Here is a 56,757-nt window from a genome sequence, read left to right on the forward strand (position 1 = left end):
TATTCCATCTAACTTTGCGCATTTACAGATTGTGGCCTATCTGCGTGGTTCAGACTCCCAGCTGAACAGCGATGTATACCTGAGGTTTAATAATGATAGCGGTGCTAACTATGACTATGTACTGCAAATAACCCGTCATAATGCGTCCCTCGGAACGAATGAGGGGGTCAGTGCATCTCAGATTGTATTAGGTCCGACGCCTGCCGGTAACTCGCCAGGCAATACTTTTGGCAGCCAAAAAATAGAGATTCCATATTATGCAAACACCAGCAACCATAAAACCATCCAATCGACAAATGGTTTTAAGCAAGGCACCACGACAGCGAACTTTTATACAGGGTCTGCCGCCGGCTGGTGGAAGAGTACAGCTGCGATTAATCGTGTAACCTTGTTGCCGATAGGGGGAAACTTTCTAGCCGGATCCAGAGTAACGGTTTATGGGCTCGAATAAACTTCTTTTGGTGTGACGTGAGGTCAGCCTCTGGTCATGCGCTTGAACGAGCGGATGAGGACTTCTAATAATAAACCGCTGATGCCGCCGATAATTAAGAGTATGAGCAGTTCGGAGCCCTGCAGGCTAAAGCCGTAATACCAGGCGAACCCATACATGGCTCCGCCAACTATAAGGGCAGTTAACCCTGCACCGGCCGTAACAGACGGCCTAAACACTGTGCGCTCTGCGACCTCACTGGCTGCCTCTACCACTGGGTGATGTATAAGCCGGCTGAACCGACGGCTGGCAGGCTTAAGCCGGCGCTGCAGGCTCACCATGGTTTCGCGGTAGTGCAGTTTGCGTGATATACCAGTGGAGGACCCAGATTCCATAAGGCCTTTTTTGGCTTCGTGCTTGGGGGCTGTTTCGGTTTTTTCAATAGTTTCCCGCGCCCGCTCCAGCAGCTTTTCTTGATTAGCCGCGGCCTCCGGGCCAACTTTTCTCTCTGTTTTTCCGGCTAGTCTTTCTAGCGCTTCGGCTGAGCCGGCAGTAAATACTTCATTGGATTTTGGCTGGCGCTCCATTATCTTCCACCTCCTTGGTAATCGTGTCTTAATATTGCTACTTCATGCACAAGCTGGCGATTGCGGAAGTAAAAATAGACCGCAAGTGCGATAAAAGCGAAGGCTATGGTATTACCAATAGGGCCGGTCTGCGGCAGCTGGGCGCTGGCCGTCTCAACCTGCTTTGCAGTGGTTGGCGGTTCTAGCTTTACACTTACAGCGTTACCATAAATATTATCCATTATCAGATCGAACGATTGCGGATCGGAGCTGGAGGCCGGAGTGGTAGGCAGAGGAGATTTAACCCTGATGGTAAAGGTTTTTATAACAGTACTGCCGGCCGGAATGTCTACTTTCGGCCATTTGAGCGTACCTCCGGCCTGTACCGCCCCGCCCGCGTCAGCAACATCGGCATATTCTAGAATGTCATTAATTTCCTCGGTAATTTCGTAGTCGCTTTGCGCGCCCAGGCCGGTATTACTGGTACTTAGAGTGTATTTCACGCTGTCACCGGCGCGGGCAAGGGCGGCAGACGGAGTAACCTGCTGACCGGCCACTGTAATGATAACGGCTGATTTCTGAAGGGATATATCGGGTGATAGTGTGGGCTCGGCTTGGGGCAGGGGAGTAGGTGCAGTTGGTGCGGTCGTTGGAGCAGGTGTAGGAGCAGGAGTTGCAGGCGGAGTAGTGGGCGCTGCAGGTGTCGCAGGGGCAATAACGCTGGATGAGTAGCAGATTTGGTTCGAGTATTTCACTTTCTCACCGTTAGCGTCTATAAAGCCGCGATTACAGACCCTAAGACCATCTTTAACAGTGCTTTTGAGCCGCACTTTAATATCTCCGTAGCCGCTGCCCTTTGGGTTTAGTTTATCTATCTTCCAGTAGGCAAAGAATCCGGCCGGCTCACCACCAAGCCCTGCAAGGTTAGTGTGGTTGCGCCCAATCTTACCCTGAGCACCGGTAACGTTCAGATCACCTTGGCTAATAAACTCAAATTCATTCGGTATGCGGTCGCCAATCACTACATCATTTGCCGCGCCTTTGCCGCTATTGTTAAATCGCAGGCGGAAGGTTACCTCTTGGCCTGGTTTTATTTTGGCGCCGCTCGCTGGCCCACTGGCAACCGCCTTGGAAACGTTTAACTGAGGAGGAGATGGTGCTTTAACCTCGGGTGTAGTATCCGTTAGCACCAAATTCCCACAATTGATCATGATTGCAAAGTAGCGGTTATCGCCATGTCGGCGGCCTTCTAGTACTTTGTACGTAACACCGGTACCCCAGCTATGCAGCGGCCGCAGGTAGTATGTCTTCCCACCTATACTTACACGCCGATCGAGCTCAGAGTGGGGGTTGCGGCCGAGGGACTTGAAGTTTTTATTACTAGAACTCAGGGTGCCGTGTTTAGTTTTTTTTATATCATTACGGTTTACACCATAGTGGTTAAAGAGGGCTCTAATCTCACGATCGTTGTCATATATATTAAGCAGCGTTTTCTGCGGGTGCTTGGTGCCGATACCGCCGCGGATTATATCGTTGCTGGAGGCAGCATTCACACTGGTAGGGGGTACTATGGTTGCGGCTACCTGCATAAACATCAGCCCCACGGCTGAGATTACTGAAAGCGTGCGGGTAATCTGCTCGCGCTGCAGCCGGCGGAAATAGAACGTCAGCTGCTGGCCGGCAGCTGGGCTTAAGCTTAAGTTTGATATAATTTGGCGGAACATGAGGCCACTCACCTTTATACTATGGTTATTTAACCATTTTGCTTATGGTTGTAGCAAGCAGTAATATAAGTAAATTAGTTATGCTTATTGGTTGCTTGTCTGATACGGAAGCGGTATAATTAAGGGAGCAAGTAGGTGAGCACGCCTTTTATTTTTGTTTAAATAATGGTGGATTATTATTCTTAATGGCTGAAAAACAGAAATACACAGCTGAACAAATTCAAGTCCTTGAAGGTCTAGAGCCGGTCAGAAAGCGGCCCGGTATGTACATTGGCGGCACTGGTATTGAGGGTCTGCATCACTTAGTGTGGGAGATCGTTAATAACTCTATAGACGAGGCTCTGGCTGGACACGCTACCGAGGTAGAGGTGGTATTGCAAGCCGATGGAGGGGTGACTGTGACCGATGATGGGCGTGGTATCCCCGTAGATAAGCACAAGACCACCGGTAAAAGCGCCCTAGAGACAGTACTAACGGTGCTGCATGCTGGCGGTAAGTTCGGCGGCGGTGGATATAAAGTCTCTGGCGGTTTGCATGGCGTCGGCATTAGTGTGGTAAACGCTCTATCGACCGCACTCACGGCTGAGGTATATCAAAACGGCAAGGTTTATCGCCAGGAATACAAAAAAGGCGTCCCGCTGAGTGATGTGAAGCCGGTCGGCAGTAGCGATAAGAATGGTACTAGGATTACCTTTTACCCCGACGCCGATATTTTTGAATCAATAGAGTTCAACTACCAGACTATTTTAGATTATCTGCGACATCAGGCTTATTTGACCAAGGGCATACTGGTGAAGGCTGTAAATGAAGCAAGCGGCCAGAGGTACAGTTACTATTTTGAAGGCGGTATTCGCTCATATGTAGAGCATTTAAATAAGGACAAGACGGTAGTTAATCAGCCGCCGTTCTATGTAGAGAAGACGGTGGGCGATACGGTGGTGGAGATTGCGGTACAGTACTCGGAATCTTTTAGTGAAAACGTCAAAGCCTTTGCCAATAACATATTCAATGCCGAAGGCGGCACGCACATTACCGGCTTCCGCTCATCTTTAACCAGGGTTATAAATGACTACGGCCGTAAGTGCGGCCTGCTGAAAGAAAACGATGATAATTTGACTGGCGATGACGTACGGGAGGGCCTTACAGCTGTTATTTCGGTAAAGCTGCCAGACCCGCAGTTTGAAGGTCAGACCAAAGCTAAGCTTGGAAGCCCAGAGGTAAGGGGGATAGTTGAACAGGTTACTAATGAGTGGTTCAGCTACTATCTGGAAGAAAATCCGAACGAAGGCAAGAAAATTATCGGTAAATCACTGCTTTCGGCTCGTGCCCGTATGGCAGCCAGGGCAGCTAGGGATACTGTAATCCGCAAGGGCGCCCTGGAAGGCATGACCCTGCCGGGTAAACTGGCTGACTGCTCGAGTAAAGACCCTTCCAAGTCGGAATTATATTTAGTAGAAGGCGATAGTGCCGGCGGCTCAGCAAAGAGCGGCCGGGACCGTGAGTTCCAGGCTATTTTGGCGCTGAGAGGCAAAATTTTAAATGTTGAACGAGCCCGCCTAGACCGGATGCTTGGTAATAATGAAATTGTAAATATCGTAAAGGCCCTGGGCACTGGTATAGCTGAGCAGTTTGACGTTTCTAAGCTGCGCTATCACCGTGTGATTATCATGACAGATGCCGATGTGGATGGTGCGCACATTAGCACGCTGCTATTAACCTTCTTTTACCGCCATATGCCAGAGGTGGTTAATGGCGGGCATTTGTATATCGCCCAGCCGCCGTTATATCTACTAAGCGCTGGTAAGAAGAAAAAGCTCTATATATATAATGATGATGAGTTAGAGAAAACGCTGGATGAGCTGATAAAAGAGCGTAAGGGTAAGGCGTCTGAGGAGGAGAAGGCGAAGGCCGTGGATATTAAGTCTGAAGATAGTGAAGAGGAGGAGTCGGCCGAGGCAGAAGCGGAAACCGGGCAGACGGTAGAGGAAACCGAGATAGTAGACAACCAAATGAAGGAGCGCTTAAAGGCGGCTGGCTTTTCTGACATCCAGCGCTACAAGGGTTTGGGTGAAATGAATGCCGACCAGCTTTGGGAAACTACTATGGACCCAGCGGGGCGCATTCTGCTTAGGGTATCGGTTGAAGATGCCGAAAAGGCTGATGCAATATTTAATAAACTGATGGGTGAGGAAGTTCTTTTACGGAAGAACTTTATACAGACTCATGCCAAAAGCGTAGTAAACCTGGACATTTAACATGGCTAAGCAAGAACCACTACTACAGCCTGAAGAGAAACCGGAATCCAACGAGGAGGTTATTGTAGACCCGAATCTCGGCACGGTTAAACCTGCCACTATTGAGAGTGTAATGGAAAACCGCTACCTCGATTACGCCATGAGTGTGATAGTTTCTCGCGCCTTGCCAGACGTGCGCGATGGGCTTAAGCCCGTGCACCGGCGCATCCTGCATGCCATGAACACTATTGGCCTGCGGCATACCGCCAAGTACCGCAAGAGTGCCAATGTAGTCGGTGAGGTAATGGCCAAGTACCACCCTCATGGAGATGCTGCTATATATGACTCTATGGTGCGTATGGCCCAGGATTTCAGCTATCGCTACCCGCTGGTAGACGGCCAGGGTAACTTTGGCTCAATGGATGGCGATTCGGCCGCTGCTATGCGTTATACCGAGGCCAGACTAACCCGAATTGCCGAAGAACTGCTATTTGATATAGAGAAAGAAACGGTTGATTTCAGGCCTAACTACGATGGCTCCCAGAAAGAGCCAGTGGTACTGCCGGCTAAACTGCCCAACCTGCTCTTAAACGGGCAAATGGGTATTGCCGTCGGTATGGCCACGAACATTCCACCGCACAACCTTGGCGAGCTGGTAGACGGCATCACTTATTTAATAGATAACCCCGACTGCACAGTAGAAGACCTCATGAAATTCGTACAAGGGCCAGATTTCCCAACCGGCGGCACTATTTACGGTCAGGAATCGATCCGCCAGGCATACGGTACCGGCAAGGGCTCGATTGTCATCCGCGCGGTAGCCGAGATTGAAGAAGACAAAAAGGGCAACTTCCGCATCATTATCACCGAAATTCCATACGCCCAGAATAAGGCGGTACTAGTAGAGAAGATTGCCGACTTGGTGAAGGAAAAGAAGATTACAGGCATTAGCGACCTGCGCGATGAAAGTTCGCGTAATGGGGTAAGGATCGTGATTGAACTGAAGAAAGACTCATATCCCAAGAAAATTCTGAACCAGCTATATAAGATGACGCCGATGCAGACAGCCTTCCATGTAAATATGCTGGCATTGGTAGACGGCATTCAGCCCAGGGTTTTGAGCCTGGAGATGATTCTGCGCGAGTTCGTGGCTCACCGTCAGATAGTAGTGCGCCGGCGAACCGAGTTCGAACTGCGTAAAGCCAAGGACAGAGCCCATATCTTAGAAGGCTTAAAGATTGCGCTCGATCATATAGATGAGGTTATTAAAACCATTCGGGCCTCCCGAACCACCGATGATGCACAGAATAACCTGATTAAACAGTTCAAATTGACTGTTTTACAAGCCAAGGCAATACTTGCCATGCAGCTTCGTACGCTGGCAGGCCTTGAGCGCCAGAAAATAGAAGATGAGCTGGCTGAGCTCATGAAGCTCATCAGCGGTTTGGAAAAAATCTTAGCCGACGAAAAAGAAATATTCCGAATTATCAAAGAGGAGCTTGCCGAACTGAAAGAGAAATATGCTGATGATCGCAAAACTAAAATAATTCCGAATGAATTAGGTAAGTTTTCAGAAGAGGAGCTGGTACCGAACGAGCAGGTGATAGTAACCCTGACCCAAGGCAATTATGTAAAACGTATACCAGCCAACACCTATAAATCACAAGGCCGCGGCGGCAAGGGCATTATGGGTATGACGACTAAAGAAGAGGATGTGGTAGAGCACATGGTGCTGACCAATAACCATGACTATATGCTGTTCTTTACAAACAAGGGTCGTGTTTTCAGGGTTAAAGTTTATGAAATTCCGGCCGCTTCGCGAACAGCCAAAGGCCAGCCGATCGTTAATGTGATCCAATTGCAGCCAGATGAAAAGGTGACTTCGCTAAACACCTTCACATCAGCTACGGATGCTGAGCACTATCTGTTTATGGCTACCCGTAAGGGCACAGTGAAGAAGACTCCGCTTAAAGATTATGCTAACGTTCGGACCTCTGGTATCGTAGCCATTAAGCTCGACGATGGCGATGAACTGAAGTGGGTCAAACTTACCAGTGGTCAGGACCAGATTATTATGTCTACCGCTCTCGGCCAGGCCATCCGCTTTAAAGAAACAGATGCGCGGCCGATGGGCCGGGCTACCAGGGGAGTGCGCGGTATACGCTTGCGCGCAGGTGATATGGTGGTGGGGATGGATGTCGTTCAGCCTAACTCCCAGCTGCTTGTAATTATGGAGAACGGTTACGGCAAGCGCACGAGTATTGAGCAGTTTGCAACTCACGCAAGAGGCGGCGTGGGTATTAAGGCCGGTGTGGTAACTGAGAAGACGGGTAAAACCGTGGATGTAAGAGCTATTACAGATACTACAGATGATGCTGTAATTGTTTCTACAAATGGTCAGATTATCCGCTTACCACTAAAGGGCGTTTCGCTAATCGGCCGGGCAACCCAGGGTGTTCGCATGATGAAAATGAATGACAAGGATAAGGTAGCCTCGCTGGCACTAGTGGGGGAGTCTAAGATTGAAGAAGAAGTAGCACAGCCAGATACGGTAAAAGCCGATGATTAATCCGTATATAGTAGTTCCGGTTGCTGTCTGGGCTATTGCCCAGTTTTTAAAATTTGTGATTGCGGCCAGTCATGGCAGGCTAGACTTTAAATATCTATATGCATCGGGCGGAATGCCTAGTGTGCATGCGGCGGTGGTAACCTCACTCTCCACCACGGCCTTTTTAATAGATGGCCCAACTTCTGCTATATTTGGCATTACTGTGATTTTGGCCGGTATTGTAATGTATGATTCCTTCGGCGTCCGGCGCTCTAGCGGAGAGCAGGCGGTGGCGATTAACCATATACTGGCAAGCCTGGATAAGGACAGAGCACCAATGTTTCACCAGCAAGAACATATTCGTGAAGTGCTTGGCCATAAACCATCGGAGGTAATTGTAGGAGCATCATTAGGAACTCTGCTGGCAGTATTATTTAACATCGACCGAGCCGGCTTACTGCTTGCTACGCTGAGTACACCGGTACCCTTTGCAGTCACCTTGCTCACAGCTGCTTTATCGGCGATCCTTCTGGTTGGGGTGCTAGCCGGCAGGATCTGGCTGCTTAAAAAATATGCTAAAGTTACAGCTGTTAAAACGGTTGTTAAAAGAGTCTTTATTGTAGATGCGGTATTTGCATCGGTCGGTCTAGCATTGGCATTCCTGCAATACGAGAAAATAGAAGGGGCATTGTGGGTGGTTTGGCCGCTAGTTTTACTCTTAACACTGGCAGTTATTAAGATATTAATACTCCGTGCATATAAGCAGCCGATCCGCGAGGCTCTAGCCGCACACAAAGCACGGCTAGACAAGCAAAAGTGGATAGAGGGCCCTAACAAAGACCGTCGCAAGAAGAAAAAACGGAAATAGTTAAAACTATTGTTGTCTTAAGCACAACAAGTATGCCAGGGTATTTTTTACGTTGACAGCCGCCCAGCAGTCCTATAGAATCTTTATTAACGTCTTGAAAGAGTAGAACGATCGAAGTAAAGCGACAGAGATGTCGGCTTTATTTTTCTGCTATTTTTCAGGCGCAGAAACTTGAAAGTTGAAGTAGTGCAGTGAATCCAAACACTCTGTAGCGTCAAAAACTATGGAGTATAAATACAATTCTTTTGAAACGACAGCGTTTCAAACTTTCTTACGAGGTAAGACTCGTATATTTGGAGAGTTTGATCCTGGCTCAGGATGAGCGCTGGCGGCGTGCCTAACACATGCAAGTCGAACGGACCACTATATCGAATTCGATAGTGGTCAGTGGCGGACGGGTGAGTAACACGTTGGAACCTGCCCCGAAGTGGGGGATAATCCGCCGAAAGGCGGACTAATACCGCATGTGATCGCTTGCGATCAAAGCAGTAATGCGCTTCGGGAGGGGCCTGCGTCTGATTAGCTTGTTGGTGGGGTAATGGCCTACCAAGGCGATGATCAGTAGCTGGATCGAGAGGTTGACCAGCCACACTGGGACTGAGATACGGCCCAGACTCCTACGGGAGGCAGCAGTAAGGAATCTTTCACAATGGGCGAAAGCCTGATGGAGCAACGCCGCGTGCAGGATGAAGGCCTTCGGGTCGTAAACTGCTTTTATTTGGGAAGATTATGACGGTACCAAATGAATAAGGGCCGGCTAACTACGTGCCAGCAGCCGCGGTAATACGTAGGGCCCAAGCGCTATCCGGAATCACTGGGCGTAAAGCGTGCGTAGGCGGATGCTTAAGTGAGATGCGAAATTCTGTGGCTCAACCATATGAACTGTATCTCATACTGGGTGTCTTGAGGACGGCAGAGGCAAGTGGAATTACCGGTGTAGGAGTGAAATCCGTAGAGATCGGTAGGAACACCAATGGCGAAGGCAGCTTGCTGGGCCGTTTCTGACGCTAAGGCACGAAAGCGTGGGGAGCGAACAGGATTAGATACCCTGGTAGTCCACGCCGTAAACGATGCACACTACCAGTATGGAGTATCGACCCTCTGTGCTGGGAAGCTAACGCGTTAAGTGTGCCGCCTGGGGAGTACGATCGCAAGATTAAAACTCAAAGGAATTGACGGGGCTCCGCACAAGCAGTGGAGCATGTGGTTTAATCCGATGATAAGCGTAGAACCTTACCGAGGCTTGACATCCTTGTCGCACCTCTAAGAAACTAGAGGGTCAGTTAGGCTGGACAAGTGACAGATGCTGCATGGCCGTCGTCAGCTCGTGTCGTGAGATGTTGGGTTAAGTCCCGCAACGAGCGCAACCCTTGTCGTCTGTTGTATTTTTCAGGCGAGACTGCCCGGGCCAACCGGGAGGAAGGTGGGGATGACGTCAGGTCGGCATGGCTCTTACGCCTCGGGCCACACACGTGCTACAATGGCCGGTACAACGGGTCGCTAAACCGCGAGGTGGAGCTAATCCCATCAAAACCGGTCTCAGTTCGGATTGCAGGCTGCAACTCGCCTGCATGAAGCTGGAATTGCTAGTAACCGTGGGTCAGCATACCACGGTGAATACGTTCCCGGCTCTTGTACACACCGCCCGTCACACCACGAAAGTCGGGGGTGCCCGAAGTGCCTACTTGCTAGGCCCTAAGGCAAAACCGGTGATTGGGGTGAAGTCGTAACAAGGTATCCGTACCGGAAGGTGCGGATGGATCACCTCCTTTCTAGGGAGAAACGATGCAGCAATGCATTCCTCGGTATTTTGGCCGAGGCCAGAGAAACTAATTGAGCTTCGAAAGAGTGCTCTTAGCGGATCTGCGGAACTTCTAGGTCGTTCACCGCAAGGTGAATGGTGTTCACTGCACTACTATGACTTTCAAACTAAAAACAGCCTGCTAGGGCTGTTTTTCTTATCCAAGCTTTTAAATTTTTGGGAACATTTGAATTAGGGGAGCGAGCAGAAAATCCAGGACCGGTTTATGCAGGCCTGTCATATATATAATGCCGGCCAGAATTAATAGTACGGATAGTAATTTTACAAAACCATATGTACTGCCGCCACCTAAATACCGCTCTACCCAGCCGATATGGCCGGTAAATCCTACTAACTGATAATTATACTTGAGACCCACTATACCTAGGGCGATAGCCAAGGAGCCTAATAGAATCTGGGTTAAAATCATAATTTAGCCAATCCTTTAACTTTAGTTTGAACCTTCTTAGAAGCTTGAAGGATAATTTGATAAATTTCGGTTATAAACTCTGGTTCGAGCTGAAGCTTGTCGGCCAGAGCCCGCTGCTGCTTAAGCATTTCTTTCTCTCGTTGCGGATCATACACTGACTGCCCGGTGCTACTTTTAATCTCTCCAATTTTTTGGCTTATAATATGCCTTTTGGCTAAGAGTGTAATAATCTGCTGGTCGATCTCATCTATTTGTTCACGCCAGCCGGATAGATCAGAGTTTTTCATAAGCGTATTATAGCAAAAGAAAAAGGCGGCCATATAATGACCGCCTAATACTAAGCCGCAAGAGACTCCTGCCGCTCGTGAAGTTTGCACCGGTAGTGGCCATTGATATTTTCTTTTGGTACCGCATGACCTCTGCCTCCATAACACCAAGCCCAGGTGTCGGCATGGTCTGGGAATGGTCTTCTGCTGTAAAACTCATCCCTGTCTTTCAGCGTCTCTAATGGTTCTTTTGTGAGGATCTTATAGCCGGCACCCCAACCCTGCTCCTCAATGCCACAATCCAAACACATTCGTCGAGGGGCTAGAGAGGGGAGATGGGTTTGTGGCTTGTAATCGACCTCGATAATCCGTTTATGCCGGCAGTCTTGCCGCAGGTGCTGTATCTCCGAACACAGCAAATGTCTGGCAGAACTAACTACTAGCTGAAGCTCGGCTGCTTTGCTCATATCTCCTCCGGTATTTCAAGGTATAGATTACAGTTTACCGAACAAAGACCGAACTGTCAATAAACAATGGCTGCTCGTTGATAAAACCTCGGCTATCTGGTTAAATATATTGGTTGTTGGTTTTGAATAAGGGCGATTAGCTCAGCTGGTTAGAGCGCGTCACTGATAATGACGAGGTCCCAGGTTCAAGTCCTGGATCGCCCACCATTGAACTCTCCATAGGTTACAATTTAATAATGAAGAAATTGCTACTAGCGACTGCCATACTTATAACCTGCGCAGTCCTTTTACTTATATATATGAATAGTTCGCGCATACACACACTGCCGCTGACTAGCGTGGAGATAGCAGATACCGAGAAGGAGCGTAACCGTGGGCTTATGGGTAGGAACGAACTGTGCCGCAGCTGCGGTATGCTATTTGTATATAATAATGAAGCCGTGCGCACTTTCTGGATGAAGGATACGCCTATATCTCTGGATATAATCTTTATAGATGGCAGCGGCAAGGTAGTTCGGGTAGCAAAAAACGTGCAGCCAAACAGTGAAGTATCAATATCCTCCGGCAAACCAGTGCAGTACGTTCTAGAGGTGAATACCGGTATGAGCGACGAGTACGGCTTGAGGGTAGGGCAGAAGATTGATATTAATAGCCTGTTGATAGACTCACCTTAACTTGTAGCTAGTATAATATTTGTTTACAATTGCTTAGTTCACCGGCTTTAATATTGAAATCATATTAGTATAGTTGATGGGGCATTAGCTCAGCTGGCTAGAGCACCTGCTTTGCAAGCAGGGGGTCGTCGGTTCGAATCCGACATGCTCCACCAACTGTACTTATTTGAACCACAATTCGACATGCTTCATTAAGCAATAATTTAAGCCCGCACCGTAATGGTGCGGGCTTGTGTTGTGCGCTCAGGTCAGAGCGAACTCGGGTGTCTGCGCCGAAAGAAGACTGATCTGCGGCTGCTTGGCATCCAATGCCATGCAAAGGATAGACCGCTGCCGCTCTGTGAGCGAACCGACGGATTTGTGCTCGCTGATTCCGACGCCAAACAGCAGCCTACGTGCACGGGTCTGCCCCCAGCGATTCTGAGCTCTCAGCAGTTCCATGATAGTCATGGAACCCATCTCGGGAGGGAGGTTAGTAAGTACCTCCCTGACGCTCAGCTCGCCCCGGGCAATCGCTTGCTTGCACACGGCTTGGCTGATCCGGATGGAATTGGCTCTTTCAAGGGCCTCCATGTGCTGCGACTGCGGGTGATGCCTGGCCTGGCGCTGGCTTTTACTGGCCAGCACCTTTGCTGGATCAGGCAGCTCGGCTATGATTGCCTGGCGCTGTCTGGCTGAAAGGCCGCCCAGTGTCTTGCTAGGCGAAATTTTCTTTTGCAGCAGAATCTGGCGGGTCTTGACCCTGCCGATCTTTGGGACGGCCCTCACGGCATCTACGACCTTCATAGTCGCAAGCCAGGCTGGCACATCCAGAAGAGTTTCTCGGAGATCGGCCTCACAGGCACTTAGCTGGCGCTTGAATTCAGCTCGCCGTATCCTTATCTCGTTGGCCTTTTCAAGCGCGCTCATGCGCTGGTCCAGGCTCCGCGCCGGAGGCCTGTCGCCGCTTGTTTTGGCTCCTATTCCGCTCATGTATTTTCACCTCACATGCCTCGGCCGCACGGGCCTTTTACAGTGACATTAGCAAAGGTAACATAACGGTTTTGTGAATGCATGCATAAGCGCTTTTGGGCTAGTATGGGGTTGATACCGTTGCAAAAAAGTCAATATTGCAATCCATACCCACTTTAAGCGATAATGGTTATGTAGAACAAAATAACAAAAAAGAAAGGAGGCAGCCATGGCAGATGACCAGGTAAACCCAAATCCTCAGGAAGAAACTACTGAGGAAGAAGTACAACAACCAGCAGAAGGTTCTGAAGCTACTGCCCCTGCAGCACCAGAGATTGGTGAAGCACCAGCTGAGGCAGGAGCACCAGAAGCTGTAACTCCCGAGGGTCAGCCTCAGGAGCCATCTTCTGAAGAAGGTACTGAAGAGAACCCCCCAACGGTTTAGTAGTACTTAGTTTGTTCAAGCTAAAAACCTCGCAAATGCGAGGTTTTTAGTATTTAAGGTATTTAGCCTCGGCTAAAATAGCTGTTAAACTTATATTTATGAAAGCGCAATGGCAGAAGGTGAGGTACGGATACGGGCCGGTTCTAGGCCTGATTATTTGTTTAATACCGCTTGTATTGTGGCTGCCAAGGCAACCCATAGACTCCTACTTCTCTGAGCCAAGCATTATTTTTGCCACGCTTGCTAAGATCTGCTCATTAACCGGCATTGCAATGTTCGCCTGGGCTTTGATATTAAGTGCCAGATTGAGATTTCTGGAGCGGGCGCATAACGGGCTAGATAAGGTATACCGCTACCACCACATATTCGGCGGTCTGGCATTCATATTAATAATGCTGCATCCGGTATTTCTAACCCTCAAATTCGAGGCTATAGCAAGTGGCTTATCGGCTGAACTATGGTGGAGTGGTAATTTCAGCTTAGTATTGGGGCGTTTGGCTCTGGCCGTAATGGTCTTTGCTCTAATATTTGCGTACTTTATTAAATTGAAGCACCTGGCCTGGGTAAGGGTGCATCGAATACTCGGCTTGGTTTTTATTATCGGTTCTTGGCATGCCTTGGCGGTTCGGGGTCAGCTAGACGTCAATCCGCCCCTGTTTTCTTATATGCTTACACTTATGAGCCTGGGGAGTCTGGCCTATTTTTACCATTCTATTTTTGGGACACTCTTAATTAAACGCTTTCGGTATACCGTAGAGAGGGTGGAGCGTCCAGCCCGCGATATTACAGAAATCATCTTAAAGCCAAAACGCTGGCCAATTATCTTTACCCCGGGCCAGTTTGCCTTTGTTAGTGTGCGTGATCCTCATGTAGATACTGAGGCGCACCCATACTCTTTTGCCGGGAGTAGCCATGAGCGCAGCGTTAGGTTCGTAGTTAAGGCCCTGGGCGATCACACCCGAAAGCTAGAGGATGTCTTGCCGGGTTCGGAGGTGATATTAGAAGGTCCTTACGGCCGGTTCAGTCATTTAAATATGTCAAAGAGGCGGCAGATTTGGGTGGCTGGGGGTATCGGTATAACACCCTTTTTAAGCATGGCTCATAGCTTATCGGCACGGTACAAGGTAGACCTATATGATTGCAATAAAACTGCGGGGGAGGCTGTATATGCCAAAGAATTGCAGGCGCTGGCAGATAAGAATCCGAACTTTCGGCTGATTCAGGTTTGTGAGGATGAAGACGGTTTTGTGAGCGCCCAGATGATCAAGGAAGCATCGGGTGATTTAACAAATGCCGATATATTAATCTGCGGGCCGCCGCAAATGGCTGACGCGCTAATGGGTCAGTTCGAGGATTTGGGTATTGATCCCGACCGCCTGCACTTCGAAGATTTCCGGTATTAGTTCTGGCTTGCCGAAAGTAAAACAGAGGGGCATAATTACATTAGATAAGTGAGGGTGGTATGAAAAAGCTGTTTTTATTTTTAATCTTTGGCCTGTTAGTTACTGCTGTGCCAGTATCGGCTGCTGTAACAAAAGGCGGGGAAGTGCCTCGGGTTGAAGCTGGGGAGATCGTTAACGATGACCTATTTATAGGTGGAGAGAGCGTAGAGATTCATGGAACAGTTAACGGCGATGTTTATGCCGCCAGCAGCAAGCGCCTGAGTATTTCCGGAACTGTTAACGGCGATGTGATTGCTGTAGCCGGAGAAACTCTGGAGATCACCGGAACAGTCAAAGGCAGCGTTAGAACAATCAGTTCGGTTCTAAACCTTACAGGAGCCAGTGTCGGCAATAGCTTGAGTGCGTTTGCCGAAAGCATGACGCTCGATAAAGATTCATCGGTTGCCGGCGGGTTGATTTTCGCCGGTAGTGATGCGGCTATTCGCGCTAAAGTCGGTCGGGGTATTACTGGAGCAGCAGGTGCCGTTAGTCTGGATAATGAAGTCGGTCGGGATGTTAGATTATCAGCCAGTGAGCTGACTCTTAATTCCGGTACCAAGATTAATGGCAATTTAACGTATGATTCTGAGAAAGATTTAATCAGGAATCAGGGTGCGGTTGTAACGGCCGGTGTGAAACGAGTAGAGAGAGAAAAGAAAGAGCAGCAGCCAGTCGGCGGACCGAATTGGACAATGATAGTTTGGGGATTTGTAAGTATGGCCCTAGTCGGCCTGGCCTTAATCCGCTTTATGCCAACAGCAGCCCCGGGTATAGCCGGAGCTATCAGTAATCGGCCATGGGCGGCTCTGGGCTTCGGTTTCCTGGCTTTGATATCGATTTTGCCGGCCTGCTTCATACTGCTTTTCAGTCTTGTAGGTATCCCATTAGGTATTCTGCTATTTGTCGGTTTTATGGTGGCAGCTTACCTTTCGACTGTGTTTGTGGCGCTGGCCTTTGGCGGCGCGATTGCTGCCCGCACCCAGCGGCCAGCAAGCAACTATGCATACTTTTTAATCGGTTTAACGCTATTGACGATTCTGGGTATTATTCCATTCATTGGTGGATGGGTGAAGTTTGCTACCGCACTGCTCGGTTTAGGTGGAATTGCAATATACGAAAACATCAGACTGGCTGGGCCGCGTAAAACCCCACAAGCCTAGCTTTTTTCTGGCGGCAGCTCTTTCTCCAGCTCCTTCGGATCGCCATAAACCTCACGTTCAACCTCACTGGCGTACGGCAAATCTTCGGTTGGGTCACCGTGTACTTCACGCTCGATTTCTTCGGCTAGTTTTTGATCTTTCTCTGACTCAGGATTGTAACCGGGTATTTCCATATAAACCTTTCTTGCATTATTAATATTTTATATCGATACTTTAAGTAATGAAAACGATTAAGCAATCTGTAATATTCGACTGCCCGGCGCATGCGGTATATGCAGCATTCATGAGTGAGAAAAAGCATGCCGAATTTACTCACGCACCAGCATCTATCGAACCAAAGGTGGGCGGAAAATACACCGCTTATGAGGACGGACTGGTGGGGGAGTTTATCAAACTAGTGCCCGACGAGCTCATCGGCATGAAGTGGCGCTGTGTAATGGACGGCTGGCCGGAAGATCATTATTCCACAATTACCATCGAGCTGAATCAAACATCAGACGGAACCGAACTCGAGCTTACACAGACTGATGTGCCTGACGCGTGTGAAGAATCAATCGCGGCTGGCTGGCATGAGTTCTACTGGGAGCCGATGCAAGAGTTGCTGGATAGGGATTAAGCCCCTCGCTTTTTGATGCAAAAAAGTTGTAATTTTATCTGCAAAAAGGGTTTACACTATATCCTGTTTCTGATAAATTAATAGAAATCGATGAGGAGCTCATATATGAGTAGACAACTTACTAATAACGGCGGAGTCGCAGGAGACGGTTAGATATAAGTTTGTCTGTTTGAATGTGAGCTCCGCTGAGGTTAATCCCGAAGCGGAGTTTTAAGTTGCTTGAAAAATCGACTTTATCAGAATAGCGCATCCCTCGGGCTGCATTCATCTGACTAAAGTCTTATACAGTGATTAATTTGCTCAATTAATTAATCACTTTTAGGGTAAAAATATTCATTTATTAAATGGTTAATAAATGAATGCAATTTATGGTGATTTGAAATTACAAATCGCTAGTTAAATCGAGTAAAGAAGAATGGAAAGGGCACATGATGGATGCCTTGACGTAATGGAGCCGAAGAAGGACGTAGAAGGCTGCGATAAGCCTCGGTAAGCTGCCAATCAAGCTTTGACCCGGGGATTTCCGAATGGGGCAACCCATCCTGAGTAATGTCAGGATACCGCTACCTGAATCTATAGGGTAGCCGGAGGGCACGTGGTGAACTGAAACATCTAAGTAGCCACAGGAAGAGAAAGAAACCTCAATTCCCTTAGTAGTGGCGAACGAAAAGGGAAGAGCCTAAACCTATTTAACTCTCGCGTGCTTGCACGTGAGTAAGCTGGCAGGCGAATGTTAATTAGGGGTTGTGAGATTCAAACGACCATTACACAGCACTCCTATTTGGAGTCTTGTGTAATGCGACGCGAGCACTGCCACGCGCGCGGTAAGGTTACAAAATTGCAAGTTAGAGGAAGTACCTGGAAAGGTATACCAAAGAGAGTGAAAGTCTCGTACTCAAAAATTTGCAGTCCTTATGTTTGTATCTCGAGTAGGTCGGGACACGAGAAACCCTGATCGAATCCGGGAGGACCACCTCCCAAGGCTAAATACTCCATACGATCGATAGCGAACTAGTACCGTGAGGGAAAGGTTAAAAGAACCCCGGGAGGGGAGTGAAATAGAACCTGAAATCATGTGCTTACAAAGAGTCGGAGCACCCTTGTGGTGTGACGGCGTGCTTTTTGTAGAACGATCCAGCGAGTTAATTTCAGCAGCGTTAGGTTAAGTCGAATGACGGAGCCGTAGTGAAAGCGAGGCTTAATAGGCCGATCAAAGTTGCTGGGATTAGACCCGAAACCGGGCGAGCTAACCATGGGCAGGCTGAAGCGTCGGTAAAACGGCGTGGAGGGCCGAACCAGAGTATGATGCAAAATGCTTGGATGACCTGTGGTTAGAGGTGAAATGCTAATCGAGCTCGGAGATAGCTGGTTCTCCTCGAAATAGCTTTAGGGCTAGCGTCACGAATTAACTTCCGGGGGTAGAGCTCTGATTGGAACTGGGGTCCGCAAGGATACCCACTCCTGTCAAACTGCGAATACCGGAAGCAACTACCGTGGCAGTCAGAAAGTGGGGGCTAAGCTCCATTTTCAAAAGGGAAACAGCCCAGACCGCCATCTAAGGCCCCTAAATCTATGCTAAGTGGGAAACGATGTGAAGTTGCATGGACAACCAGGATGTGGGCTTAGAAGCAGCCATGCATTTAAAGAGTGCGTAACAGCTCACTGGTCAATTGTGACTTTGCGCGGAAAATGTAACGGGGCTAAAGCATAGTGCCGAAGATGCGGATCCCGACTTTGTCGGGGTGGTAGAGGAGCGTTCCTCGGGCGTTGAAGCCGAGCCGGAAGGCCAGGTGGAGCGCGGGGAAGTGAGAATGCTGGAATGAGTAACCATAAGACAGGTGAGAATCCTGTCCACCGTAAGAGCAAGGTTTCCTGGGCAACGATCATCGTCCCAGGGTTAGTCGGGCCTAAGCCGAGGCGAGTAGCGTAGGCGATGGACAACGGGTTAATATTCCCGTACCGGCTACAAAGTTCCCTTGAGGTGCGCGGCATGGTAGTCTGAGCGGGATATGGTAATGCCCGTCTAAGTGTCTAGTCTTCGGACGAAGCACAAATGAAAGACCCGTAAAACGGTTGATTCAGATAAGCCAAGCCGACCAGAAAAGCCTCTTGGTAAATATTTGTAGCTGCCCGTACCGCAAACCGACTCAGGTGCTCGGGTCGAGTAGACCAAGGTGTTCGAGAGAACCTTCGTTAAGGAACTCGGCAATACAGCGGCCGTAACTTAGGGATAAGGCCTGCCTGGTTATCTTCGGATAGCTGGGCCGCAGCGAAAGAGTCTAGGCGACTGTTTAACAAAAACACAGGTCTCTGCTAACACGAAAGTGGAAGTATAGGGGCTGACGCCTGCCCAGTGCTGGAAGGTTAAGGGGAGAAGTGCAAGCTTTGAACTGAAGCCCCAGTAAACGGCGGCGGTAACTATAACCGTCCTAAGGTAGCGAAATTCCTTGTCGGGTAAGTTCCGACCTGCACGAATGGCGTAACGATCTAGACACTGTCTCAACGAAGGACTCGGTGAAATTGCAATAACGGTAAAGATGCCGTTTACCCGCACCAAGACGGAAAGACCCCGTGGAGCTTTACTACAGCTTGGCATTGGGCCAGGTTGCGGCATGTGTAGCATAGGTGGGAGGCTTTGAAGCCAAGGCGCTAGCTTTGGTGGAGCCACCAGTGAAATACCACCCTTGTCGTAACTTAGTCCTAACCAGGACCGCAACTTGCGGATAATCCGATGCAAGGCAGGTAATAAGCAACACATAGTTTCATTCATGAAACTGCTTTTTCTATAACTCAACTTGTCTTGTTAAACGATAATCCTCAGGTTCCGGTTCTGGAACAGTGTCTGGTGGGTAGTTTAACTGGGGCGGTTGCCTCCTAAAGAGTAACGGAGGCGTTCAAAGGTTGGCTAAGTACGGATGGAAATCGTACTGGTAGTGCAAACGCATAAGCCAGCTTGACTGTGAGGCCTACAAGCCGAGCAGGTGCGAAAGCAGGAGTTAGTGATCCGCTGTCACACTGTAGAATTTATTCTGCAAGAAAGTGGAATCGGCAGCGCTCAACGGATAAAAGCTACCCCGGGGATAACAGGCTTATAGCGCCCAATAGTTCACATAGACGGCGCTGTTTGGCACCTCGATGTCGGCTCGTCCTATCCTGGGGCTGGAGCAGGTCCCAAGGGTTTGGCTGTTCGCCAATTAAAAGGGTACGCGAGCTGGGTTCAGAACGTCGTGAGACAGTTCGGTCCCTATCTGGTGTGGGCGTAAGGAAATTTGAGAAGAGCTGCTCCTAGTACGAGAGGACCGGAGTGGACGAACCTCTGGTGTATCGGTTGTCGTACCAACGGCATTGCCGAGTAGCTAAGTTCGGACGGGATAAGTGCTGAAAGCATATAAGCACGAAGCCCCCTTCAAGATAAGATTTCCCCATTAGACCCCATGTAGACTACGTGGTTGATAGGCGCTAGGTGTAAGTGCAGTAATGCATTCAGCCGAGGCGTACTAATTGGTCGATTGGCTTTTTTACTCATTCCGTCAGCTGCAATCTTCGGATTGCTTCTGTCGGGAAGTATTTAACTAGCGGTTTGTGGTTTGCAAAAACCATGCACCTTTTACCTTTACTTAGGGTTGCCTGCTACAAGTGGGTGATTCTACTCGACTAAAGCGTCGAGGCCGCAGCTGAATAATCAGCTTTGGCCCCGGTGCTTTTAGCGGGGAGGCCACACCTGTTCCCATCCCGAACACAGAAGTTAAGCTCCCCAGCGGCGATGATACTCACTTTGTGGGGAAAGTAGCACGGTGCCGGATTATCAAAAAGACCTTTGCGCAAGCAGGGTCTTTTTGTATTGATGGCAGTTAGGATAGGGTGTAAACTGCGCCGTAAGCACCTTGAAAGGGGAGTGTGTGTCTTATAGCTTTGATACACCTTTTTCATCCAATACCGGCAGTACAAAGGGATCCGAAGTATTACTACAAGGTCTCGATCTAACTACGCTTTCAGGTAGGGATGTTATATCAGTAGATACACGGCATAGCCTGTATAAGATACTTTTGCTTGAGCCCGACGACCAGGAGCCACCCCTTTGGCTGGCGGAGGTGCAGGGGAGCGGGGTTTTCTTCACGGACCCTACCCAGCTATATTTGATAGGATCGGATTCAGGATTCTTCCGGCGCCATCCAGGACAAGGAGTTAATCTACAGGAATTGATTAATTGTCATATAGTGCAGCAGTTGCCGCTTGTGGTTACCGACGAAGATGACACCTGTATAGTACTTAGCCCCACCGAGCACGTATGGGTAAATGGCCAGCGCTTTTTTTAAGGTGTCGCGATGAGCACTCTAGAGGTAACCCTCGTTGTAATTGGCCTTCCAGCGTTTACCATAGGGCTTGGGCTTGCCATCGTTTCTCTGGAAGAGGATACCAGAAGCAATCTTTGGCTCGGTCTGCCAGTGGTGGCAGCTGGAGCTATTCTAATCTGGCTGGGCGTGAAATAATGGCTCCCTCCAAGGGCAAGAAAGCTCTTGGAGGGAGTGTAGACCTACTTTCAGTAGGTCTTTTATTTGTGTGTTATGCTAAAGCTAATTAATGTGAGGGTAAAAATGGCAGAGAATAACCAACCAGCAAAAGGCGGCGGCTACGGCAAGCGCCCATTATGGCAATGGATTCTTTTATATCTCGTAGTAGGCGGTGCGCTTTACTACGTTATTTATGTGCTATTTATTGCTGGTGGCCAGGGTAATGGCGCCGGTTACAGCTACTAGTTTCTAATTAGCTGATAAATCGCGATTCCGGCAGCAACGCTGACATTCAGCGACTCCTTGCTGCCGGCTTGTGGTATACATAGCACTTCATCGCACATATTTAATATTCTCTCACTGACACCGCTTACTTCGTTGCCTACGATTAAAGCAGCCGGCAGCTTAGGCTTAAAATCTAAAATATTAGTTGCGTTCGGAGCTAATTCCAATACATAAATTACCCAGCCATTTTGGTGTAAGTATGAAACCGCTTGGCTTGTATCATTATAGTACTCAATTTTTACTGTCTTCTCTGCGCCGAGCGCAGACTTAGCTATTTCGCGGGTATTACGGTTAATTACTACCGGGTCGCGTGCATCTTTTGGCAGGCGCGGGTAGGGAGTAGTACCGCAGCAAATTATATGGTTTACACCTGCAGAATCGCATGTTCTAAGCAGGCTACCTACATTATAGGAACTGCGTAAATTGTCTAAAATAAGCGTAAGTTGAACCATATGTATACTCAATTATATAGCATTACGAATACAGCAAAAATATTGAGCACAAAAAGTATTTGACAACATAAGCTCTTTCTGTTAGTATATAAACCGTAGTAAACCACTTATGGTCGTACTAACAAAATAATGCAAAAAGCATTACAGGCGGTTTGTTAAAACAACTAAAGCGGTTAACAAGTGTCTCTGACACAATAGTAAGCAATTAAAGGAGAATTAATATGCCAGGTACACCCGCAGGAGGCCGAAAAGCTGCAGCTACTAACAAGCAGCGTTACGGAATGAACTTCTATATGACCATTGGCCGCAAAGGCGGTCAGATCAGCCGTGGTGGTGGTTTTGCCCACAACCCGGAACTAGCTCGTGTTGCCGGCCGCAAAGGCGGTCAGGCTAGTCGTCGGCGCAAGTCGAACGAACAATAAAAACGTAAAATAGATCCTAAAAAGGCTCCCGTAAGGGGGCCTTTTTAGTTGTCAGGCTGAAGCGTTAGAGAGTGTAGGTGGTTCGTAGCGGTAGGTAATGGTTCTTTTTACCCGGCGGTCTTTACGCCAGTTCACAGTCCACTCCGAGCCACAGACAAAACAGCCGTATGAATCACGTCCTTTCTGCAGGCTGAAGTTCTTGCAGTCCGGGCAGGTAGCCCGGCGGCTCAGCCAGGTGTCATATGTATCTATACAGCTGGCAATGTGGGCCTCATTAACCTTAATTCCATACTGGCCGGCCAGCTTTCGAGTTAGCTCCCAGGCGTCCATTTCCATATTAATAAGTTCTATATCGTATTTGTAGATTTTGTGGTTTAAAAGTCCGTGACAGATTTCGTGCAGCAGGCCCAGGCGTCCGCCTTGAGTCTTTATGCGCCGCTGGTCGTACATAATAGTCTTGTCATACGGCGACCACATGAAGAACCCTCCCGGGATAAAATTGAACTGGTCTTCGTATTGCTTAATTAAATCCACTAACCCTCCGGCCTGACAGCTACCCTTGGAAGTCGCCGCCAATTTACTGCAACATGTTTGAAAGTATATGCCCGCATCTTCAGCGGTTCAAGCTTAAGCGTGATTATTTCTGTTTTAGTTTTGAGGCTAAGATTAATGCTCCGTAGGCCGGTGCTGTCTCGATGAATTTAGCTGGCACAATCGGGGGTAGAGGGTAGAGCGGCTTGCAGGATTTGAGGTGCTTAATTAAAGGCTTTTCGAACTTTTTAAAGTGGACATTAACCCCGCCCCCCATAACAACGATTGAAGGGGAGATAGTGGTGATTAAATTGTATATTCCCTGGGCCATATCATGGGCCAATTCATCCCAGATTTTGGCTTGAGTGATTTCATAACCATAAACCCCGAAGCGCCGCTTAATGGCCGGGCCTGAAACAGCCCGCTCCAGCTCCTCGGCTTGGTTTTCGGCGTGAATCAGCATATGCCCTCCCTCTGGGTCATACGCGCCGTGGTAAATCTGACCATCCATAATGATACCTGTACCTACACCAGTAGAAATCGTCACATACAAGACGTAGTCATAGCCTTTGGCGGCTCCCAGCTTTGCTTCGGCCAAGGCGGCCACGTTACAGTCCTTTTCCAATACAACTGGCACTTTAAAGTGGTTTTTGAGGTGGCTTGTGACATTCACCGGCTCCCACCCCATATTGGGAGTTTTGAGAATCATGCCCTTTTTTCTGTCTTGCGGTCCTGGTGCGGCAACAGCGATGGATTTAACTTTCTTGTTCCCGGCCACTTGCTCTATAACGTGCGTCATCTCTACCATTCCTTGGTGGGCATGATGGGGGGTAGGGAACTTCTGACTGGCCAATATCTTGTAATCGTCGTCTCCGCCCACGACCAGAATTTTAGATGCACCGATGTCTACGCCGATATTCATACTATTAGTATAGCGCTTACGGTTTATTATACGCAAAGCCCTTTAAATAATATTGACTTTATAGAGCATAAATGTTATACTTGCGTTCATTCTTTAGGATTAGGGATGGGGCGTGTGAGGTGGAGAATAAATATGAGTGCTCACCTCCTTGTATTGTCTTCTCTCCGCGTCCCTTCCGTGCTCCCGAAGAATGTACTTTGCAGCTTACCGTTCGCCGGTAAGCTGTTTTGTTGTATACTAAGGGCAATTCAAGGGGTAGAAAAAATGAATAGGGAAACAGTAAAAACATTGGGCGGCCTGATAATAGTTGCGGTAATTGTGGCGGCGACCTTTATGTACGGCAATCAGCAGCGAGAGGCCCAGCAGCGCCGTGACCAAGATTTGAAAAAACAGCAACAGACGCAGCAACCTAAGGTTGATACTGGCGGGCAGCAGAGCCAGCCCCTACAGGGAGGTGCTCAGCCGCCTATTAATGCCACCAGAACTCCGGAGACAGGAGGAGAGTTGGCATATTTGGCTGGTCTTACTGCAATAGCCTTGCTTTGGCGGATCAACCGCCAGTCTCAAAAAGCTGTACGCCAGGCAGCACTCAGCCACTAAAAAAACGAAAATTCTAAGACCAACTGGAGTAATCAGCTTGCTTCTGGGTGGCAGGTCGCGTAAAATAATCATTAATCACTCGAGGTGCGAGTGAAAATTTTTTTGAAGGGAGATTATTTTACGAATGCCCGTAAAGAGTACAGCTAAGAAAATTACTATGGAGGAGCTACTCGAGCAGCAGCCGGTAGCGGCTATTCGGGTTGGAGATGTCGTAGAAGGCACCGTAGTCGATGTTGATAAGCATGAGATATGGCTTGACCTAGGGCCTAAGGGTACTGGCCAGGTCATAGGCCGAGAAATTGAGCAGTCTGAAGACATTAAGCCCGGCGACACTATTAGTGCCGGTGTGCTTGATCCTGAAAGTGACGACGGGGTAGTGATACTCAGTCTTAAGAAAGTTGCTAAGGAAAAAGGCTGGGAAGCCTTGAGCGAAAAATTAGCTTCGGGTGAAGTCTTTACGATTTATCCATACGATGCCAACAAAGGAGGACTGCTGGTGGAAGCAGAGGGTATTCGCGGCTTTTTGCCCGTGTCACAGCTCTCAGCAGAGAACTACCCGCGGGTTTCTGGGGCAGATAAAGATGAGATTCTGCACCGCCTGACAAACTTAATCAATAAGCCTTTGCAGGTCAGAGTACTAGACCTTGATCGGCGCGAGAACAAGCTGATCGTTTCTGAGAAAGCCGCCCGACGGGAAGATACTGAGAGCAAGGTTTCTCAGTTGAAGGTTGGACAGACCGTAAAGGGGCTTGTGACCGGTGTGGTAGATTTCGGAATTTTTGTAAATGTCGATGGCATTGAAGGCCTGGTGCATATTTCGGAAATTGCCTGGGATAGAGTAGAAAATCCATCAAAGTATGTGAAGATCGGCCAGGAGATCGAGGCCAAGATTATTGCGATAGACCGCGACAAGCTTTCGCTTTCCATCAAGCAACTACAGGAGGACCCATGGCAATCAGAGGTTGAAGGTCTGAAAGTTGGAGGTGAGGTCGAAGGAAAGATTACCCGCATTACGCCATTTGGGGCGTTTGTGCAGGTAACTCCAGTGGTCGAAGCTCTAGTTCACATTTCGGAGCTAAGCGACAGCCATATAGAAGATCCCAACAAGCTGGTGAAGCTGGGTGAGAAGAAAAGATTCCGGATTATCGCCATAGATTCTGAGGCACACAAGCTTTCGCTCAGCTTAAAAAAGCCAGAAAAGGCTTCAGGAGCCGCTAAGGCCACTGCAAAACCGGCCGAGACGCCTGCTAAGGAGGCTTAAGTCGTGCCGGCACGTCCGCTTAGGCGCTGTCGGGTCTGTCGTATTCAAAAGCCGAAAGGTGAGCTTATGCGTTGGGTTAAGAAAAATGGTACATTAATGCCTGATACCACCCAGCGCCAGCCAGGCAGAGGCTACTATGTCTGCAGCGAGGCGCATGCGGGCAAACTGGCTGAGATTATTCGTAAAACGGGTCGATAAGGAGTAGAAATGGCCGAAATCAAACAAGACAGCAAGACCGTTCAGATAGCACCGATTGTAGGAGTGGGGGAGTTCGCGTCGAAATTAGGCCTGCCCGTTACGACCGTGATCGCCGAGCTAATGAAGAATGGTGTGATGGCTACCATTAATGAACAGATAGATTTTGATACGGCTGCTATTATCGGTACCGATTTAGGGTACGACGTGCAGCCGGAGCCAGTAGAGGCGGCTCCAGCTCCCAAGGTAACCGCCAAAGATGACAAGGCCGGTGAATCGCGACCACCAGTGGTTGCGGTAATGGGGCATGTCGATCACGGTAAAACTTCATTGCTAGATGCGATTCGCTCCACCGATATTGCGACCAAAGAGGCCGGGGGCATTACTCAGCACATCGGTGCCTACCAGATTAAAAGAGGGGAGCGCTGGATAACATTCCTGGATACACCTGGGCACGAGGCTTTCTCGGCCATTCGCGCTCACGGAGCCAAACTGACCGATGTGGCAATTATTGTAGTAGCGGCTGATGACGGCGTAAAACCTCAGACCAAGGAGGCGATTCGCTACGCCAAAGAGGCTGGAGTGCAGATCGTAATTGCGATAAATAAGATAGATAAAGAAGGAGCTGATTCAAACCGTGTACGGCAAGAATTGGGTGAACTAGAGCTGGTACCGGAGGAGTGGGGCGGCAAAACCGTAATGGTCGATGTGTCGGCTAAAGCCGGCCAAAATATCGATAAACTACTGGACATGGTTCTACTCGTAGCCGATATTGAAGACCTGCGCACCGTTAAAGACCGTCCGGCCGATGGCTGGATTATTGAATCGCATGTGGAATCAGGCCGGGGGCCGACAGCTACCGTCTTAATACATAATGGCACTCTAAACGTCGGTGATTATATGGCGGCCGGGGGCACTTATGTAAAGATCCGCAGCCTGTCAGATTACCGTGGCCGGAGGATTAAACAGGCTACCGGCGGGATGCCGGCTGTGGTTACCGGCTTTAAGGCGGTGCCTAGTTTTGGGGATTACTTTAAAGAGTTTGAGAACGAAAAGCTGGCGCGTGATTTTGCGGTGCAGAACCAGCGTCAGGACTCTATTAAGAGCATGGTAAAAGTTAAAAAAATCGAAGTCAGTGATCTAACCGATGCTATTTCGGCTGGTGAGGTGCGCGAACTGAATGTGGTCATCAAGGCCGACGTTCAGGGCTCACTAGAGTCTTTACAGGACAGTCTAAAGACTCTCGGTAACGAAGAAGTGGCTATTCGCGTTGTGTCGCAGGCACTGGGAGATGTGAGCGAATCAGACATTAATTTTGCGGCCGCCTCAGGTGCTTTGGTACTAGGATTTAATGTCGGCATTAGCTCGGCCGTTAAGCAATTGGCTACCCGGGAGAACGTAGATGTACGCTTGTACAAGGTGATTTATGAGCTACTGGATGATATGCGGGCGGGATTAAGCCAGATGCTGCCGCCAGAGATTATTGAAACTGTGGTAGGTAAACTTAAGATATTAGGTGTTTTTAAAACCACCAAAGCCTTTGTAGTCTGCGGCGGTGAAGTGACAGAGGGTAAGGTGGAGCCGGGTCTAAAAGTCCGTATTTCGCGAGCGAAAGAGATTATAGGAACCGGTACGGTCGATAATGTTCAGAAGGAAAAGAACCAAGTAAAAGAAGCTGCCAAAGGCGAGCAGTGCGGTATGCACATAGTTACAGCCACACCGATTAATATCGATGATCGATTGGAATTTTATAAGACAGAAGAGCGCAAGCGCTCACTTTAAGAGCGGAGTAAAATGAATCAGCGAGTACTTAAAGTCGAAAGTGTCTTACGCCAAATCACGGCTTCCGAGCTGGCAAAGCTCTCTAGTTACTCGGCTCATATTACAGTTACAGATGTAGATGTTTCTCCCGATATGCGCAATGGCATTATTTGGATAGGTATCATGGCGGGGAGCGCGGATGAGAGAGATAATATTCAGAAACATATTGAGGGCCTAAGGGGCGAGATACAGTCAGCAGTAGCCGCTGGACTGAAAAGCAAGCGCACACCTCGGATTACCTTTAAGCTTGATACTGGCGGTGAGCACGCAGATAAAATCGATAGGCTGATTAAAGGCCTCTAACAGCTTAAGAAGCATTGACTTTTGTCACTCAAGATGCTAAAGTATTCACTTTACGTGAGGTAGGCAGAGGCTGCGCCTTGGACATTGAAAGCCGAAAAGTTAACCAGTTAAGGGTTGTGAACCCTTATTAACAAAAAACCGACTCAGGAGGTATAGCATGGCTCGCAAGAGCGGCAAAAAGCGGCGCACCGAACGAGGCCGCAAGCCATTCAAGCCTGCTGAGTCCAATGGATCCAAGCAGGTTTTGGGTGGTCTCAGCGAACTGGGCGAGGCTGTGGCAAACGGCGCGCTAGGCGAGGAGATGGCAAGGGAGGTTAGCACTCTCGATCAGCCAGCTATGCATCAGTGCGTTGGCACCAAGAAATCGGGTGAGCGCTGTGGCATGAAGGTCAAGATGACCAACCGTGAGATTCAGGAGGGGAAGGAGCCGCGCTGCGGACACCACCCACTGCAGAAGAAGCCAGCCAGACCGAGGCAGTCTGTTTCAATACCGCAAACATCACCGTCAAAGGAGACGATCCAGATGGCTGACATCAGCCGCATACAAGAGATGTCCGTTCAGGACATCATGGAGCAGATCGACCCGCAGGATCTCAGCCAGGAAGAAGCGAAAGCTGTCCTGGCCTCTATCCTGGGCCGCCGCCGTAGGAAGGTGACTGTTCCTTTTGTGCCGGATGAAAGTCAAGATGATCTGACTTTCTACGGCAACAAGGTCTGGTACAAGTCCCTGATTGACGGCGACGGAGAAGAAGATCCTCTCGGCAACTCGGGACGGATCAGCTACGGCCTGAAGGACTTCGAGAGGATGATCGACCGCAAAAGGCCGGTTCGCTCGATTTCTGCCAAGCTGGTCGGTTATATAATCGGCCTGTTGTTTGCGATTGGGGTGATCAAGGATGATTCTGACACCCCGGGGGCGAGAGCCTATCGCAAGGCACTTGCCTTCTCACTCGTAGGGGGCAAGACCCTAGACGAGTTGATGGACGAGGAGGCTAAGAAGGAGGCTGAGCGCCGTGAGCGGCAGCAGCAGAAGCGCATCCAGCAGAAGCTGACTCAGGCTCGTGAGGACGAAAACAAGCCGGAATCAGAGCCGGCTGAGCAGCCCCAGGCGGCCCAAACCGATGATACGGCTACGGAGGAGTCTCTCGAAGAGACCCCTCCAGCCGCACCGGAGGTGCCGGCCGAAGTCCCGACTGAGGAGCCAAAGGCCGAGAGACCGGTTCCTCTACCTCAGGAAGAGGAGAAGCCGAAAACCTCTCAGTCGCAGAGAAGTGAGAGGCCGCAACGCCCCCAGAAGCCCCAGTCTCCGCCCACTCGACCCGAAAGGGAGCCGGTGGCTGAGCCCGAGGCAGAAGGGAGTAACGGCAAAGGCAATGATGCCGAGCTCGCTGAGCTGCGCAAGGAAGTAAATCAGCTCAAAAGCTACCCCGCTGTGAGGGCGGAGCTGTTGCGCCAAGAGGTCAGGAACCTGCGTGAGCAGGCAGTGCGCCTGATCTCAGAGGCCGATGCCAAGGATGCAGAAGCCGAAGCACTACTTGGCACACCGCAGCCGGTGGAGAAGCCCAAGAAGGGTATTCTCTCCAAGCTGACTGGCGGCTGAGCCGCACAAGTACTGGGGAGGGCACGATGCCCTCCCCAGTACACTTTACTATCCTTAACTGCTTAACTTTATCTTAGAGCCTAAGGCCGCGAGTGAATTCACTCGCGGTCATTTCTTTTTTACCAGCCGGTTTAAGCCGGTTTATTAGAAGCGAATCCTTACCACAGCCGACAATCAGCTTGCCGTCATTTATTTTTACCAGCCCGGGCAGAATTTTCACTTTAGTGGCCTCAGCCGAAGTAATCGTAATGTCCTTCTTAAACAATTCGGCCTTACTGCCGGGCCAGCCGAGGTAAGCCCTTATTTCACGCTCAAGCTGCTCGGCCGGTTTTCGCCAATCAATCACACCATCACTTTTCTGAATTAATTTTGTATAGCTAGGAGCGGTGGAGCTGTCTTGCTCCTTGGGCTTAGTGGAACCACTCGCGATACCGGGCAAAACCTCAAGTAAAAGCTTCGCGCCAATGCCTTGCAGCTTTACGGCCAGCTCAGCTTTCTCTTCATGGCCTGTAAGTTTGATACTTTCTTGTGCGTAAAGCGGCCCGGAATCCATACCTGCAGTTAACTTCATAATTGAGACACCGGTCTCTGCTGCGCCATCCAATATAGCCTGCTCAATCGGTGTCGGCCCGCGATAGATAGGTAATAAAGAGGGGTGGATATTAATGACACCTAGGGGAAACTGATCCAATACAGCCTGCGGCAGAATCTTGCCGTGGGAAGCCAGTACAGCAAGACTCGCCTGGTGCCGCGTATCTCCAACTTGCCCCGTAATCACCGCTTCAATCTGAAAACCAGCCTCTTGCAGGCTGTTGCGAATAAGAGGCTGGGGGTTATAAGCGCCAGTGGTTAGCTTTTCATTGCCAAAAAAAACTACCTTGGTCATATTTGCGTCTTTCATGTGGTCTCGGGTTGGTGTATGAACTCGCCCTTGGCATCCAGCCGGTAGAGCTTAGAGGGGTCTTTAACACGGTCTATAAACAGCTTGCCGTTGGTGTGGTCGATTTCATGCTGCATCACTCTAGCCAAAAAGCCTGTGGCTGTAATACGTACCGGTTTACCATTAATATCTGTTCCTTTCACCTTAACTTTCGGGTATCTGGGCACCGAGCCGTAGAGATCTTTCACGCTCAGGCAGCCCTCCATTGCTTCCACCGGTTCACCCTCGTACTTAACTATTTCCGGGTTGATTAGAACTTTAAAATCCTTAGCTTCTTTATCTTCAAAATTACGACGGATAATTATTACACGATAAAGCTTGCCTAGCTGAACAGCCGCCAGCGCCGCGCCGAACTCATGCTTACGGCTGGCCTCCCAATCAAGCGTGGCCTCTACCATTAAATCTGCCAACTCTTTGGTGGAGTGGTCTATATGGCTGATCTTGCGTGAGGGTTTACGCAGCCGCGGATCCGGCAGTTTAATAATTAGGTCTTTTGGGGTCTGTTTCATAATAGGTTAGTTGGATCCAAATCTGCTTTCCAGCCAGCTGGTAGCTTATCTGCAATTTGCTGCAGTGTTCCTCTGGCCGGCGATTTAATAATGATGTGCCACTGGTACAGCCCTCCGGCGCGCTCGTGAAAGGCCGGTGCTGGGCCAAGTATCTCTGTTTTCTCCAGCCCGCTGATTCGCTCTAGAAGCTTGCCGGTTTCGGCTTCCACTTTATCACGTTTGGCGTGACTGTAGGTTAATTTTAACAAATAGCGGTAGGGTGGGTAACCCATAAGCCGCCGGTTGGCCAGCTCAGCTTCCGCAAAACTCCAGAAATCATGACGCGCGGCCTGCTGAATAGCCGGGTGGTCTGGGGTGTGGGTTTGAATGAATACTTTACCCGGTTGCCTGCGGCCCGCCCGCCCGCTGACCTGTGAAAGCAGCTGGAAGGTCCTCTCGGCAGCGGAAAAATCTGGGATATGCAGCATGGTGTCGGCGTTTATAACACCGATAATATCGAGCTTGGGCAAGTCTAGCCCTTTAGCGATCATTTGAGTGCCAATCAGTATATCTATATCACCCGAGTGAAGCTCGCGATATAGCTGGTGAAGCGTTTTTGGGTTAAGGCTGTCGCGGTCTATACGACTCAGTCGTGCTTTGGGCAAGAGGGAGATGATTTCGGCTTCTATGCGCTTAGTGCCACTGCCGACATAGCGGATATCACTTGAGCCACACTGGCTGCAAGTGGCGGTCGGCGTAGCTTGCCAGTTGCAAAGATGGCAGGTCAGCTTCATCACATCTGCATGCAGGGTGAGGGGCAGCGAGCAGTTAGGGCATTTGCTGACATCCCCGCAATCTCCGCATATCCGGCTAGAGGCGCTGCCACGGCGGTTTATAAACAACAGTGATTGTCGGTTTTGCTTGAATGTAACCTTCAGTGCATCTAGCAAGGGTTCAGATATATAGCGGCTGGATTTAAACAGCTCCTTGTCGCGCAAATCAATAATCTCGGCGGTAGGCATACTGAGACCAGCTACGCGTTCGGTGATTTTAGATAAGCTAATCTTGCCCTGATGAGCCAAAAAAACCTCCCACAATCCTGGTGTGGCACTTCCCAGCACCAATTTGGCACCGCACAGACTAGCCAGCTTGGCGGCCGTGGTTACGGCGTGGTACCTAGGTGTTTGGTCTTGTTTATAGCTTGTTTCATGGCACTCATCGACTACGATTAGGCCGGGATTTGGCACTGGTACAAACAGGCTAGAGCGTGGCCCGATAACTATTAATGGCGTGTCGCTTGTGTGGGCTTTTTGCCAGACTTGGTGCCGCTGGCTTTCACTCAGACCAGAGTGGTAGCTTAAGACCTGGCCGGGAAAGTGGGCTTCGAAGGCCGCGATTAATTGGGCGGTCAGGGCGATTTCGGGGATTAATATAATGGCTGAACGGTTGCGGCCTATGGCGTCTTCGGCCAGTTTTAGGTAGATTAATGTCTTGCCCGAGCCGGTAACCCCTTGTAAAAGATGTGTTTGCTGCCGGCTCTCTAGGATCTCAGTGAGTGCCTTTTTCTGCTGCGCAGTTAACTTGTGATCCTGTTTATCTGCCTTAAAGGAATCAGCCGCAAGCACAGCTCGGCGCTTTCTCTGGATACCAGTCGGCAGCATCATCTGCCATACCGATCCCGGATCCGCGCAGTAGTAAGCGCTGATCCATTCTGCCAGTTGGCAAAGGTAGGGTGGGAGGGGGTGAATATCGACAACTTCCGTAACCTTTTTGGTAGCAAACTTAGGTTTGGATGAGCAGCCGGTAACTACTCCGTAAACCTGTTTATTCCTCAGCGGCACCTTAACGACCTGGCCGACCTGAAGCGGCTCGGGCCAATGGTAAGTAAGTCCGCCCCTGGCGCCGGCTTGGGCGAGGGGGGATATTAGCAGGTAATGCGTTTTTTCCACCGTTTTTTCCATACGGCTATTATAACCGCGAGAACGAAAGTGCTATAATTTCTGGCATGAGTTTGCGGGTGAAGATAATATTAATTACTGTTTTAGCCCTACTGGCAGCTGTAATCGCATACCCTAAAGAGAGTGATTTGCTGCGTGTAATTGGCTTTAAACAGAACCTGCAAGTAAAGCAGGGTCTGGATCTGCAGGGCGGAGCGCATTTAGTGTTTGAGGCTGATCTTTCCAAGACCCCAGAGAAAGAGCGAACCAAGGCTATGGAAGCGCTGATTGAAGTTATACAAAAGCGGGCCAACCCGGCCGGAACGGCCGAGGTAAACGTGCAGCGCCAAGGCCAAAACCGTGTAATCGTGGAGCTACCAGGAGTAAGGGATACTGCCGATGCCATTGACCGTATTGGCCGCACAGCCAGGCTAGAGTTCCTAGAGGTCAGCCCTAGTAGCCAGCAGACATCACTGCTTGAGCTTACGGGAGACGACATACAGGCTATTAATATCGATTTCGACCCGACCAGTAATCGCCCAGTGGGGAGGCTGGAGATGAAGGGTGGGGACGCGACAAAAAAGTTTGCCGATGCTACCACAACAATCAATAAGACAGGCAGTCTACTGCTAATTACGGTAGACGGTCAGCCGGCTTTTGGCCCGGCAACTGTTTCGGAGCCGATTGTAGACGGTACGGCTCAGCTGCAGGGCAACTTTGCGACCGTGGAGGAGGCCAAGAAAACGGTTGAACTAATTAGGGGCGGTCAACTGCCGGTGCCGGTTGACCTGGTAGAGCAGCGTACAGTGGGACCGACACTAGGACAAGAATCGATCGATCGCAGTCTGGTGGCGGGGATTATTGGCTTAAGCATTGTAGCCCTATTTATGCTGGCTTACTACCGTTTAAGCGGGGTGGTGGCGGTACTAGCCTTAATGTTTTATGCAGCGCTAGTGCTCGCGATTATTAAACTGAGCTCCCTTACCGATTACACAATAGTTCTAACTTTGGCCGGTACAGCCGGGTTCATACTAAGTATCGGTATGGCGGTAGATGCCAATATTCTGATATTCGAGCGCATGAAAGAGGAACTGAGAGCCGGTAAATCCCTGCTGGCGGCCCTAGAGGCCGGTTTTGATAGGGCCTGGACATCTATTAGGGATTCTAACGTTTCAACCTTAATAACCTGCACCATTCTCTATATCTTCGGCACAGCGATTATTAAAGGCTTCGCTGTCACATTGGCTTTGGGTGTACTGGTAAGTATGTTTACAGCAGTTGTGGTCAGCCGCACGCTGCTAAGGGTGGTTATTCGCCAAAAGTGGGCGAGCCGGCTTGGGCTATACGGCGTTAAACCTCAGGAGATACAGTCGTGAACATTATCGGACGCCGTAAGATTTGGTATGCAATTTCGCTGATAATTATTATTCCCGGTACAATTTCTCTATTGGTAAACGGTTTAAGGCTGGGCATTGATTTTACAGGAGGCACTTTAATGGAGGTGCAGGGCAGGGCGGATGCGGCCACTGTTCGTCAGCTGACAGACAGGCTGGACATTAAAGATGTAACGGTTATTGCTAGCGGTTCGGATCGCAGTCTCATTAGATTTAGGGATGAATCTAAACCAAAACAGCAAGAAGCACATCATCAAATATTAAAGCGTGAACTTTCAGCAAAGGGACTTGATGAAATCAGGTATGAAGCCGTTGGGCCCACAGTTAGCCGCGATCTTACCCGGAATGCTCTTGTAAGTATAGCGGTGGTTTCGGTTGCTATCGTGCTATACATTGCCTTTGCTTTCAGGAATGTCCCGCCGCCGCTCAGTTCTTATAGCTTCGGATTTATGGCAATCGCGGCGCTTCTGCATGACGCACTGCTACTTTTGGGTATATTCTCCCTCCTGGGAGCATTCTTTGGGGTAGAGATAGATGTTTTGTTTGTGACGGCTATTCTAACCGTCATCGGCTTTTCGGTGCATGATACGATCGTAGTCTTTGACCGCATCAGGGAGAACCTGCGCCGGGAGAGAAAGCCGTTTGAAGATATAGTAAACCAGAGCATTATTGAAACTCTGGCCCGCTCCCTAAATACATCTGTAACTGTGCTATTAACCCTGCTGGCACTATACCTATTTGGCGGCCAGTCTATTAAACAGTTCGTGTTGGCTCTTTTAATAGGCATTGCCGCCGGTACCTACTCATCTATATTTAACGCCTCGCCACTATTAGTAACATGGAATAATTGGCGAGCTAAGCGAGCTGGCTGACATTGTATACATTTTTTGTTCAGTAGGCTAAGCATAAAAACTATTTGCGCCAGAGGCGCTTATTTAGTACTATAAAAACAAGCTATTAACAGGTTGAGTTGCCAGAAGGTTGCAATAATTACTACAATGCTCGAAGTATTTATAACCTCCAAGACCAGACGTAAAATAATCACCGTCTACACAAAATACCCCGATTATCGGGTGCACGTACGGGGCTTGGCAAAAATGATCAAAGAGGATCCGGGTAATGTTCAGCGAGAGCTGAAAGGCCTAGAACACGTGGGGTTCGTGAAGTCGGCCAAAGAATCCAACTCCCGGGTGTACTTTGCAAATCCGAGGTTTCCGCTCTATAGGGAGCTGCAAAGTATTGTTTTGAAGTCTCAGGCCTCTAAGCGCAAATCCGCTTAACTTTCTCTTATACACGAGTAAACCTGTTATACTAAAAGCAATGGAAGCTGTAGGTGTTGGTAAGATAGGAAATCTATCGGCATCATTGCCGCCGGTAGTACGTGCTTTGTTGGCCAAACGAGGATATGAATCAGACGAAGCAATATCTGCTTTTCTCAACCCTAAGTACGAAGGCAACTTGGCAGATCCTTACCTTATGAAGGATATGAAGAAGGCTATAGACAGGTTGCTTGTGGCCAAAAAGCGGTCTGAAACCGTGGCCGTCTACGGAGATTACGATATAGACGGTGTGGCAGCTACAGCTCTGATACTAGAAGTGCTTGAGGCAAATAATATAGACGCCTTTGCCTATATCCCGGACCGCTACGAGGAGGGCTACGGGCTGAATACCGAGGCCTTGGGTGCTATTAAAAAACGCGGCGCCAGTTTGGTGGTAACGGTTGATTGCGGCATTACATCTGCCGATGAGGTCGCATGGGCAAACAAAAAGGGGTTGGACGTAATAATTACCGATCATCATGAGGTACCAGAGGTGGTGCCGGAGGCCGTTGCCGTCGTTAACCCTCGCCAGCCATCGGACAAATACCCATACAAGGAATTAGCCGGGGTCGGCGTGGCATTCGCTGTGGCCAGAGCTCTGCAGCAAGCCACAGGTCAGCCTGCAGAGGGGCAGGAAAAGTGGCTGCTCGACCTGGTAGCGCTAGGCACCGTTTGCGATGTAATGCCGCTGACAGGCGAAAACCGCATAATGGCCAAATTCGGGCTACTAGTCTTAAGCAAGACTAAAAGGGTAGGGCTGGTTGCCCTGGCCCAGTCGGCCGGCTTAGTACTGACAGATGTTCGGCCGTATCATTTAGGGTTTGTAATCGGCCCGCGCCTGAATGCTGCCGGTCGCCTGGAGCATGCCGCGCATAGTTTAGATTTAATCGCGACCAAAGATCCTGTACTTGCCCAAAAGCTGGCTTATAGCCTGGAAGAGTTGAACCACAAAAGGCGAATAGAGCAATCGCGCATTACGGCTGAAGCCGATGCCGCCGCTCAGGAGTTTTCCGAAGACCCAATACTAGTGCTGGCCGACCCCTCTTGGTCGCATGGTGTGGTGGGGATTGTAGCTTCTAAGCTTGCCGAAAAGTGGCAGAAACCGACCCTTATACTGCAAGTGCTAGGGGATTTGGCAAAAGGTTCGGGCCGCAGCGCAAACGGCTACAATTTAATTGACGGCCTGCAGTCGGCACAGGATATATTTGAAAAACTGGGTGGCCACCATTTTGCCGCCGGCTTTACCTTGCCGGCAGCCCGCATTAATGATTTGCGCCAGCTGCTAGCCGCTCATTATCGGCAGGTGGAGTCTACTCTGCCGCCTCCAGCTAACCGCGAGGCAGACCTGCAGCTAGAAGACATATCAGAGGTAAACTGGCAGCTATACGACGCCCTGCAGGCTCTCGAGCCCTATGGCCACGGCAACCCCCAGCCGGTACTAGGTATTGATGGTGCAAAGATAATAGATGTGACCGTCATTGGCCAGAAGAAAGAGCACCTGAAGCTAAGGATTACTGGCAAAAGCGGCTCAATTTACGAGGCCCTGGCCTTTAACCAAGCCGAAAAGTATGCCCATTTGCGCTCTGGCCAATTGGTCAATATAACCTTCTTTATAGAGAAGAACCAATACAATGAGCGCTCACAATTACAGTTGGTGTTAGTGGCCGTACAGTGACCAAGGCAAGCTTGCGGGATAGCCTTAGGCTATGCTAGCCTACAAGAAGTTTGCGGAGTAAATTAAGTGGCAAAACAACAGTTTCAAAACGTGCGTGGTATGCCCGACATTCTGCCCGAAGTGGCGGTTAAGTTTAATTATTTAATCGATCTGTTCAGGCAACTGGCAGCCGATGCCGGATACGAGCCGATCGAGGTTCCGATTGCTGAAGATAAGAATGTCTTTATTCGCAGCGTGGGGTCGGGAACAGACATTGTTGATAAAGAGATGTATGTACTGCCAGATCGCTCTGGTAATGAACTAGCGCTTCGCCCGGAGCCGACTGCCGGCGTGGTGCGGGCCTACCTTCAGCATGGAATGAGCAGCCGCCCGCAGCCAGTCAGGCTGCAGGTAGCAGGGCCAATGTTTCGCTATGACCGCCCGCAGGCCGGCCGCCAGCGCCAATTCACCCAAGTTGGTGTAGAAGTGCTAGGCGAGAGCTCCCCAAGTGTGGACGCCCAGATTATTTCTCTGGCTTTGCGTTACTACAAAAAACTGAACCTGACTAACTTTAGTCTGCAGATAAACAGTATTGGCGATAATACCTGCCGCCCCAAATACCGCCGTGCATTGGTAGATTACTTTAACGAACACAAGAAAGATTTATGCGAGACCTGCCGTGGGCGCCTAAAAACCAATCCTCTGCGCATTTTGGATTGCAAAGAAAAAAGCTGCCAGAAAATAATCGATGAAGCTCCGCAGACCCTAAACTATCTGTGCAAGCCCTGCCAAGACCATTTTTCGGGTGTACTGGAATACTTAGACACTCTGGGTATTACCTACGAACTGAACCCTAGGTTGGTTAGGGGGCTAGACTACTACAACCGAACTGTATTTGAGTTTTACGGTGAACGTGAGGGCTCACAGAGCAGTTTGGGCGGCGGCGGGCGGTTCGACGGCTTGGCTGAAGCCCTGGGTGGCAAGCCGGTTGCAGCTGCCGGCTTTGGCTTGGGGATAGAGAGGCTGATATTGGAATTGGAAGAAAAAGGCATACAGTTGCCTACCCGCCCCAAGCTGAAGGTCTTTGTGGCCAGCCTTGGTGAGCCGGCTAGACTGCAGGCGTTCACTTTAATTGAGCAGTTGCTAGATAGTGGCATTGGAACAGTCGGTACAGTTGATAAAGACAGTATTGGCGGGCAACTAGAAAAGGCCAACAAGACCGGAGTGCCATACGCAATTATTATCGGCCAGAAGGAAGTTAAGGAAGAAACAGTGATTTTGCGCGATATGAGGTCGGGTGCTCAGGAAATGATTCCGGTGGGCGGAGTAATTAAAGAGCTGCATAAGAGGGTTTAAGATGCGTGAGTGCCTTTTTTGTGCTATTGCCGAAGATTCTAAGAATCTTGTCTGGGAGAATGAGCAGTTCGCGGCCTTCCGTGACCTTCACCCCAAAGCCAAAACACACTTACTGGTGATACCAAAAGAGCATATTGATACCCTGGATGACCTGGAGCATGATCATATTGCATCGGGTTTAATTCGAGCTGTCAGGGAGGTTGCCTCCAGCAACGGCTTAAAGGGTAGATATAGGGTACAAATTAACGTTGGCCGATTGGGCGGGCAGGAAATAGACCACCTCCATGTGCACCTACTAGCAGATTAGGGTTGAGCCGGCAGGTAAAACCCTGTATTATTTGTAGGTTATATATCTGATAAGGAAAATTACTTGCTACAAGTAACCCGAAAAGACGAAAAAGAGTCTCTAGAAAACCTGATTCGCCGCTTTAATAAGAAAGTGCAGCAATCGGGTGTTTTGGGCATAGCCCGGCGCAAACGTTACTACGAAAAGCCAATTAGCAAGCGCGATCAGCGCGAGATTGCACTGCGTAAGCGGGCTCGTAAGGATGCTAAAGCCAAGTTGTACCTCGGAAAATAATGAGCTTAGTTAACCAAATAGAAAATGACATTACAGCCGCAATGAAGGGTGGGGATATCGCTCGCACAGCGGCTCTTCGTTTGCTCAAAAACAGTCTTAAAAACGAGCAGATTAAGCTTGGCCGTGAGCTAGCGGAGGAAGATGCCATAAAGGTCCTGGCCCGCGAGGCCAAGCAGCGCCAGGAATCGATTAGTTCATACGAACAAGCCGGCCGCACCGAGCTGGCTCAAACCGAAAAAGAAGAATTAGATATTATTCGCACCTATCTGCCAGCCCAGCTGAGCGAGGAAGAGATAGCAAAACTGGTTGATGAGGCTATAGCCGAGGCCGGTGTTAAGGACGCTAGCCAAATAGGTGCGGCAATCAGCTCAGTAATGCAAAAAGCTGCCGGCAGTGCCGACGGAGCTACTGTAGCTCGGATTGTGCGGCAGCGACTGTCTTAATGCAGGGTCTTGTTATCAATTTCTTCGGCGCCTTACCCGCCCGCGCACATTGCAAAAAAATCAAAACGGCTGTTCTAAGACTGCAAGATTTACTGAAGATTCCCACGCAGGGAAATATTAATCTGAAGTTCGTGGATGATGCCGCAATGACAGTTTTAAACAAGCAGTATAACGGTCGCGGGGCATCTACCGATGTGCTAAGCTTTAGCTATATTGAAAATTCACCGGCTGGGGCAACTGAAGAGTTGGGCGATGTGATTATAAGCGTAGAAACCGCCCGCCGCCAGGCAAAGGAGTATGGCATAGACCTCACATCAGAATTAGCATTGCTGGCTGTGCATGGCGCACTGCATGTTCTGGGTTATGATCACAATGACACTGCCGGCCGTGAGTCCATGAGTCGTCTGCAATCTGAGGCGGTTAAGGCAGCCGGTCTTAAATATCGTGAGTTTGAGTGGAAATGAAGAGATTTATATCTAGTTTAAGTAGCGCGTTTCAAGGGATTGTACATGTAGTTCGCCAGGAGCGTAATGCCCGTATTCACTTGCTTGCTGGTATCGCGGTTTTAATTGCTGCTGCTTGGCTTCAGGTAACCAATTATGAGCTGGCGGCCTTGTTTTTCTGCATCGTGATAGTCTTTCTGGCTGAGATCGTTAATACCGCCCTAGAGAAAGTGCTAGACCTACTGCATCCCGAGCAGAACCACCAGGTAAAGGTAGTTAAAGATATCGCCGCCAGTGCCGTGCTGGTAGCGGCTATCGGCGCTGCCGGTATTGGAGTAGTCGTCTTCTACCCATATCTTGCAGAGTGGCTGTGAGGAGGGTCATAGCGGTTTTGGGTCCGACAGGTGCCGGTAAATCTCTCCAAGCCCACCTTCTTGCTGAACACTTAAAAATGACATTGATCTCTAGTGGCGATCTGCTGCGCGCATCAACCGACCCAGACATTAAACACCGGATGGAGGCAGGCGATTTAGTGAGGTCAAGTGATGTTGAGCATTTAGTTGAAGATGCTATTAGGCAGGCGCCGAAAGATAAAGGGATTGTCTTGGATGGCTTCCCCCGGCGCCGTACCGAGCAGGAGTGGCTTAATGTGATTTTAAAGCAATCTGGCCTTAATCTAAGCAAGGTTTTTTTGATCGAAGTACCCAAGGAGGTGTCTCTAGACCGCCTGGAGGAGCGGCATCGTACAGATGATGAGAAGGAGATTATTAAACACAAGTGGCTGGAATATATCCATACAACTTCACGCGTTGTCGAGGGTTACCGTGAGGCAGGTATTTTGGCCAAGATCGATGGCACCCTGACTCCCGAAGCAGTTACAGCCGAGATTAAGAAACACCTATGACTTTTAACCACAAAAAGACAAGCCAAGAGATTGAAGCCATGCGGCAGGGTGGTCGAATATTGGCCGAGGTGCTGGGCGCACTAGCAGTAGCAGTGCGGCCAGGTATTACAACTGGAGAGTTGAATGATCTGGCACATGAAAAAATCATTAAGCTCAAAGCCAAGCCGGCATTCTTGGGTTACCAGAGCTTTCCAGCCTCTATCTGTATTTCTATTAATAACGAGATAGTCCATGGTATACCTGGTAGCAAGGTAGTTAGCGCGGGCGATATAGTCACCTTGGATCTGGGCGTGACATATAAAGGCTTAATAACCGACTCGGCTATAACGGTCGCGGTTGGTAAAATCAGCCCAGAGGCTCAGAATCTGCTTAAGGGCACTAAAAGCGCTCTGGTGGCCGGCATTAAGCAGGTAAAACCCGGCAACAGGATAGGTGATATTTCTGCTGCAATTCAAGCGGAGCTGACCAAGTATGGTCTGAGTGTAATTCATGATCTGAGCGGTCATGGAGTAGGGCGTGAGGTTCATGAAGAGCCACCCATACCAAATTTCGGCCGGGCCGGTACTGGCATGGTTCTGGAAGAGGGTATGACGCTCGCAATCGAGCCAATGGCAAGTCTCGGTAGTAAAGAGATAGTGCTGCAGCCAGATGGCTGGACATATACGTCGGCCGATGGCAGCTTAACGGCTCAATTCGAGCACACTGTAGCCGTAACGGCTGACGGACACCGAATTTTAACGCAATAATACCCACCCGTCTTGCTTACTCTTAAGTATAAGCACTATAATACCTAAGAAAGGAACTGCCTGTGGCTGCCCGTCCAATCGAAGAAACTTTTATAGGTCTGGATATAGGTACAACAAAAGTCTGCTGTATCGTTGGTCTACTCGAAGAGGGATCGGCTTTACCTAGTATTATAGGGATCGGCCAAGCTCCCACAGCCGGTTTGCGCAAGGGAGTGGTTATTGATGTAGAGGAGACTGTTTCTTCTATTACGGCTGCGGTGGATGAGGCAGAGAGGATTTCGGGAATCGAAATCGATCGGGCTACTATTGGTATAGATGGGTCGCATATAGAGAGCCTCAACTCTACTGGAGTGATTGCAGTTGGGCATGAGATCAACGAAGATGATATACAAAGGGTACAGGAGGCGGCTTCAGCCGTACACCTGCCTCCAAACAGAGAGATTCTGCAGGTATTTCCGCGATCTTACTCGGTAGATAGCCAGCTAAACATTAAGGATCCCATAGGCATTAACGGAGTTAGGTTAGAGGCTGATGTTCACATTATTACCGGGGGCACCCCTGCATTAAAGAACCTGCACAGGTGTATATATCAGGCCGGTATAGATATTGAAGGCCAAGTACTGATTCCGGTAGCAGCTGCGAGTGCAGTACTATCTAAAAAACAGCGCGAAATTGGGGCGGCAATTATTGATATCGGCGGGGGTACCACCGGTATAGCTGTGTATGAGGAGGGGGAGGTGCTGTACACAAATATTCTTCCACTTGGCGCCGGGCACATTACCAACGATCTGGCGATTGGCCTTAGAACCAGCATTGATATCGCAGAAAAGATTAAACTGGGATATGTTAAGGCTCGTCATGCTAAAAGCAGTTCAACTGAGAAAATCAGGATTGAGGAGCTGGATGGCGATGAGGCAGTTGTGTCGCGTAGAGAACTAGACCGTATCACAGGAGCCAGACTGGAAGAAATTATGCACATGGTAAAGGATGACCTCAAGAAAATCAGCCGTTCTGGAATGCTACCTGGTGGCGTAGTGATCACTGGCGGAGGGGCCAAGATGCCGGGCATAGATGATTTGGCCAAAGAGATTCTGGAACTACCTGCTAGTATTGGGCGCCCGGAGCAAATAAGCGGTATCAGTGATAAAATTCATGACCCTAGTTTTGCAGCCCCGGTTGGTCTAATGCTTGAGAATATGCACTACTCGGCTGGCGGCGATCGCACTAACGTACGCCTCGGACAGACTGTAGATAAGATTAAAAAGACACTTCGCAACCTGTTGCCATAACAAAATCATTGTTTTTATAACAGCGGCCGAGGACTCTAGGCCGCTTACCTATACAAGAAACCATTATTGAATAAAAAAAGTATTCAATAATATACAGTATAAAAAATTGAATAAATAATTTGCATTTACAAAACGCTTTTATTAAACTGTGAGCATATCAATTTTGATACTTAAGTTGTGGTAAGGAGCAATAATATATGGCTGAAGTTTTACCTGAAGTGGAGACATTTGCCCGCATAAAAGTCTGCGGGATAGGCGGTGGTGGCTGCGCTGCCGTGGAGAGAATGATAGCGGCTGGCGTTAAAGGCATTGAGTTTATAGCTATTAATACTGACGCTCAGGCCTTGCATCATTCGCATGCTCCAACCAAAGTTCATATTGGTCGCCAGACTACTAGAGGCCTCGGTGCCGGAGCCGACCCCGAGGTAGGCCGCAAGGCAGCTGAAGAATCTGTCGGTGAGATTAAAGACATGCTGAAGGGTGCCGATATGGTATTTATTACTCTTGGTGCCGGAGGCGGTACCGGTACGGGTGCTGCTCCTCTGGTAGCCCAAGCCGCCCGCGAAATCGGAGCGCTAGTAGTCGGCATTGCAACCAAGCCATTTGCCTTTGAAGGTGAACGCCGCCGCATGAACGCCGATAACGGAATTGAGGAGCTCAAAGATACAGTCGACACCTTAATTACTATTCCTAACGACCGCTTACTACAGATGATTGATCGTAAGACATCACTACTTGAGGCCTTTAGGGTGGTAGACGAGGTCTTACGCCAGGGTGTTCAGGGTATTTCCGATCTGATTACTGTGCATGGTCTAATTAACCTCGACTTTGCCGATGTGAAAGCAATTATCCAGGATGCAGGCTCAGCGCTGATGGGTATTGGTAAGGCTAAAGGTGACAATCGAGCGATTGAAGCTGCCCGCCAAGCAATTGATTCGCCGCTGCTGGAAGTTTCGATCGAGGGAGCCAAGGGCGTACTGTTTAATGTCACGGGCGGCCGTAATATGACTATGCACGAAATAGATGAGGCCGCTAAGGCTATTACAGATGCCGTGGATCCGAGTGCCAATATTATCTTTGGCGCCGTTTTGGATGAGACTATGGATGACGAAATTAAGATTACGGTTGTGGCTACCGGCTTTGACGGCAGTCGCCGTCCACTCCGTCGCCCAGTGCTGGCCGGTGCCGAAGGGGAGGATGAGGCCAAGCCCGAGCGGCCATCTTTTTTCTCTTCCGCCAGCTTTAACCGTCCGTTTATTGATGAAAAGCCTCAAGCCGAAGACGAGGAGGCCAGCTCCATATTAGACGAACCGATTGCACCGGAGGTAGGTTCGATTGAACCGATAGGCGAAGCCAAGGGCCGATCTGAGGCAAAGGGCGCAGGAACCGCTAAGGCTATGATCGAAAAAGCCAGCCAGGCTGAAAGCTCAACCCGCCCGGATGGGGTAGAGGAAGAGGACGACCTAGACATTCCGGCCTTTATTCGCCGTAAAGTTAATTAATAAAAAACTAAGAGCCCGTTTAGGGCTCTTTTTTAGTTGGGGAAAACTGCAGGGAAGAATAACTTGTTTCAGGAGTAATAAAAAAGTACTTGCGCAAAAGGTAAGCCTAGCGCTATAGTGGATAGTGCTTACGCTATATATAGCGTAGATGCTAAAGGAGGGTGTAGTGAAGTGCCACGATTGTGATTATATGGATTCTAAGGTTATAGAATCACGCGATTTAGAGGATGGTGCTTCTATTCGCCGCCGCCGCCAATGCTTAAAATGCGGTTTCCGCTTCACAACTTATGAGCGTTTGGACAAACCGAGGCTTTCGGTTATTAAAAAGGACGGCCGAAGAGAACCTTACGACCGCGATAAAGTAGCTGGGGGGATGTACAGGGCTTGCGAGAAGCGCCCCATAGCCATAGCGCTGGTAGAGGAGGTGATCGATCAGATTGAGCGCGAGGTACGGGCCCTGGGCGAAGCCGAAGTGCCGAGCGAGCAGGTGGGCGGAATCGTTATGAATAAGCTGATGGCTCTAGATGATGTGGCTTATGTACGTTTTGCCAGTGTGTACCGCTCTTTTACTGATGTGGCATCGTTCGAAGCTGAGCTTGAGCGGCTGAAGAAACGAATAGTCTAATAGGTTGGCTGTTGGCCTTGCAGGGGTGAAGCAAGGCTAGCGTCTAACCGCTAGGGGGACTTTGAAAAGTTGGGCTGAGATTGGGCAATGGGACACTCAGAGTGAGGGTACTTTGGGTGCCCAATTGTCCTATCTCAGCAAACACTCCTGTTAGCTGCTATGGGCAACTGTGAAATCAGTCTGCCCACGCGGCAGGAAGGAGAAATAAAATGGCTCAAAGTGTAAAGAATGTCATGGCACGTCTTCACGCTCAATTTACGGAGTTGGTCCCGGATGATTATGCGGTGACCAGCCCCGAACCTGACTTCGACGACAACCAGCGAACCATCTTCGACAACCGGTACAGCCGGAAAGACGAAGATGGCAACCCCAGCGAGCTGCCTCAGGAGGCGATTTGGCGTAAAGCCATTAACGTCTCTGCGGTTGAGGCTCTCTATGCTGGTGAGCGTAAGCTCGGCACCAAATCGCCCAGCAAGGCGCGCCGAGTCGACCCCAAGCATGTCGAGTTTCCTTTCCGTACAGCGGTACGCAAGTACAACTGGTTGGTGGGGAACAAGCTCATCACCAACTCTTTCGAGCGGGTGATGATGGCAGGCATGGAGGCTTGGCTGGAAAAGGCTAAGCAGTTCCAGACCTTGGTGACACGCCTGGATTACCTGGGCAATTCACCGACCTGGACCGGTGCCGGTACCAATCTGGGTCAGCTGGCTGCCTGTTTCGTTCTGCCGATCGCCGATGACCTCGGTCGCCGGCGTGACAGCATTTACGAAACACTGAAGGTGGCTGTGCTGATTCAGCAGACGGGTGGCGGGAACGGTTTTCCGCTCTACGACATCCGCCCAGAGGGCGCTTTGGTGTATCGCAGCATGGGTAAGGCCTCGGGAGCAATGAGTTTCCTGCGGGTCTACAACGCTGCTTTCATCGAGATGGCTCAGGGCGGAACCCGGCGCGGTGCAAACATGGGCGTCATGCTGGTCAGCCATCCTGAGATCCGGCCATTCATGAATGCCAAGACCGAAGAGGGGAAGATCAAGGAGTTCAACCTGTCCGTGGCTATCACGGACGACTTCATGCAGAGCGTGGAGGAGGACGCCGATTTCAACCTCGAGTTCGATGGCAAGGTCTACGAGACCGTCAAGGCCAGAGAACTTTACGAGGAGATCATCCAGAAGGCCTGGATTATGGGCGACCCCGGTAACCTGTTCATAGACAGGGCCAACCGGGACAACCCTAACCCCAGGCGCTATCGGTTGAAGGCCACTAACCCCTGTGGGGAGCAGTGGCTGGGTGAGTACGAGAATTGCTGCCTCGGTTCGATCCATATCGGCAATTTTGCCAATTGGGACGGAACGTTCGATTGGGAGCGTTTTCGTGAGGCGGTCGTGCTTTCCACCGAGTTCCTGGATGACGTCGTGGATGCCAACGCCTACGTGCCGGAAGTGCCTGAGTTGGAGGCTGCGGCCGAAGGCGGGCGGCGAATCGGCTTGGGCCTGATGGGATTGGCTGACGCTCTGGCCAAGGTGGGTTTGGGATACAACACACCGGAAGGACGCGAGTTCTCCGCGCAGGTCACGGAGTTTGCCCGCTACCACTGCATGCTTACTTCGATCGAGCGTGCAGAGGAGCGCGGGCCATTCCACTGGATCAAAGATTCAATCTACGATCCTGACTTGCTGAAGGAATTTGGTCCGGGTGCTGAGTATGCCGGCATTACGGAGCAGGGCGAGCCGTTTACCCATAAGCTCTGGCAGCCTCCGCAGCCGCTCGTTCAGTTTGAGCGCGACTTCGGCCGGCCCGAGCTGGATTGGGACCTGGTAACCCAGGGTATCATCCAGCATGGAATCCGTAACTGCTGCCAGTTCACCTTCGCTCCGACCGGCACCATTTCCAATGTAGCCGGCTGTGAAGGTAGTGGGTGCGAGCCGTTCTTTGCCTTGCGTTTCATCCGTACGATGATGCAAGAGGCGGAGAATATCGAGCTCCCATATCTGTCCAGTCTGTTCGAGGAGTCTCTGCGGCGCCATGGCGTCTCAGATGAGGATCGCGAGCAGATTCTGGCAGAGCTGGCTGAAGCTCCGAACGGCTCATGCCAAGAGATCGAGTTGGTTCCAGAGGCAGTCAAGCAGGCCTTCGTGGTTGCTGCTGACATTTCTGCCGAGGCCCACGTTCGTATGCAGGCCAGTCTGCAGGCGTTCGTCGATAACTCGATCTCCAAGACCATCAATATGCCGAACGAGGCCACGCCTGAGGACGTTTCGACGGCCTACAAGCTGGCTTACGAGCTCGGCTGCAAGGGCATCACCATCTACCGGCAGGGTAGCCGGCAGCTGGAGGTGCTTTCTACCAAATCGGCCAGTAAGACTGGTGAGGTAGAGGTGGTCGATGAAGAGCACTGGCCTATCATTCGGCCAATGGCAATTCCGCGCCAAGCCGAAAAAGAGGGGCTGCCTGCCCGGGTTTTCCCGGTCATGACGCCCTTTGGCAAGATGCAGGTGACTATTACCGAGCATCCGGATCATCCCGGGCGCCCGTTTGACACCCGCATCACTTTCGGTAAGGCCGGCAACGACAAGGCGGCTGATACCGAAGCGCTGGGCCGGATGATCTCACTGCTGTTCCGCAGCGGTGTTGCAGTTGAGGACATCGTCGACCAGCTCAAGGGTCTGGGTGGGTTCACCCAGTATGGCTTGGGGGAGAGAAAGGTGCTTTCGGCACCAGACGGTCTCTCTAAGCTGCTTGAGCGCAAGTACATCGATGTCGATGCCGACGTCTCGGAGCTAGAGGATGCCGCTGCTGACCCGCCTGCTGAAGGCGGGAATGGCAAGGTGCTTGGGACGGAGATCTGCCCCAAGTGCCACCGCGGTACAGTCGTCTTCGCGGACGGCTGCCTTCACTGCGAAATCCGCCTTGGCGGATGCGGTGAATACAACAAGTGCCTCTAGGCACAACAACACTGGCTGCTGAGCAACTATTAGCGGCTAGTGCGGGCCGGGTTTCGGCATCCCTTAAATGGGGTGTCGGGCCCGGCCCTTTTTCTTTTTGTTATAATTAATGGCAATGGTTGCCAAGATACTATTTACCAAAGGAGCTCCAGCCTATTCTGATATCGAAAGATTTCAGGAAAAACTAGGAAAATTCCAGGTTGAAACCGAATTAATTGAAGCTGACAGCAAAGATGGGATCAGGCTGACAGAGTTGTACGATGCTATGGATCGCCCAGCGGTACTTTTGATTCGTGAGGGCGGTGGTTTGGTGCAGAAATGGCAGGGTACGCTGCCGACAGTAGAAGAAGTTAGCTACCTAGCACACATTTAAATGCTAGAAGCCGTACTAATCAACTTCATAAACCTGTTTGTGACCGTGTTCAACATTCTGCTGCTGGCACGTGTACTTATGAGCTGGATCCAGCCCCAGCCTACCTCAGGGATAGGCCAGTTTATATTTGATGTTACCGAACCGGTACTGGCGCCGATCCGTAAGCTTTTACCCCAGACTTATATGATAGATTTCTCGCCCATAGTAGCTTTTTTGCTATTGCAGCTTATAGCTAGTCTTGTAAACGGCTTATTTACAGGATAAGGTTTCTTATTAAGGAGTATTAATGAAAAAGGCCCAACCAGCTGATTTCCCTAAATTCGAAGCCGAGATGATAGAGGTCTGGGATAAGGAAAAAACTTTTGCCGCTAGTCTAAAACAACGAAGCAGCGCACCCCTGTTTAGCTTCTATGACGGCCCACCGTTTGCGAACGGTCTGCCGCACTATGGCCATGTGGTGCCGGTAACTATTAAGGATTCTATTACCCGCTATAAAACGATGCGCGGGTACTTGGTGCCGCGCCGTAACGGCTGGGACACTCACGGCCTGCCGGTAGAGTATGAAATTGAGCGCGAGCTGGGCCTTAAGAGCAAACGGGAGATTCATAAGTATGGGGTAGATAAATTCATTGAGGCCTGCCGAGGTTCAGTATTCAAATACCGCCAGGAGTGGGAACAGTTCTTTGTGCGCCTGGGCCGCTGGGCCGATAGCAGCGACGCCTACTCAACCCTAGACGACGATTATATGGAAAGCGTCTGGTGGGTAATCAATGAGCTAAATAAAAAGCAGCTACTGGAGGAAACTTTCCGCAGTATGCCTTATTGCCCCCGCTGCGCCACACCGCTCTCGAATTTTGAAGTGAACCAGAATTATAAAGACAATGTGCCCGACCCGAGTGTATATGTGAAGTTTGAGCTAGCTGACGTGCCAAATACATATCTACTGGCCTGGACGACCACCCCGTGGACTTTGCCGGCCAATGCGGCCCTAGCAGTGGATGCAGGGGCCGATTATGTGACGGTGGAGACTCATGACAAATCCAGGCTGATACTGGCTAAAAAACGGCTAGAGGTGCTGGATCTGCGCAAGTCGGAATACAAAGTAGTAGAAACCAGGAAGGGTGCAAAGCTTGTAGGCCAACGCTACAAATCACTGTATGACTTTGCAGAGATTACGGCAGAAGAAGAGGGGAGGGCTCACCGCGTATACCAAGATGATTCCGTCAGCCTAGATGACGGCAGCGGTATTCTGCATGTGGCGCCTAGATACGGCGAAACCGACCTTGAGCTGGGAATGAAGGAAGGCCTGCCTTTAATAGAAAGCGTGGACGCCGACGGGCTGATGGCGAAAAATATGGGCCAGTTTGCTGGGACGTGGTTTAAGGACGCTGATGATGAAATTATTGCCGATTTAACCAAAAAAGGCAGCTTGTTCGCAGCCGAGACATTTAACCACACCTACCCGTTTTGCTGGCGCTGCCAAAGCCCCTTAATCTACTTTGCTATCTCGACTTGGGTGGTGAAGGTCACCGAGATTACTAAGCAGTTGGTTCGCAATAATAAAGAGATTAAATGGGTACCGGAGCATATAGGGGGTGGCCGGTTCGGCAATTGGCTGGCCGACGCGCGGGATTGGAGTATTTCGCGTAACCGATTCTGGGGTAATCCTCTGCCAATCTGGAAATGCGCAGACGGGCATGTGACGGTCGTTGGCAGTATTGCGGAATTAAAGGAAAAAGCCGTTGATTCTAAGCTAGTGGGCGATCTGCACCGCCCGGCTATTGATAAGGTTAAGATTCATTGCGGTGAGTGTAAGCAGGAGGCTACGCGCATAGAAGAAGTACTCGATTGTTGGTTCGAGTCAGGCAGTATGCCATACGCCCAGCACCATTATCCGTTTGAGAACGAAAAACTTTTTAAGGAGTCTTACCCGGCCGATTTCATTGCAGAGGGCCTAGACCAGACCCGGGGCTGGTTTTACACGCTGCATGTACTGGCTGCGGCTCTGTATGATAAACCGGCTTTTAAGAACGTGATTGTGAATGGCTTAATTCTAGCAGCCGATGGCCAGAAGCTGAGTAAGCGTTTAAAAAACTACCCGCCGCTTGAGGAAGTGTTTACCACTACCGGTGCCGATGTGCTGCGGTTTTTTATGATTAGCAGCCCAGCTGTGAACGGTGAGGATGTGCGCTTTTCTAAAGAGCTCTTAGAGGACGTGCAGCGTAATGTGTTCCTGCGTTTGTGGAATGTCTACAGCTTCTTTTCTACTTATGCCGAGATTGATGGCTGGAAACCGCCCAAGAAGCTGGCCGAGCCTAAGAGCGCCAATGTGCTAGACAAGTGGCTAGTGGCTCGCCTAAACCAAACCATAGCCGAGACCACTAAGCAGGCCGATGGGTATCAGATTGCCCGGGCGGTACGCCCGCTGCAGGCGCTAATCGATGATCTCTCTAATTGGTATGTGCGCCGCAGCCGCCGCCGGTTTTGGAAGAGCGAGGACGATGGAGATAAAAAGGCGGCTTACGAGACTTTGCATTACGCTCTTACACGTATCTGTCAGCTACTGGCGCCTTGGAGCCCATTTATTGCCGATAAGATGTACCGCGAGCTTACAGCCGGTACGGACTTGCCTAAATCTGTACACTTAACCGACTGGCCAGAGGCAGGCAGGAACGATAAGGCAGATAAGGAAGTTATTGCTCAAATGGCGGGCCTTAGAGAGGCCGTAGTTATCGGCTTAGCCCAAAGAGCGGAGGCGGGTGTTAAAGTTCGCCAGCCTTTGAGCCAGGCTGTAATTAAAACTCCAGCCAAGCTATCAGCCGGGTTCACTGAAATCGCGGCCGATGAGCTGAACGTGAAAAAAATTACCCAGCAAACAGCCAAGACGGTCAGTGCCAAGATCGATACCAAACTGACACAGGAACTGAAACAGGAGGGCGCCGCCCGCGATATCATTAGGCAAATCCAGAACGCCCGCAAGCAGGCGGGGCTGGCGGTAGACGATCGTATTAAACTCGGTCTCAAGTCTGACAGCCAGGAAATTACGAATGCTATTCATACCCATTCCTATTTGATTGCAGCTGAAACCTTGGCCGAGGAAGTGCTGTATGAGGCTTTTGGCGATAGCGTAAACGTTCGGCTGGGCGGAGATGAAATTACAATCAGCCTCCAAAAAGCCGCAAGCTGACATATAATAGCTGAACAATGCTGAGATCACGTTTCTGGAAAAACTTCGATTGGATACTGTTCGGCCTAGCACTACTTTTGACAGCCGTCGGTTTAATCGTGATTTACTCGACCTCCTTCAAGGCTCTTAGCCTGGCCTCACCAGTCGATGCCTCGCACCAAGTCATATTTGCTCTTGTAGGCCTTGGGGTGCTACTGGTCGTGGCTCGGTTCGATTACCGTAGCTGGACGAAGCTCACAGCCTTTTTATATGGGTTTATGATACTTAGCCTAGTAGCCGTTTTACTGGTGGGCAGGGAAGCCCTTGGGGCTACTCGCTGGATAGACTTAGGATTTTTTCAGTTCCAGCCATCTGAGGTTGCCAAGCTGATTTTAGTGATAGTGCTGGCCAAGTTCTTCAGCCGCCACTACGACCGTATGCATAACGTGCGATATGTGCTGATTTCTCTGGCATATGTAGCCGTCCCAGCCATACTGGTACTGGTCCAGCCCGACCTTGGTACAGCCCTAGTGTTTGGGTTTATTTGGCTGGTGATGGCAATTGTGGCAAGGGTAAGATTGCTGCATTTAGGTGGGTTAGCCGCCTTAGCGGTGGCTATGATGCCTGTTCTTATACCGCTGCTTAAGCCGTACCAACGCGCAAGACTAGAGGTGTTTTTAAACCCCACTGCCGATCCACTGCATACGGGCTACAACGTGGTGCAATCCACGATTGCGGTCGGTAGCGGTCAGCTGTTCGGGCGCGGTTTGGATGCCGGCAGTCAATCTCAGCTGAACTTTCTGCCCTCGCAACACACCGACTTCATATTCGCCGTATTGAGCGAAAAGCTGGGATTCGTAGGTGGAGTGTTGGTTTTATTGCTGTTTTTGGCTCTATTATTTAGGGCTTTAGTAATAGCGTCTCGTTCGCAGGACAGATTCGGCATGCTTTTGGCAGTTGGTTTGGTTGCTATGCTGGTATTCCACATCTTTATTAATATTGGTATGAACGTCGGCCTGCTGCCAGTTACAGGTATTCCTCTGCCGTTTGTTTCTTATGGCGGCACCAGTTTGATCGTAACGCTGGCGGCTATCGGGCTGATGGAGTCTGTTGCGATTAGACGCCGCAAGATCCAATTCGGCATCTAGTTCATGCAAGGGGTTTACAGATACAGGCATAATTGCTACACTTTTCAGGTTATTTAACCAAGATTATGCAAGCAGTTATTCAAACCGGCGGAAAACAGTATTTAGTCGCACCAGACCAGACTCTGGAGGTTGAGTTATTGCCAGAAGGCGAGAAAAAGCTAGAGTTTGAAGCTCTACTACTGATCGATGGCGCAAGTATTGCCGTCGGTGCTCCGGCGGTAAAAGGAGCCAAGGTTCGCGCCGAAGTGGTGGAGAACACCAAAGGTGAAAAACTCAAAATACTTAAATTCAAAGCTAAAAAACGGGTTAAAAAGCTGACCGGCCACCGTCAGAAATACACTAAGATAAAAATCACTGGTATTACTAAAAGTTAACTAATTTCCCGGCTAAGGCCGGGTTTTTTGCTTTAGGCTATTGCATAGCTCTTGTGTTTATCGCTATACTGAATTCAACTTATATAGAAGGGTGAGTGTGGATCAACCTGGTGTTAATCCGACCAACAATCCTAAGATGGATCTGTTGCGTGGTGGAGGTACAAATATACAGTCTAATATTCCAGAGCCGGCCGGCGGTGTTCCTGCGAGCTTTACTTCTGGTGCCGCGCCCATACCTTCAGCTAATGCGAAGCCCTTGCCCGCCGCCTCGTACCTAGAGCAGGCCAAAGCTCAGCCAGCTCCAGTGTTTGGAAGCGCTGGCGGCAGTACGCCCATACCTGCAGCTGCTCCAGTAACTGCCATGTCTGCACAGCCCGATCAGGCACCCGCCCAGGCTCAGCCCGAGCCTAAGCCGGCACCTCCGCCACCTGTCACCCCTAAGCCTGCTTCGCCTCGTCGCGGCCGTATTTTAGTGTTGCTGGCGGCTATTATTTTGGCGGCCATTGGCGCTGGTGTCTGGTATTATCTGAATTTGCAGAACCAGCCTGCGCCGGTTGTGCCGACTGAAATTCAACCGGTAGACCCGACCGGCTTAAAGCAGAGCGAGGCAGATACAAGCCGCGCCATTGAGGCCGGAGCGGCCACCAAGCAGAAAAAACTTACCCTAAGCTTTACTATTCCCACCACTGCCAATATGGGCACCTTAACTCCCCAGCTTGAGTTAAGAAAATCAGGAACTGATTTTACAGGCGAACCGACTACGGTCGGGGAAGAGGTTCAGGCTACCGGCAGCGATATAACTGTTAATATCCCGGTTGAGAACCTAGAAGACGGCTTTTACCACTGGCAGGTAAGAACGGTCAAAGGCGAGCAGGTTAGCCAGTGGGTAGTGTTTGGCAATGACCCCAAGGCAGTCGCCTTTATGGTAGATACAGTAGCCCCGGCTGCTGCCTCTCTGCAGTCTCTTGGAGGCAGCAGTGTGAGTGATACTTCCAATACGGTCACAGTTGCTACCCGCAAGCCAACCTTTGTCGGAAAGGCCGACCCGAGCTCCAGGGTGAAGGTTTCGATCCAGAATGGACCCGAACTGTCCGCCGTGGCCGATTCTAGCGGCAACTGGTCGACTACTCCAACTAGCGATTTGGCTGAGGGTCAGTATAAAGTTTCTATCGTAGCTAGTGACGCGGCAGATAACGCTAGTGCGCCGCTGGCCTTTACCATGGAAGTTAAAACCGCCGCTGCTACCACCCCAGCCCCGGCCGCTACTGATACTCCTGCCGCCGCCGAAACTCCCGCAGCCACTACACCAGCCGCTACGCCAGCTACTACAGATACATCTCTAGCCGCTACAGGTGACGAAACAACCCTAATCAGCGCTTTCAGTCTAACGGTATTTGCTATATCCTTAGCAGTACTAATTAGACGAAAACCGCACTATGGTTCGCGCTAAATATCGCTTAACTGACAAAGTTGCTCAGCCTCTAAAGTTTAATCCGACCGAAAAATGGGCGGATGATTCCTACGTCTATCTACTAGACACTGAGCGCGGGATTTGTAAAAAAAGTCCGCTTAATTCGCAGGCTAATCTGCCCACGGCTTACTATCTGGCAGAGGAAGATAAGCCCAAACCGCCACCAGCACCCAGACCAGTGCGGAAGTCGGCCGTATTTGCGCCACCACCTCCTAGATATAAAACGCGCCTGGCTAGGGGCTTGGCGGCAGCCGGTATGGCAGTGGCTGCGTTTCTAATAATTTATCCGCTTTGGCCAGGCATTGAATATGAGCTCAGCCGGGCTCTGAACCGGCAAGATAGCGCAAATGCTCAGCTGGTTAAACCCGACAATCTACCCGTGACGGCGGTGAATAAAGTCATTATTCCTAAAATCAAAGTCTCATCTGCCATCCTGGAGGGGCCGGATCTTAGTATTTTAGATCGGGAGGAAGGCGTTTGGCATCAAAAAGGCGAGGCACCAGGGGGCAACTTTGTCTTAGCGGGGCACCGGTTTAAGTATCTTCCGCCTAATACCTCGACATTATATAACCTGGGCAAGCTAGAGCCTGGAGATACGATTGTAATCGACTGGCTGGGGAAGCGGTATGTTTATGCCGTCAGTGAAGTAAAGACAATTGGCGCCGGGGAAGTGAGTATATTAGACCAGTCTTTGAAGCAGCGCATTACGATTTACACCTGCAGTGATAAGCAGGAAACCGAAAGAATAGTGGCTATTGCCGAGCCGGTACCGTATTAGCTGGTTTAGGTACCGCCCGACTTTGAGCGTAACCGGATTGATGCTAAGATAAATACGATTATTAGAGGTATCCGTGGCCGAAGTCATTGCAATTGCCAATCAGAAAGGGGGGGTCGGAAAGACCACCACTGCCATTAATTTGGCATCTTTTTTGGCTCAGGCGGGCAATAAGGTAATGGTGGTCGATCTTGACCCTCAAGGCAACACAACTAGCGGTTTTGGAATTGATAAAAACGCGCTGGAAGGGGATATGTATAATGTGCTGCTCGACCAGCTGCATCCGCATGAGGTGGCGCTGACAACCGCATATCATAAGGTGGTAGTGGTGCCGGCTTCTTCGGTACTGGCCGCAGCCGAGATAGAGCTGGTGTCTTCGCCGCAGAGAGAGCATAGGCTCAAAGAGCGCTTGGCAGATCTGGCTTATGACTATATTATTATCGACTGCCCGCCTTCGCTCGGCCTTCTGACCGTTAACGGCCTTACAGCCGCTAACTGGCTGATTATACCGGTGCAGTCTGAATATTACGCCCTCGAGGGCTTAAGCCAGCTGCTGGCAACAGTACAGAGAGTGCGCCAGGCACTAAACCCGAGTCTGGATATTCTGGGTGTGCTTTTAACTATGAACAATCGCACCGCACTCTCCTCTCAGGTGCATAAAGAGGTTAAACGCCATTTCCCCGGTACAGTGTTCGATACCGTTATTCCCCGTAATGTTAGGCTAGCTGAGGCACCTAGTTACGGCCGCCCTATCGGCCATTTCGATAAGTGGAGTAAGGGCGCCCGCAGTTATAAGAATCTGGCCAAAGAGGTAACCGCCCGAGCGGCGCATAAGAAGGCGGCTGTATGAGAAAGCGTGGTTTAGGCAGAGGCTTTGAAGCCATAATACCGACCGATATCACAGGCAGTTCTGATAGCGAGAGGATTACCCAAATTCCGGTGACGGACGTAGTGCCCAATCCACACCAGCCCCGGCAGGATTTTAAGCCCAGTGATTTGCAGGGCCTGGCAGACTCCATCAGGCATCATGGTATATTGCAGCCTCTGGTGGTTACAAAGACAGACCATGGATACGAACTGATTGCCGGTGAACGGCGCTTGAGGGCAGCCAAATTAATTGGTCTAGCCGAAGTACCGGCCATTGTGCGCAGCTTTGATGAACAGCAAAAATTGGAACTGGCTTTAATTGAAAACCTACAGAGGGCTGATTTAAACGCCATAGAGACGGCTGCTGCTTATCGCAAGCTGGTAGATGAGTTCAATATGACCCCTAGTGAAATTGCGGCAAAAGTCGGCCAGGCACTGCCGACTGTTTCTAATACCATGAGGCTCTTAAACCTTACCCCGGAAGTTCAGAAAATGG

Annotated in this window: 55 protein-coding genes, 2 tRNA genes, 3 rRNA genes and 1 pseudogene; 48 read left to right on the forward strand and 13 right to left on the reverse strand. The window is 50.0% G+C overall.

Features of this window, described 5'->3' with window-relative positions; genetic code table 11:
• Nucleotides 1-451, forward strand: a 451-nt coding sequence (locus VNA68_02435; protein ID HVE80975.1) for a hypothetical protein, incomplete at its 5' end; no start/stop codon positions are given.
• 23 nt (nucleotides 452-474) lie between these two features.
• Here the strand turns inward: VNA68_02435 and VNA68_02440 are convergent.
• Both VNA68_02440 and VNA68_02445 read right to left on the reverse strand, forming a co-directional pair.
• Nucleotides 475-1,017 carry a hypothetical protein gene (locus VNA68_02440; protein ID HVE80976.1) on the reverse strand — a complete coding sequence of 181 codons (543 nt, stop codon included), beginning with the start codon at nucleotides 1,015-1,017 and terminating at the stop codon, nucleotides 475-477.
• The gene (locus VNA68_02445) at nucleotides 1,017-2,720 is read right to left on the reverse strand and encodes a hypothetical protein (GenBank protein ID HVE80977.1); all 1,704 of its coding nucleotides are present in this window, start codon (nucleotides 2,718-2,720) and stop codon (nucleotides 1,017-1,019) included. The genes VNA68_02440 and VNA68_02445 overlap by 1 nt, the downstream gene beginning before the upstream one ends.
• Before the next feature lie 185 nt (nucleotides 2,721-2,905).
• Between VNA68_02445 and gyrB the strand changes: the two genes are divergently transcribed.
• The 4 genes from gyrB (at nucleotide 2,906) to VNA68_02465 (ending at nucleotide 10,142) form a co-directional block, all read left to right on the forward strand.
• Nucleotides 2,906-4,975 (forward strand): DNA topoisomerase (ATP-hydrolyzing) subunit B, encoded by a 2,070-nt coding sequence (gene gyrB, locus VNA68_02450; protein HVE80978.1) that lies wholly within the window; start codon nucleotides 2,906-2,908, stop codon nucleotides 4,973-4,975.
• Between the two features lies 1 nt (nucleotide 4,976).
• A complete protein-coding gene (gene gyrA, locus VNA68_02455; protein HVE80979.1) occupies nucleotides 4,977-7,523 on the forward strand; it encodes a DNA gyrase subunit A in 2,547 nt (848 codons plus the stop codon).
• On the forward strand, nucleotides 7,516-8,370 hold the full coding sequence (locus VNA68_02460; protein HVE80980.1) for a divergent PAP2 family protein: 855 nt from the start codon (nucleotides 7,516-7,518) through the stop codon (nucleotides 8,368-8,370). Before gyrA ends, VNA68_02460 begins: the two co-directional genes overlap by 8 nt.
• Nucleotides 8,371-8,660: 290 nt before the next feature.
• Nucleotides 8,661-10,142 (forward strand): 16S ribosomal RNA (locus VNA68_02465).
• 198 nt (nucleotides 10,143-10,340) lie between these two features.
• Here the strand turns inward: VNA68_02465 and VNA68_02470 are convergent.
• From VNA68_02470 to VNA68_02480, 3 genes are read right to left on the reverse strand one after another with little or no spacing between them, the layout of a single operon-like run.
• A complete protein-coding gene (locus tag VNA68_02470) occupies nucleotides 10,341-10,601 on the reverse strand; it encodes a hypothetical protein (GenBank protein ID HVE80981.1) in 261 nt (86 codons plus the stop codon).
• A complete protein-coding gene (locus VNA68_02475; protein ID HVE80982.1) occupies nucleotides 10,598-10,888 on the reverse strand; it encodes a chorismate mutase in 291 nt (96 codons plus the stop codon). The genes VNA68_02470 and VNA68_02475 overlap by 4 nt, the downstream gene beginning before the upstream one ends.
• A 50-nt stretch (nucleotides 10,889-10,938) precedes the next feature.
• Complete coding sequence (locus tag VNA68_02480; protein HVE80983.1) at nucleotides 10,939-11,334, reverse strand: hypothetical protein; 396 nt, start codon at nucleotides 11,332-11,334, stop codon at nucleotides 10,939-10,941.
• A gap of 130 nt (nucleotides 11,335-11,464) precedes the next feature.
• Between VNA68_02480 and VNA68_02485 the strand changes: the two genes are divergently transcribed.
• The 3 genes from VNA68_02485 to VNA68_02495 all read left to right on the forward strand — a co-directional run bounded on the left by VNA68_02485 (nucleotide 11,465) and on the right by VNA68_02495 (nucleotide 12,163).
• Nucleotides 11,465-11,541, forward strand: a tRNA-Ile gene (locus VNA68_02485).
• Nucleotides 11,542-11,570: 29 nt separating this feature from the next.
• Nucleotides 11,571-12,008: a DUF192 domain-containing protein gene (locus tag VNA68_02490; GenBank protein HVE80984.1), complete on the forward strand. Its 438-nt coding sequence runs from the start codon at nucleotides 11,571-11,573 to the stop codon at nucleotides 12,006-12,008.
• 78 nt (nucleotides 12,009-12,086) lie between these two features.
• Nucleotides 12,087-12,163 (forward strand) — tRNA-Ala (locus VNA68_02495).
• 88 nt (nucleotides 12,164-12,251) lie between these two features.
• Here VNA68_02495 and mihF read toward each other — a convergent pair.
• Nucleotides 12,252-12,980 carry an integration host factor, actinobacterial type gene (gene mihF, locus VNA68_02500; protein ID HVE80985.1) on the reverse strand — a complete coding sequence of 243 codons (729 nt, stop codon included), beginning with the start codon at nucleotides 12,978-12,980 and terminating at the stop codon, nucleotides 12,252-12,254.
• Between the two features lie 208 nt (nucleotides 12,981-13,188).
• On the opposite strand from mihF, the gene VNA68_02505 reads away from it, so the two are divergent.
• The 3 genes from VNA68_02505 to VNA68_02515 all read left to right on the forward strand — a co-directional run bounded on the left by VNA68_02505 (nucleotide 13,189) and on the right by VNA68_02515 (nucleotide 16,006).
• The gene (locus VNA68_02505; GenBank protein HVE80986.1) at nucleotides 13,189-13,404 is read left to right on the forward strand and encodes a hypothetical protein; all 216 of its coding nucleotides are present in this window, start codon (nucleotides 13,189-13,191) and stop codon (nucleotides 13,402-13,404) included.
• A 98-nt stretch (nucleotides 13,405-13,502) separates the two neighbouring features.
• Nucleotides 13,503-14,807, forward strand: a complete 1,305-nt coding sequence (locus VNA68_02510; protein ID HVE80987.1) for a ferric reductase-like transmembrane domain-containing protein — start codon at nucleotides 13,503-13,505, stop codon at nucleotides 14,805-14,807.
• A gap of 59 nt (nucleotides 14,808-14,866) precedes the next feature.
• Nucleotides 14,867-16,006, forward strand: coding sequence for a hypothetical protein (locus VNA68_02515; protein ID HVE80988.1), 1,140 nt, complete (start codon nucleotides 14,867-14,869; stop codon nucleotides 16,004-16,006).
• Here the strand turns inward: VNA68_02515 and VNA68_02520 are convergent.
• On the reverse strand, nucleotides 16,003-16,179 hold the full coding sequence (locus VNA68_02520; protein ID HVE80989.1) for a hypothetical protein: 177 nt from the start codon (nucleotides 16,177-16,179) through the stop codon (nucleotides 16,003-16,005). The two genes, VNA68_02515 and VNA68_02520, sit on opposite strands and share 4 nt — an antisense overlap.
• A gap of 47 nt (nucleotides 16,180-16,226) precedes the next feature.
• Here VNA68_02520 and VNA68_02525 point away from each other — a divergent pair, with 47 nt between their 5' ends.
• From VNA68_02525 to VNA68_02545, 5 genes are all read left to right on the forward strand, one after another.
• A complete protein-coding gene (locus tag VNA68_02525) occupies nucleotides 16,227-16,622 on the forward strand; it encodes an SRPBCC family protein (protein ID HVE80990.1) in 396 nt (131 codons plus the stop codon).
• Nucleotides 16,623-17,029: 407 nt separating this feature from the next.
• Nucleotides 17,030-20,144: ribosomal RNA gene (locus VNA68_02530) — 23S ribosomal RNA — on the forward strand.
• Nucleotides 20,145-20,315: 171 nt separating this feature from the next.
• Nucleotides 20,316-20,425 (forward strand): 5S ribosomal RNA (rrf, locus tag VNA68_02535).
• 522 nt (nucleotides 20,426-20,947) lie between these two features.
• On the forward strand, nucleotides 20,948-21,112 hold the full coding sequence (locus VNA68_02540) for a hypothetical protein (GenBank protein HVE80991.1): 165 nt from the start codon (nucleotides 20,948-20,950) through the stop codon (nucleotides 21,110-21,112).
• A gap of 105 nt (nucleotides 21,113-21,217) precedes the next feature.
• On the forward strand, nucleotides 21,218-21,379 hold the full coding sequence (locus VNA68_02545) for a hypothetical protein (protein ID HVE80992.1): 162 nt from the start codon (nucleotides 21,218-21,220) through the stop codon (nucleotides 21,377-21,379).
• On the opposite strand, the gene VNA68_02550 is transcribed toward VNA68_02545, so the two are convergent.
• Nucleotides 21,376-21,870: a TrmH family RNA methyltransferase gene (locus VNA68_02550; protein HVE80993.1), complete on the reverse strand. Its 495-nt coding sequence runs from the start codon at nucleotides 21,868-21,870 to the stop codon at nucleotides 21,376-21,378. The two genes, VNA68_02545 and VNA68_02550, sit on opposite strands and share 4 nt — an antisense overlap.
• Before the next feature lie 221 nt (nucleotides 21,871-22,091).
• Here VNA68_02550 and VNA68_02555 point away from each other — a divergent pair, with 221 nt between their 5' ends.
• Nucleotides 22,092-22,292 (forward strand): KGG domain-containing protein, encoded by a 201-nt coding sequence (locus VNA68_02555; protein ID HVE80994.1) that lies wholly within the window; start codon nucleotides 22,092-22,094, stop codon nucleotides 22,290-22,292.
• A 51-nt stretch (nucleotides 22,293-22,343) separates the two neighbouring features.
• Here the strand turns inward: VNA68_02555 and VNA68_02560 are convergent, their stop codons facing one another.
• Nucleotides 22,344-22,826, reverse strand: a complete 483-nt coding sequence (locus tag VNA68_02560; protein ID HVE80995.1) for a hypothetical protein — start codon at nucleotides 22,824-22,826, stop codon at nucleotides 22,344-22,346.
• 103 nt (nucleotides 22,827-22,929) lie between these two features.
• Complete coding sequence (locus VNA68_02565; GenBank protein HVE80996.1) at nucleotides 22,930-23,745, reverse strand: ROK family protein; 816 nt, start codon at nucleotides 23,743-23,745, stop codon at nucleotides 22,930-22,932.
• Nucleotides 23,746-24,009: 264 nt separating this feature from the next.
• On the opposite strand from VNA68_02565, the gene VNA68_02570 reads away from it, so the two are divergent.
• The 6 genes from VNA68_02570 (at nucleotide 24,010) to VNA68_02595 (ending at nucleotide 29,525) form a co-directional block, all read left to right on the forward strand.
• Entirely contained in the window at nucleotides 24,010-24,345 is a 336-nt protein-coding gene (locus VNA68_02570) for a hypothetical protein (GenBank protein HVE80997.1), read from the forward strand.
• 124 nt (nucleotides 24,346-24,469) lie between these two features.
• Nucleotides 24,470-25,606, forward strand: a complete 1,137-nt coding sequence (locus tag VNA68_02575) for a S1 RNA-binding domain-containing protein (protein HVE80998.1) — start codon at nucleotides 24,470-24,472, stop codon at nucleotides 25,604-25,606.
• Between the two features lie 3 nt (nucleotides 25,607-25,609).
• On the forward strand, nucleotides 25,610-25,804 hold the full coding sequence (locus VNA68_02580) for a DUF448 domain-containing protein (GenBank protein HVE80999.1): 195 nt from the start codon (nucleotides 25,610-25,612) through the stop codon (nucleotides 25,802-25,804).
• 9 nt (nucleotides 25,805-25,813) lie between these two features.
• Entirely contained in the window at nucleotides 25,814-27,583 is a 1,770-nt protein-coding gene (infB, locus tag VNA68_02585) for a translation initiation factor IF-2 (protein HVE81000.1), read from the forward strand.
• 12 nt (nucleotides 27,584-27,595) lie between these two features.
• Nucleotides 27,596-27,925: a ribosome-binding factor A gene (locus VNA68_02590; protein ID HVE81001.1), complete on the forward strand. Its 330-nt coding sequence runs from the start codon at nucleotides 27,596-27,598 to the stop codon at nucleotides 27,923-27,925.
• Nucleotides 27,926-28,082: 157 nt separating this feature from the next.
• Nucleotides 28,083-29,525 carry a hypothetical protein gene (locus VNA68_02595; GenBank protein ID HVE81002.1) on the forward strand — a complete coding sequence of 481 codons (1,443 nt, stop codon included), beginning with the start codon at nucleotides 28,083-28,085 and terminating at the stop codon, nucleotides 29,523-29,525.
• 73 nt (nucleotides 29,526-29,598) lie between these two features.
• Here VNA68_02595 and VNA68_02600 read toward each other — a convergent pair whose 3' ends face one another.
• Genes VNA68_02600 through priA form a run of 3 tightly spaced genes read right to left on the reverse strand, consistent with a single transcriptional unit; the run spans nucleotide 29,599 to nucleotide 32,914 of the window.
• Nucleotides 29,599-30,426, reverse strand: coding sequence for a methionyl-tRNA formyltransferase (locus VNA68_02600; GenBank protein ID HVE81003.1), 828 nt, complete (start codon nucleotides 30,424-30,426; stop codon nucleotides 29,599-29,601).
• Nucleotides 30,423-30,974 carry a peptide deformylase gene (gene def / locus VNA68_02605; protein ID HVE81004.1) on the reverse strand — a complete coding sequence of 184 codons (552 nt, stop codon included), beginning with the start codon at nucleotides 30,972-30,974 and terminating at the stop codon, nucleotides 30,423-30,425. Before def ends, VNA68_02600 begins: the two co-directional genes overlap by 4 nt.
• Nucleotides 30,971-32,914 carry a primosomal protein N' gene (priA, locus tag VNA68_02610; GenBank protein ID HVE81005.1) on the reverse strand — a complete coding sequence of 648 codons (1,944 nt, stop codon included), beginning with the start codon at nucleotides 32,912-32,914 and terminating at the stop codon, nucleotides 30,971-30,973. The genes def and priA overlap by 4 nt, the downstream gene beginning before the upstream one ends.
• Nucleotides 32,915-32,958: 44 nt before the next feature.
• Here priA and secD point away from each other — a divergent pair, with 44 nt between their 5' ends.
• From secD to VNA68_02735, 25 genes and pseudogenes are all read left to right on the forward strand, one after another.
• Complete coding sequence (gene secD / locus VNA68_02615) at nucleotides 32,959-34,266, forward strand: protein translocase subunit SecD (protein ID HVE81006.1); 1,308 nt, start codon at nucleotides 32,959-32,961, stop codon at nucleotides 34,264-34,266.
• On the forward strand, nucleotides 34,263-35,156 hold the full coding sequence (secF, locus tag VNA68_02620) for a protein translocase subunit SecF (protein ID HVE81007.1): 894 nt from the start codon (nucleotides 34,263-34,265) through the stop codon (nucleotides 35,154-35,156). Before secD ends, secF begins: the two co-directional genes overlap by 4 nt.
• A gap of 126 nt (nucleotides 35,157-35,282) precedes the next feature.
• A complete protein-coding gene (locus tag VNA68_02625) occupies nucleotides 35,283-35,564 on the forward strand; it encodes an ArsR family transcriptional regulator (GenBank protein ID HVE81008.1) in 282 nt (93 codons plus the stop codon).
• A gap of 40 nt (nucleotides 35,565-35,604) precedes the next feature.
• On the forward strand, nucleotides 35,605-37,278 hold the full coding sequence (gene recJ / locus VNA68_02630) for a single-stranded-DNA-specific exonuclease RecJ (protein HVE81009.1): 1,674 nt from the start codon (nucleotides 35,605-35,607) through the stop codon (nucleotides 37,276-37,278).
• Between the two features lie 66 nt (nucleotides 37,279-37,344).
• Nucleotides 37,345-38,613, forward strand: coding sequence for a histidine--tRNA ligase (gene hisS, locus VNA68_02635; GenBank protein HVE81010.1), 1,269 nt, complete (start codon nucleotides 37,345-37,347; stop codon nucleotides 38,611-38,613).
• Nucleotide 38,614: 1 nt separating this feature from the next.
• On the forward strand, nucleotides 38,615-38,920 hold the full coding sequence (locus tag VNA68_02640) for an HIT domain-containing protein (GenBank protein HVE81011.1): 306 nt from the start codon (nucleotides 38,615-38,617) through the stop codon (nucleotides 38,918-38,920).
• Between the two features lie 63 nt (nucleotides 38,921-38,983).
• Nucleotides 38,984-39,193 (forward strand): 30S ribosomal protein S21, encoded by a 210-nt coding sequence (rpsU, locus tag VNA68_02645; protein ID HVE81012.1) that lies wholly within the window; start codon nucleotides 38,984-38,986, stop codon nucleotides 39,191-39,193.
• Nucleotides 39,193-39,636 (forward strand): GatB/YqeY domain-containing protein, encoded by a 444-nt coding sequence (locus VNA68_02650; protein HVE81013.1) that lies wholly within the window; start codon nucleotides 39,193-39,195, stop codon nucleotides 39,634-39,636. The genes rpsU and VNA68_02650 overlap by 1 nt, the downstream gene beginning before the upstream one ends.
• Nucleotides 39,636-40,100, forward strand: coding sequence for an rRNA maturation RNase YbeY (gene ybeY / locus VNA68_02655; protein ID HVE81014.1), 465 nt, complete (start codon nucleotides 39,636-39,638; stop codon nucleotides 40,098-40,100). Before VNA68_02650 ends, ybeY begins: the two co-directional genes overlap by 1 nt.
• On the forward strand, nucleotides 40,097-40,453 hold the full coding sequence (locus tag VNA68_02660; protein ID HVE81015.1) for a diacylglycerol kinase family protein: 357 nt from the start codon (nucleotides 40,097-40,099) through the stop codon (nucleotides 40,451-40,453). The genes ybeY and VNA68_02660 overlap by 4 nt, the downstream gene beginning before the upstream one ends.
• A complete protein-coding gene (locus tag VNA68_02665) occupies nucleotides 40,450-40,983 on the forward strand; it encodes a nucleoside monophosphate kinase (GenBank protein ID HVE81016.1) in 534 nt (177 codons plus the stop codon). The genes VNA68_02660 and VNA68_02665 overlap by 4 nt, the downstream gene beginning before the upstream one ends.
• Complete coding sequence (gene map, locus VNA68_02670) at nucleotides 40,980-41,729, forward strand: type I methionyl aminopeptidase (GenBank protein ID HVE81017.1); 750 nt, start codon at nucleotides 40,980-40,982, stop codon at nucleotides 41,727-41,729. Before VNA68_02665 ends, map begins: the two co-directional genes overlap by 4 nt.
• Before the next feature lie 62 nt (nucleotides 41,730-41,791).
• A complete protein-coding gene (ftsA, locus tag VNA68_02675) occupies nucleotides 41,792-43,018 on the forward strand; it encodes a cell division protein FtsA (protein HVE81018.1) in 1,227 nt (408 codons plus the stop codon).
• 197 nt (nucleotides 43,019-43,215) lie between these two features.
• A pseudogene (gene ftsZ / locus VNA68_02680) lies at nucleotides 43,216-44,163 on the forward strand (cell division protein FtsZ).
• Nucleotides 44,164-44,686: 523 nt separating this feature from the next.
• Nucleotides 44,687-45,145, forward strand: coding sequence for a transcriptional regulator NrdR (nrdR, locus tag VNA68_02685; protein HVE81019.1), 459 nt, complete (start codon nucleotides 44,687-44,689; stop codon nucleotides 45,143-45,145).
• Nucleotides 45,146-45,378: 233 nt separating this feature from the next.
• On the forward strand, nucleotides 45,379-48,087 hold the full coding sequence (locus VNA68_02690) for an adenosylcobalamin-dependent ribonucleoside-diphosphate reductase (GenBank protein ID HVE81020.1): 2,709 nt from the start codon (nucleotides 45,379-45,381) through the stop codon (nucleotides 48,085-48,087).
• Nucleotides 48,088-48,202: 115 nt separating this feature from the next.
• Nucleotides 48,203-48,460, forward strand: a complete 258-nt coding sequence (locus VNA68_02695) for a hypothetical protein (protein ID HVE81021.1) — start codon at nucleotides 48,203-48,205, stop codon at nucleotides 48,458-48,460.
• Nucleotides 48,461-48,724 (forward strand): YggT family protein, encoded by a 264-nt coding sequence (locus VNA68_02700; GenBank protein HVE81022.1) that lies wholly within the window; start codon nucleotides 48,461-48,463, stop codon nucleotides 48,722-48,724.
• A 22-nt stretch (nucleotides 48,725-48,746) separates the two neighbouring features.
• Complete coding sequence (gene ileS / locus VNA68_02705) at nucleotides 48,747-51,647, forward strand: isoleucine--tRNA ligase (GenBank protein ID HVE81023.1); 2,901 nt, start codon at nucleotides 48,747-48,749, stop codon at nucleotides 51,645-51,647.
• A gap of 17 nt (nucleotides 51,648-51,664) precedes the next feature.
• Nucleotides 51,665-52,774, forward strand: a complete 1,110-nt coding sequence (rodA, locus tag VNA68_02710) for a rod shape-determining protein RodA (protein ID HVE81024.1) — start codon at nucleotides 51,665-51,667, stop codon at nucleotides 52,772-52,774.
• A gap of 65 nt (nucleotides 52,775-52,839) precedes the next feature.
• Nucleotides 52,840-53,148 carry a 50S ribosomal protein L21 gene (gene rplU / locus VNA68_02715; protein ID HVE81025.1) on the forward strand — a complete coding sequence of 103 codons (309 nt, stop codon included), beginning with the start codon at nucleotides 52,840-52,842 and terminating at the stop codon, nucleotides 53,146-53,148.
• A 97-nt stretch (nucleotides 53,149-53,245) separates the two neighbouring features.
• Nucleotides 53,246-54,598, forward strand: a complete 1,353-nt coding sequence (locus VNA68_02720; protein ID HVE81026.1) for an Ig-like domain-containing protein — start codon at nucleotides 53,246-53,248, stop codon at nucleotides 54,596-54,598.
• Nucleotides 54,585-55,397, forward strand: coding sequence for a sortase (locus tag VNA68_02725; GenBank protein ID HVE81027.1), 813 nt, complete (start codon nucleotides 54,585-54,587; stop codon nucleotides 55,395-55,397). The genes VNA68_02720 and VNA68_02725 overlap by 14 nt, the downstream gene beginning before the upstream one ends.
• 73 nt (nucleotides 55,398-55,470) lie before the next feature.
• The gene (locus VNA68_02730) at nucleotides 55,471-56,244 is read left to right on the forward strand and encodes an AAA family ATPase (protein HVE81028.1); all 774 of its coding nucleotides are present in this window, start codon (nucleotides 55,471-55,473) and stop codon (nucleotides 56,242-56,244) included.
• Nucleotides 56,241-56,757: ParB/RepB/Spo0J family partition protein (locus tag VNA68_02735; GenBank protein HVE81029.1), on the forward strand; the 517-nt coding region annotated here is incomplete at its 3' end. The genes VNA68_02730 and VNA68_02735, both read left to right, overlap by 4 nt.

Source organism: Candidatus Dormiibacterota bacterium (genome assembly GCA_035536395.1).
GTDB lineage: Bacteria > Patescibacteriota > Saccharimonadia > UBA4664 > DATLOE01 > DATLOE01.

Bases quoted from the DNA above. Each gene is read 5' to 3' on its own strand.
- VNA68_02440 (HVE80976.1), bottom strand. From the start codon at position 1,017: ATGGAGCGCCAGCCAAAATCCAATGAAGTATTTACTGCCGGCTCAGCC.
- VNA68_02445 (HVE80977.1), bottom strand. From the start codon at position 2,720: ATGTTCCGCCAAATTATATCAAACTTAAGCTTAAGCCCAGCTGCCGGC.
- gyrB (HVE80978.1), top strand. From the start codon at position 2,906: ATGGCTGAAAAACAGAAATACACAGCTGAACAAATTCAAGTCCTTGAA.
- gyrA (HVE80979.1), top strand. From the start codon at position 4,977: ATGGCTAAGCAAGAACCACTACTACAGCCTGAAGAGAAACCGGAATCC.
- VNA68_02460 (HVE80980.1), top strand. From the start codon at position 7,516: ATGATTAATCCGTATATAGTAGTTCCGGTTGCTGTCTGGGCTATTGCC.
- VNA68_02470 (HVE80981.1), bottom strand. From the start codon at position 10,601: ATGATTTTAACCCAGATTCTATTAGGCTCCTTGGCTATCGCCCTAGGT.
- VNA68_02475 (HVE80982.1), bottom strand. From the start codon at position 10,888: ATGAAAAACTCTGATCTATCCGGCTGGCGTGAACAAATAGATGAGATC.
- VNA68_02480 (HVE80983.1), bottom strand. From the start codon at position 11,334: ATGAGCAAAGCAGCCGAGCTTCAGCTAGTAGTTAGTTCTGCCAGACAT.
- VNA68_02490 (HVE80984.1), top strand. From the start codon at position 11,571: ATGAAGAAATTGCTACTAGCGACTGCCATACTTATAACCTGCGCAGTC.
- mihF (HVE80985.1), bottom strand. From the start codon at position 12,980: ATGAGCGGAATAGGAGCCAAAACAAGCGGCGACAGGCCTCCGGCGCGG.
- VNA68_02505 (HVE80986.1), top strand. From the start codon at position 13,189: ATGGCAGATGACCAGGTAAACCCAAATCCTCAGGAAGAAACTACTGAG.
- VNA68_02510 (HVE80987.1), top strand. From the start codon at position 13,503: ATGAAAGCGCAATGGCAGAAGGTGAGGTACGGATACGGGCCGGTTCTA.
- VNA68_02515 (HVE80988.1), top strand. From the start codon at position 14,867: ATGAAAAAGCTGTTTTTATTTTTAATCTTTGGCCTGTTAGTTACTGCT.
- VNA68_02520 (HVE80989.1), bottom strand. From the start codon at position 16,179: ATGGAAATACCCGGTTACAATCCTGAGTCAGAGAAAGATCAAAAACTA.
- VNA68_02525 (HVE80990.1), top strand. From the start codon at position 16,227: ATGAAAACGATTAAGCAATCTGTAATATTCGACTGCCCGGCGCATGCG.
- VNA68_02540 (HVE80991.1), top strand. From the start codon at position 20,948: ATGAGCACTCTAGAGGTAACCCTCGTTGTAATTGGCCTTCCAGCGTTT.
- VNA68_02545 (HVE80992.1), top strand. From the start codon at position 21,218: ATGGCAGAGAATAACCAACCAGCAAAAGGCGGCGGCTACGGCAAGCGC.
- VNA68_02550 (HVE80993.1), bottom strand. From the start codon at position 21,870: ATGGTTCAACTTACGCTTATTTTAGACAATTTACGCAGTTCCTATAAT.
- VNA68_02555 (HVE80994.1), top strand. From the start codon at position 22,092: ATGCCAGGTACACCCGCAGGAGGCCGAAAAGCTGCAGCTACTAACAAG.
- VNA68_02565 (HVE80996.1), bottom strand. From the start codon at position 23,745: ATGAATATCGGCGTAGACATCGGTGCATCTAAAATTCTGGTCGTGGGC.
- VNA68_02570 (HVE80997.1), top strand. From the start codon at position 24,010: ATGAATAGGGAAACAGTAAAAACATTGGGCGGCCTGATAATAGTTGCG.
- VNA68_02575 (HVE80998.1), top strand. From the start codon at position 24,470: ATGCCCGTAAAGAGTACAGCTAAGAAAATTACTATGGAGGAGCTACTC.
- infB (HVE81000.1), top strand. From the start codon at position 25,814: ATGGCCGAAATCAAACAAGACAGCAAGACCGTTCAGATAGCACCGATT.
- VNA68_02590 (HVE81001.1), top strand. From the start codon at position 27,596: ATGAATCAGCGAGTACTTAAAGTCGAAAGTGTCTTACGCCAAATCACG.
- VNA68_02595 (HVE81002.1), top strand. From the start codon at position 28,083: ATGGCTCGCAAGAGCGGCAAAAAGCGGCGCACCGAACGAGGCCGCAAG.
- VNA68_02600 (HVE81003.1), bottom strand. From the start codon at position 30,426: ATGAAAGACGCAAATATGACCAAGGTAGTTTTTTTTGGCAATGAAAAG.
- def (HVE81004.1), bottom strand. From the start codon at position 30,974: ATGAAACAGACCCCAAAAGACCTAATTATTAAACTGCCGGATCCGCGG.
- priA (HVE81005.1), bottom strand. From the start codon at position 32,914: ATGGAAAAAACGGTGGAAAAAACGCATTACCTGCTAATATCCCCCCTC.
- secD (HVE81006.1), top strand. From the start codon at position 32,959: ATGAGTTTGCGGGTGAAGATAATATTAATTACTGTTTTAGCCCTACTG.
- VNA68_02625 (HVE81008.1), top strand. From the start codon at position 35,283: ATGCTCGAAGTATTTATAACCTCCAAGACCAGACGTAAAATAATCACC.
- recJ (HVE81009.1), top strand. From the start codon at position 35,605: ATGGAAGCTGTAGGTGTTGGTAAGATAGGAAATCTATCGGCATCATTG.
- VNA68_02640 (HVE81011.1), top strand. From the start codon at position 38,615: ATGCGTGAGTGCCTTTTTTGTGCTATTGCCGAAGATTCTAAGAATCTT.
- VNA68_02650 (HVE81013.1), top strand. From the start codon at position 39,193: ATGAGCTTAGTTAACCAAATAGAAAATGACATTACAGCCGCAATGAAG.
- ybeY (HVE81014.1), top strand. From the start codon at position 39,636: ATGCAGGGTCTTGTTATCAATTTCTTCGGCGCCTTACCCGCCCGCGCA.
- VNA68_02660 (HVE81015.1), top strand. From the start codon at position 40,097: ATGAAGAGATTTATATCTAGTTTAAGTAGCGCGTTTCAAGGGATTGTA.
- map (HVE81017.1), top strand. From the start codon at position 40,980: ATGACTTTTAACCACAAAAAGACAAGCCAAGAGATTGAAGCCATGCGG.
- VNA68_02690 (HVE81020.1), top strand. From the start codon at position 45,379: ATGGCACGTCTTCACGCTCAATTTACGGAGTTGGTCCCGGATGATTAT.
- VNA68_02695 (HVE81021.1), top strand. From the start codon at position 48,203: ATGGTTGCCAAGATACTATTTACCAAAGGAGCTCCAGCCTATTCTGAT.
- VNA68_02700 (HVE81022.1), top strand. From the start codon at position 48,461: ATGCTAGAAGCCGTACTAATCAACTTCATAAACCTGTTTGTGACCGTG.
- ileS (HVE81023.1), top strand. From the start codon at position 48,747: ATGAAAAAGGCCCAACCAGCTGATTTCCCTAAATTCGAAGCCGAGATG.
- rodA (HVE81024.1), top strand. From the start codon at position 51,665: ATGCTGAGATCACGTTTCTGGAAAAACTTCGATTGGATACTGTTCGGC.
- rplU (HVE81025.1), top strand. From the start codon at position 52,840: ATGCAAGCAGTTATTCAAACCGGCGGAAAACAGTATTTAGTCGCACCA.
- VNA68_02725 (HVE81027.1), top strand. From the start codon at position 54,585: ATGGTTCGCGCTAAATATCGCTTAACTGACAAAGTTGCTCAGCCTCTA.